General features: G+C 30.2%; 61 protein-coding genes, 1 tRNA gene and 1 other RNA gene (2 of these 63 cut by a window edge). 39 read left to right on the top strand and 24 right to left on the bottom strand.

What is annotated here, in order from left to right; genetic code table 11:
* The 3 genes from Q0684_RS06855 to ruvX all read right to left on the bottom strand — a co-directional run.
* Positions 1-313, bottom strand: partial view of a DUF5606 domain-containing protein gene (locus Q0684_RS06855; RefSeq protein ID WP_299014242.1) — the 5' portion only. Its footprint begins 110 nt before the window's first position; only the first 313 of its 423 coding nucleotides appear in the window; the start codon lies at positions 311-313; the stop codon falls past the left edge of the window.
* Positions 314-355: 42 nt separating this feature from the next.
* Positions 356-946 (bottom strand): peptide deformylase, encoded by a 591-nt coding sequence (def, locus tag Q0684_RS06850; protein ID WP_299014239.1) that lies wholly within the window; start codon positions 944-946, stop codon positions 356-358.
* 130 nt (positions 947-1,076) lie between these two features.
* The gene (gene ruvX / locus Q0684_RS06845) at positions 1,077-1,490 is read right to left on the bottom strand and encodes a Holliday junction resolvase RuvX (protein WP_299014237.1); all 414 of its coding nucleotides are present in this window, start codon (positions 1,488-1,490) and stop codon (positions 1,077-1,079) included.
* Between the two features lie 118 nt (positions 1,491-1,608).
* On the opposite strand from ruvX, the gene Q0684_RS06840 reads away from it, so the two are divergent.
* The 5 genes from Q0684_RS06840 (at position 1,609) to Q0684_RS06820 (ending at position 6,456) form a co-directional block, all read left to right on the top strand.
* Positions 1,609-2,424, top strand: coding sequence for a 2,3,4,5-tetrahydropyridine-2,6-dicarboxylate N-succinyltransferase (locus Q0684_RS06840; RefSeq protein WP_299014235.1), 816 nt, complete (start codon positions 1,609-1,611; stop codon positions 2,422-2,424).
* 14 nt (positions 2,425-2,438) lie between these two features.
* Positions 2,439-3,188: a glycosyltransferase family 2 protein gene (locus tag Q0684_RS06835; protein WP_299014233.1), complete on the top strand. Its 750-nt coding sequence runs from the start codon at positions 2,439-2,441 to the stop codon at positions 3,186-3,188.
* 1 nt (position 3,189) lies between these two features.
* Positions 3,190-4,155: a stealth family protein gene (locus tag Q0684_RS06830; protein ID WP_299014232.1), complete on the top strand. Its 966-nt coding sequence runs from the start codon at positions 3,190-3,192 to the stop codon at positions 4,153-4,155.
* Between the two features lie 67 nt (positions 4,156-4,222).
* Positions 4,223-5,665 carry an HD domain-containing protein gene (locus Q0684_RS06825; RefSeq protein WP_299014230.1) on the top strand — a complete coding sequence of 481 codons (1,443 nt, stop codon included), beginning with the start codon at positions 4,223-4,225 and terminating at the stop codon, positions 5,663-5,665.
* Positions 5,662-6,456 carry a glycosyltransferase gene (locus Q0684_RS06820; RefSeq protein WP_299014228.1) on the top strand — a complete coding sequence of 265 codons (795 nt, stop codon included), beginning with the start codon at positions 5,662-5,664 and terminating at the stop codon, positions 6,454-6,456. Before Q0684_RS06825 ends, Q0684_RS06820 begins: the two co-directional genes overlap by 4 nt.
* A gap of 218 nt (positions 6,457-6,674) precedes the next feature.
* On the opposite strand, the gene Q0684_RS06815 is transcribed toward Q0684_RS06820, so the two are convergent.
* From Q0684_RS06815 to Q0684_RS06800, 4 genes are all read right to left on the bottom strand, one after another.
* Positions 6,675-8,504: an ABC transporter ATP-binding protein gene (locus tag Q0684_RS06815; RefSeq protein ID WP_299014226.1), complete on the bottom strand. Its 1,830-nt coding sequence runs from the start codon at positions 8,502-8,504 to the stop codon at positions 6,675-6,677.
* Positions 8,504-10,219, bottom strand: a complete 1,716-nt coding sequence (locus Q0684_RS06810) for a phospho-sugar mutase (RefSeq protein ID WP_299014221.1) — start codon at positions 10,217-10,219, stop codon at positions 8,504-8,506. Before Q0684_RS06810 ends, Q0684_RS06815 begins: the two co-directional genes overlap by 1 nt.
* Positions 10,220-10,277: 58 nt before the next feature.
* Positions 10,278-11,234: a glycosyltransferase family 2 protein gene (locus Q0684_RS06805; protein WP_299014217.1), complete on the bottom strand. Its 957-nt coding sequence runs from the start codon at positions 11,232-11,234 to the stop codon at positions 10,278-10,280.
* 79 nt (positions 11,235-11,313) lie between these two features.
* On the bottom strand, positions 11,314-11,835 hold the full coding sequence (locus Q0684_RS06800) for a DUF4199 domain-containing protein (RefSeq protein ID WP_299014215.1): 522 nt from the start codon (positions 11,833-11,835) through the stop codon (positions 11,314-11,316).
* Between the two features lie 177 nt (positions 11,836-12,012).
* Between Q0684_RS06800 and ffs the strand changes: the two genes are divergently transcribed.
* The 5 genes from ffs (at position 12,013) to Q0684_RS06775 (ending at position 16,748) form a co-directional block, all read left to right on the top strand.
* Positions 12,013-12,111: signal recognition particle sRNA small type (gene ffs / locus Q0684_RS06795), an RNA gene on the top strand.
* 197 nt (positions 12,112-12,308) lie between these two features.
* Positions 12,309-13,112 carry an SDR family oxidoreductase gene (locus Q0684_RS06790; protein ID WP_299014212.1) on the top strand — a complete coding sequence of 268 codons (804 nt, stop codon included), beginning with the start codon at positions 12,309-12,311 and terminating at the stop codon, positions 13,110-13,112.
* A 482-nt stretch (positions 13,113-13,594) separates the two neighbouring features.
* Entirely contained in the window at positions 13,595-14,248 is a 654-nt protein-coding gene (gene fsa / locus Q0684_RS06785; RefSeq protein ID WP_299014209.1) for a fructose-6-phosphate aldolase, read from the top strand.
* 284 nt (positions 14,249-14,532) lie between these two features.
* Complete coding sequence (menD, locus tag Q0684_RS06780) at positions 14,533-16,257, top strand: 2-succinyl-5-enolpyruvyl-6-hydroxy-3-cyclohexene-1-carboxylic-acid synthase (RefSeq protein WP_299014206.1); 1,725 nt, start codon at positions 14,533-14,535, stop codon at positions 16,255-16,257.
* A complete protein-coding gene (locus Q0684_RS06775; protein ID WP_299014203.1) occupies positions 16,257-16,748 on the top strand; it encodes a DNA-binding protein in 492 nt (163 codons plus the stop codon). The genes menD and Q0684_RS06775 overlap by 1 nt, the downstream gene beginning before the upstream one ends.
* A 195-nt stretch (positions 16,749-16,943) precedes the next feature.
* Here the strand turns inward: Q0684_RS06775 and Q0684_RS06770 are convergent, their stop codons facing one another.
* Positions 16,944-18,101 (bottom strand): alpha/beta hydrolase-fold protein, encoded by a 1,158-nt coding sequence (locus Q0684_RS06770; RefSeq protein ID WP_299014200.1) that lies wholly within the window; start codon positions 18,099-18,101, stop codon positions 16,944-16,946.
* Between the two features lie 66 nt (positions 18,102-18,167).
* Between Q0684_RS06770 and Q0684_RS06765 the strand changes: the two genes are divergently transcribed.
* From Q0684_RS06765 to ftsY, 10 genes are all read left to right on the top strand, one after another.
* Positions 18,168-19,007: a 1,4-dihydroxy-2-naphthoyl-CoA synthase gene (locus Q0684_RS06765; protein WP_299014197.1), complete on the top strand. Its 840-nt coding sequence runs from the start codon at positions 18,168-18,170 to the stop codon at positions 19,005-19,007.
* A gap of 106 nt (positions 19,008-19,113) precedes the next feature.
* Positions 19,114-19,983, top strand: coding sequence for a formyltetrahydrofolate deformylase (purU, locus tag Q0684_RS06760; RefSeq protein ID WP_299014195.1), 870 nt, complete (start codon positions 19,114-19,116; stop codon positions 19,981-19,983).
* 260 nt (positions 19,984-20,243) lie between these two features.
* Complete coding sequence (locus Q0684_RS06755) at positions 20,244-20,852, top strand: fumarylacetoacetate hydrolase family protein (protein ID WP_299014193.1); 609 nt, start codon at positions 20,244-20,246, stop codon at positions 20,850-20,852.
* A 29-nt stretch (positions 20,853-20,881) separates the two neighbouring features.
* Positions 20,882-21,172, top strand: coding sequence for a hypothetical protein (locus tag Q0684_RS06750; RefSeq protein ID WP_299014189.1), 291 nt, complete (start codon positions 20,882-20,884; stop codon positions 21,170-21,172).
* 2 nt (positions 21,173-21,174) lie between these two features.
* Positions 21,175-21,489: a hypothetical protein gene (locus tag Q0684_RS06745; protein WP_299014187.1), complete on the top strand. Its 315-nt coding sequence runs from the start codon at positions 21,175-21,177 to the stop codon at positions 21,487-21,489.
* A 78-nt stretch (positions 21,490-21,567) separates the two neighbouring features.
* On the top strand, positions 21,568-22,809 hold the full coding sequence (locus Q0684_RS06740) for a competence/damage-inducible protein A (protein WP_299014185.1): 1,242 nt from the start codon (positions 21,568-21,570) through the stop codon (positions 22,807-22,809).
* Between the two features lie 88 nt (positions 22,810-22,897).
* Positions 22,898-23,137 (top strand): 50S ribosomal protein L28, encoded by a 240-nt coding sequence (gene rpmB / locus Q0684_RS06735; protein WP_298764978.1) that lies wholly within the window; start codon positions 22,898-22,900, stop codon positions 23,135-23,137.
* A 27-nt stretch (positions 23,138-23,164) separates the two neighbouring features.
* Positions 23,165-23,347, top strand: coding sequence for a 50S ribosomal protein L33 (gene rpmG / locus Q0684_RS06730; protein ID WP_298764976.1), 183 nt, complete (start codon positions 23,165-23,167; stop codon positions 23,345-23,347).
* A gap of 52 nt (positions 23,348-23,399) precedes the next feature.
* Positions 23,400-23,552, top strand: coding sequence for a DUF4295 domain-containing protein (locus Q0684_RS06725; protein ID WP_298764974.1), 153 nt, complete (start codon positions 23,400-23,402; stop codon positions 23,550-23,552).
* 285 nt (positions 23,553-23,837) lie between these two features.
* A complete protein-coding gene (gene ftsY / locus Q0684_RS06720) occupies positions 23,838-24,812 on the top strand; it encodes a signal recognition particle-docking protein FtsY (protein WP_299014180.1) in 975 nt (324 codons plus the stop codon).
* Positions 24,813-24,947: 135 nt separating this feature from the next.
* Here ftsY and Q0684_RS06715 read toward each other — a convergent pair whose 3' ends face one another.
* Positions 24,948-25,367 (bottom strand): nucleoside-diphosphate kinase, encoded by a 420-nt coding sequence (locus tag Q0684_RS06715; protein WP_299014177.1) that lies wholly within the window; start codon positions 25,365-25,367, stop codon positions 24,948-24,950.
* 100 nt (positions 25,368-25,467) lie between these two features.
* Between Q0684_RS06715 and Q0684_RS06710 the strand changes: the two genes are divergently transcribed.
* The 8 genes from Q0684_RS06710 to Q0684_RS06675 all read left to right on the top strand — a co-directional run bounded on the left by Q0684_RS06710 (position 25,468) and on the right by Q0684_RS06675 (position 33,906).
* Entirely contained in the window at positions 25,468-26,496 is a 1,029-nt protein-coding gene (locus tag Q0684_RS06710; protein ID WP_299014174.1) for a bifunctional oligoribonuclease/PAP phosphatase NrnA, read from the top strand.
* On the top strand, positions 26,486-27,019 hold the full coding sequence (gene gldI, locus Q0684_RS06705; protein WP_299014171.1) for a gliding motility-associated peptidyl-prolyl isomerase GldI: 534 nt from the start codon (positions 26,486-26,488) through the stop codon (positions 27,017-27,019). The genes Q0684_RS06710 and gldI overlap by 11 nt, the downstream gene beginning before the upstream one ends.
* Positions 27,020-27,038: 19 nt before the next feature.
* A complete protein-coding gene (locus tag Q0684_RS06700; RefSeq protein ID WP_299014168.1) occupies positions 27,039-27,767 on the top strand; it encodes an FKBP-type peptidyl-prolyl cis-trans isomerase in 729 nt (242 codons plus the stop codon).
* Positions 27,768-27,769: 2 nt separating this feature from the next.
* Positions 27,770-28,924 (top strand): peptidylprolyl isomerase, encoded by a 1,155-nt coding sequence (locus Q0684_RS06695; RefSeq protein WP_299014166.1) that lies wholly within the window; start codon positions 27,770-27,772, stop codon positions 28,922-28,924.
* Position 28,925: 1 nt separating this feature from the next.
* Positions 28,926-29,486, top strand: a complete 561-nt coding sequence (locus Q0684_RS06690) for a phosphatase PAP2 family protein (protein WP_299014162.1) — start codon at positions 28,926-28,928, stop codon at positions 29,484-29,486.
* Between the two features lie 202 nt (positions 29,487-29,688).
* The gene (pheT, locus tag Q0684_RS06685) at positions 29,689-32,115 is read left to right on the top strand and encodes a phenylalanine--tRNA ligase subunit beta (protein ID WP_299014160.1); all 2,427 of its coding nucleotides are present in this window, start codon (positions 29,689-29,691) and stop codon (positions 32,113-32,115) included.
* 122 nt (positions 32,116-32,237) lie between these two features.
* Positions 32,238-33,278, top strand: coding sequence for a quinone-dependent dihydroorotate dehydrogenase (locus tag Q0684_RS06680; RefSeq protein ID WP_299014158.1), 1,041 nt, complete (start codon positions 32,238-32,240; stop codon positions 33,276-33,278).
* A 13-nt stretch (positions 33,279-33,291) separates the two neighbouring features.
* The gene (locus Q0684_RS06675; RefSeq protein ID WP_299014155.1) at positions 33,292-33,906 is read left to right on the top strand and encodes a LysE family translocator; all 615 of its coding nucleotides are present in this window, start codon (positions 33,292-33,294) and stop codon (positions 33,904-33,906) included.
* Here the strand turns inward: Q0684_RS06675 and Q0684_RS06670 are convergent.
* From Q0684_RS06670 to Q0684_RS06645, 6 genes are all read right to left on the bottom strand, one after another.
* A complete protein-coding gene (locus Q0684_RS06670; protein WP_299014152.1) occupies positions 33,903-35,855 on the bottom strand; it encodes a hypothetical protein in 1,953 nt (650 codons plus the stop codon). The two genes, Q0684_RS06675 and Q0684_RS06670, sit on opposite strands and share 4 nt — an antisense overlap.
* Positions 35,852-36,937, bottom strand: a complete 1,086-nt coding sequence (locus tag Q0684_RS06665; protein WP_299014149.1) for a 3'-5' exonuclease — start codon at positions 36,935-36,937, stop codon at positions 35,852-35,854. The genes Q0684_RS06670 and Q0684_RS06665 overlap by 4 nt, the downstream gene beginning before the upstream one ends.
* Before the next feature lie 21 nt (positions 36,938-36,958).
* Positions 36,959-37,627, bottom strand: a complete 669-nt coding sequence (locus Q0684_RS06660; protein ID WP_299014146.1) for a YggS family pyridoxal phosphate-dependent enzyme — start codon at positions 37,625-37,627, stop codon at positions 36,959-36,961.
* Between the two features lie 89 nt (positions 37,628-37,716).
* Positions 37,717-38,670 (bottom strand): D-2-hydroxyacid dehydrogenase, encoded by a 954-nt coding sequence (locus tag Q0684_RS06655; protein ID WP_299014144.1) that lies wholly within the window; start codon positions 38,668-38,670, stop codon positions 37,717-37,719.
* A gap of 93 nt (positions 38,671-38,763) precedes the next feature.
* Positions 38,764-39,828 (bottom strand): 3-phosphoserine/phosphohydroxythreonine transaminase, encoded by a 1,065-nt coding sequence (serC, locus tag Q0684_RS06650; RefSeq protein WP_299014141.1) that lies wholly within the window; start codon positions 39,826-39,828, stop codon positions 38,764-38,766.
* 83 nt (positions 39,829-39,911) lie between these two features.
* On the bottom strand, positions 39,912-40,970 hold the full coding sequence (locus Q0684_RS06645; protein WP_299014138.1) for an acyl-CoA reductase: 1,059 nt from the start codon (positions 40,968-40,970) through the stop codon (positions 39,912-39,914).
* Between the two features lie 69 nt (positions 40,971-41,039).
* Here Q0684_RS06645 and Q0684_RS06640 point away from each other — a divergent pair, with 69 nt between their 5' ends.
* The 3 genes from Q0684_RS06640 (at position 41,040) to xerA (ending at position 43,904) form a co-directional block, all read left to right on the top strand.
* Positions 41,040-41,390, top strand: a complete 351-nt coding sequence (locus Q0684_RS06640) for a 4Fe-4S dicluster domain-containing protein (RefSeq protein ID WP_299014135.1) — start codon at positions 41,040-41,042, stop codon at positions 41,388-41,390.
* Positions 41,391-41,514: 124 nt separating this feature from the next.
* Positions 41,515-42,606, top strand: coding sequence for a redox-regulated ATPase YchF (ychF, locus tag Q0684_RS06635; protein WP_299014132.1), 1,092 nt, complete (start codon positions 41,515-41,517; stop codon positions 42,604-42,606).
* A 140-nt stretch (positions 42,607-42,746) separates the two neighbouring features.
* A complete protein-coding gene (gene xerA, locus Q0684_RS06630) occupies positions 42,747-43,904 on the top strand; it encodes a site-specific tyrosine recombinase/integron integrase (protein ID WP_299014111.1) in 1,158 nt (385 codons plus the stop codon).
* Between the two features lie 316 nt (positions 43,905-44,220).
* Here xerA and Q0684_RS06625 read toward each other — a convergent pair.
* Positions 44,221-44,294 (bottom strand) — tRNA-Met (locus Q0684_RS06625).
* A 109-nt stretch (positions 44,295-44,403) separates the two neighbouring features.
* On the opposite strand from Q0684_RS06625, the gene Q0684_RS06620 reads away from it, so the two are divergent.
* Both Q0684_RS06620 and Q0684_RS06615 read left to right on the top strand, forming a co-directional pair.
* Entirely contained in the window at positions 44,404-44,787 is a 384-nt protein-coding gene (locus Q0684_RS06620) for an START-like domain-containing protein (RefSeq protein ID WP_299014108.1), read from the top strand.
* 102 nt (positions 44,788-44,889) lie between these two features.
* Complete coding sequence (locus Q0684_RS06615; protein ID WP_299014106.1) at positions 44,890-45,723, top strand: aminotransferase class IV; 834 nt, start codon at positions 44,890-44,892, stop codon at positions 45,721-45,723.
* Here the strand turns inward: Q0684_RS06615 and Q0684_RS06610 are convergent.
* The 5 genes from Q0684_RS06610 to Q0684_RS06590 form a co-directional block, all read right to left on the bottom strand.
* Entirely contained in the window at positions 45,720-46,277 is a 558-nt protein-coding gene (locus tag Q0684_RS06610; protein ID WP_299014103.1) for a YqgE/AlgH family protein, read from the bottom strand. The two genes, Q0684_RS06615 and Q0684_RS06610, sit on opposite strands and share 4 nt — an antisense overlap.
* 91 nt (positions 46,278-46,368) lie before the next feature.
* Positions 46,369-46,641, bottom strand: coding sequence for an HU family DNA-binding protein (locus tag Q0684_RS06605; protein ID WP_299014100.1), 273 nt, complete (start codon positions 46,639-46,641; stop codon positions 46,369-46,371).
* A 186-nt stretch (positions 46,642-46,827) separates the two neighbouring features.
* Entirely contained in the window at positions 46,828-47,772 is a 945-nt protein-coding gene (gene fmt / locus Q0684_RS06600; protein ID WP_299014097.1) for a methionyl-tRNA formyltransferase, read from the bottom strand.
* Positions 47,772-49,667, bottom strand: coding sequence for an ATP-dependent DNA helicase RecQ (locus Q0684_RS06595; RefSeq protein ID WP_299014095.1), 1,896 nt, complete (start codon positions 49,665-49,667; stop codon positions 47,772-47,774). Before Q0684_RS06595 ends, fmt begins: the two co-directional genes overlap by 1 nt.
* Positions 49,667-50,206, bottom strand: coding sequence for an ATP-binding protein (locus Q0684_RS06590; RefSeq protein ID WP_299014092.1), 540 nt, complete (start codon positions 50,204-50,206; stop codon positions 49,667-49,669). Before Q0684_RS06590 ends, Q0684_RS06595 begins: the two co-directional genes overlap by 1 nt.
* A 97-nt stretch (positions 50,207-50,303) precedes the next feature.
* Between Q0684_RS06590 and Q0684_RS06585 the strand changes: the two genes are divergently transcribed.
* The 5 genes from Q0684_RS06585 to Q0684_RS06565 are packed head-to-tail and all read left to right on the top strand — an operon-like array spanning position 50,304 to position 55,373.
* Positions 50,304-50,585: a DUF493 family protein gene (locus Q0684_RS06585; RefSeq protein WP_299014089.1), complete on the top strand. Its 282-nt coding sequence runs from the start codon at positions 50,304-50,306 to the stop codon at positions 50,583-50,585.
* Positions 50,586-50,595: 10 nt separating this feature from the next.
* A complete protein-coding gene (locus Q0684_RS06580; RefSeq protein WP_299014086.1) occupies positions 50,596-52,236 on the top strand; it encodes a peptidylprolyl isomerase in 1,641 nt (546 codons plus the stop codon).
* Complete coding sequence (locus tag Q0684_RS06575) at positions 52,233-53,078, top strand: hypothetical protein (RefSeq protein ID WP_299014083.1); 846 nt, start codon at positions 52,233-52,235, stop codon at positions 53,076-53,078. The genes Q0684_RS06580 and Q0684_RS06575 overlap by 4 nt, the downstream gene beginning before the upstream one ends.
* A complete protein-coding gene (locus tag Q0684_RS06570) occupies positions 53,044-54,420 on the top strand; it encodes a peptidylprolyl isomerase (protein WP_299014080.1) in 1,377 nt (458 codons plus the stop codon). Before Q0684_RS06575 ends, Q0684_RS06570 begins: the two co-directional genes overlap by 35 nt.
* A complete protein-coding gene (locus Q0684_RS06565; RefSeq protein ID WP_299014077.1) occupies positions 54,420-55,373 on the top strand; it encodes a MoxR family ATPase in 954 nt (317 codons plus the stop codon). The genes Q0684_RS06570 and Q0684_RS06565 overlap by 1 nt, the downstream gene beginning before the upstream one ends.
* A 76-nt stretch (positions 55,374-55,449) precedes the next feature.
* Here Q0684_RS06565 and Q0684_RS06560 read toward each other — a convergent pair whose 3' ends face one another.
* The 3 genes from Q0684_RS06560 to Q0684_RS06550 are packed head-to-tail and all read right to left on the bottom strand — an operon-like array spanning position 55,450 to position 57,534.
* On the bottom strand, positions 55,450-56,004 hold the full coding sequence (locus Q0684_RS06560; protein WP_299014074.1) for an RsmD family RNA methyltransferase: 555 nt from the start codon (positions 56,002-56,004) through the stop codon (positions 55,450-55,452).
* A complete protein-coding gene (locus Q0684_RS06555) occupies positions 56,001-56,822 on the bottom strand; it encodes a DUF3822 family protein (RefSeq protein WP_299014071.1) in 822 nt (273 codons plus the stop codon). The genes Q0684_RS06560 and Q0684_RS06555 overlap by 4 nt, the downstream gene beginning before the upstream one ends.
* Positions 56,806-57,534: a hypothetical protein gene (locus Q0684_RS06550; RefSeq protein WP_299014068.1), complete on the bottom strand. Its 729-nt coding sequence runs from the start codon at positions 57,532-57,534 to the stop codon at positions 56,806-56,808. The genes Q0684_RS06555 and Q0684_RS06550 overlap by 17 nt, the downstream gene beginning before the upstream one ends.
* Positions 57,535-57,638: 104 nt before the next feature.
* Here Q0684_RS06550 and Q0684_RS06545 point away from each other — a divergent pair, with 104 nt between their 5' ends.
* Positions 57,639-57,671: the 5' portion of an ATP-dependent RecD-like DNA helicase gene (locus tag Q0684_RS06545; protein WP_299014065.1), read on the top strand. It continues 1,392 nt past the right edge of the window; 33 of the gene's 1,425 nt are visible here — the first part of the coding sequence; it begins with the start codon at positions 57,639-57,641; the stop codon falls past the right edge of the window.

Here is a 57,671-nt window from a genome sequence, read left to right as displayed (position 1 = left end):
ACACTCTTTCATCGTCATAATTTGGCAATACTTCAGTAAAAAAAGCCTCTAATTTTTTACCACTTTCTTTGTGTGATATTGCTTCTGCACCTTCAGTTTTGACATAAATTGCTTTAAATACATCTAATAAAGGTAAGTCTTCTTCGTATGTATAAATTGCAATATTTTCTAACAAACTCACATTTTGAGTAGCATTAACAGCAATTCTTTTATCATCTGATAAAGAAGCAACAATAATTGCATTTTTAGACTGAGATACTACTTGATATAAACCGGGTTTACCAGCTACTGAAATAATTTTACTGAATTCCATTATTTTATTTTTATTTGAAAACCTGTTTAACTAAGTTCTTATTTATTTACCTTTTTTAGCAAGTGGAAAACGCATTCTGTAGTCTGCATTAATTTTTCCCTTAGAAATATTTGCCAATTTCTTTTTTATAATTCTTTTTTTAAGAGAAGATAGTTTGTCTGTAAAAAGAATACCCTCTATATGATCATATTCGTGCTGAAAAACTCTAGCTGCTAAACCGTCTAATTCTTCGGTTTGTTTTGTAAAGTTCTCATCTACATATTCTATTTTTATTTTTGGTTTGCGAAAAACATCTTCTCTAACATCTGGTATGCTCAAGCAGCCTTCATTAAAAACCCATTCATCACCTTTCTCTTCTAAAATTTTTGCATTAATAAAAACACGATTAAATGTTTTTAAAACGGCTCTATCTTCTTCAGATAATTCTTCATCTTCCGCAAAAGGAGAGGCATCAATAACAAACAAACGAATGGCTTTACCAATTTGAGGCGCAGCCAAGCCAACACCAGAGGCGTTGTACATGGTTTCTTTCATGTTGGCAATAAGTTTCTCTAAATCTGGATAGTCCTTATCTATTTCTGCAGCAACTTTCCTTAAAACAGGATCTCCGTAAGCAACTATGGGTAAAATCATTTATTTATTTTCTTTAAAACGAGTGCAAAAATACAACTTAGAATTGCGAATTACCAATTTTTACTTTTGAATTTTAGCAATACTGTAGTTTTAGCGTTTTTTTTTAGTTTAGATTATGAATCTAAACAATTTAAAATTTACTGTACAAATATGATTGTAAAATAATGGTAGCACTAATTTCGTCTACCAAAGCTTTGTTTCTGCGCTGTTTTTTCTTCATTCCGCCAGCTATCATAGTTTGTAATGCCATTTTAGAAGTAAAACGTTCGTCTATTCTTTTTACAGGAATATTGGGTATTTCTTTTTGAAGTTTTGCTAAAAACGGTGCAATTAAAACTTCACTTTCGCTATCTGTATTATTCATTTGTTTGGGTAAACCCACTAAAAAAAGAGCTACTTTTTCTTTAGAAATGTAGTCTTTTAAAAAAGGAAGTAGTTCTTCTGTATTTACAGTGGTTAAGCCAGAAGCTATTATTTGCAATTCGTCGGTAACTGCAATTCCCGTTCTTTTTTTACCAAAATCAATCGCTAAAATTCTAGACATAAATACGCTTTTTGGCAAAAATACGTTTTTTAAACAAAGCAGAAATACTTGTTTAAAAAATGTATCTTCGCTAACTATTTTACAGATACTATTATATTTGCAAAAACAAATTTTTAAAATGGAACAAATTAGAAAAACTATAGAAGCAGCTTGGGAAAATCGTGAGCTATTAAAAGATCAAAATACAATAGATACAATTAGAAAAGTAGTTGATTTATTGGATAAAGGAGAATTAAGAGTTGCAGAACCTACCACAGATGGTTGGCAGGTGAATGAATGGGTTAAAAAAGCAGTGGTTTTGTATTTCCCTATTCAGAAAATGGAAACTTTAGAAGCAGGTATTTTTGAATATCATGATAAAATGCCATTAAAAACTGATTATGAGGCTCAAGGCGTACGTGTTGTTCCTGGTGCTTCTGCTCGTAAAGGATCTTACCTTTCACCTGGTACAATCTTAATGCCAAGTTATGTAAATATTGGTGCTTATGTAGATGAAGGTACTATGGTAGATACTTGGGCAACAGTGGGTTCTTGTGCACAAATTGGTAAAAATGTACACCTTTCTGGTGGTGTTGGTATTGGTGGCGTTTTAGAGCCTTTACAAGCAGCGCCTGTAATTATAGAAGATGGTGTTTTTGTAGGTTCTAGATGTATCGTTGTTGAAGGTGTTAGAGTAGAAAAAGAAGCGGTTTTAGGTGCTAACGTGGTTTTAACCATGAGTACTAAAATTATAGATGTTACTGGAGATGAGCCTGTAGAAATGAAAGGTAGAGTACCTGCAAGATCTGTAGTTATACCTGGTAGTTATACCAAGAAATTTGCCGCTGGAGAATACAATGTGCCTTGTGCATTAATTATTGGAAGAAGAAAAGAAAGTACCAACAAAAAAACCTCTTTAAACGATGCTTTGCGTGAGTATGACGTAGCCGTTTAAAAAGTACAATTTTCATGACAAAAATTTCGGTAATTATACCTACTTTAAATGAAGAGTTGCATATTGCAGATGCTATACAATCTGTACATTTTGCAGACGAAATTATTGTTATAGATTCATACAGTACAGATAAAACGTTAGAAATAGCAGCAGAATTAAATGTAAAAATCATCAAGCGAAAGTTTGATGATTTTTCTTCTCAAAAGAATTATGCGATTTCGCAAGCCAACTATTCTTGGATTTATATTTTAGATGCAGATGAACGTGTAACACCAGCAGTTGAGTTAGAAATTAAGAATGCCGTTAAAAATCCGCAAGATTTTGTTGGTTTTTATGTAAGAAGAGCGTTTTATTTTGCAGGTAAAAGAGTAAAATACAGCGGTTTTCAAAGAGATAAAGTAATTCGTTTGTTTTTAAAAGAACATTGCAACTACAATGGCGTGGTTCATGAAACCATAAAAGCGAGTGGCAAACTTGGTTTTTTCAAAAATAAGATAGACCATTTCTCTTACCGTTCTTACGATCATTATATTGCTAAAATGAATCATTATGCTGCATTACAAGCACAACATTTGCATGAAAAAGGGAAAAAAGTAAACCTTTTTCATATTTTGGTAAAACCTGCGGCACGATTTTTTATCCATTACATTATTAGGCTTGGTTTTTTAGATGGTTTTGTAGGTTTTTTAGTGGCAAAAATTCAGGCATACGCTGTTTTAACACGTTACGTTAAATTGTGGTTGCTAAATAGAAAAATGGTTTAGTATGAAAACAACTGAACCTTTACTTATTGATGCAGTAATTACTTGGGTAGATGGCAAAGAACCTAAGCATAAAGATAAAATACAAAAGTATTTAAAAGATAAAACTGTATTAAATTCAAAAGAATTAACAAATCGGTTTAACCAAGTAAATGAAATAGAATATTGCGTTAAATCTATTTTAAAATATGCCAAATTTGTGCGTACCATTTATATTGTTACAGATAAACAGGTACCCGCATTTTTAACGGAGAATAGTCACTTATATCCAACAGTAAAAATTGTAGATCATACAGAAATATTTAGAGATCATTTAGAGTATTTACCCACTTTTAATTCAAGATCTATAGAAACTTTATTATATAAAATACCCAATCTTTCCGAGCATTTTATTTACTTAAATGATGATACATTTTTTTTAAAGGAAACTAAAATTGAAGATTTTTTTATAAATCAACAGCCTATTTTAAGAGGTTTTTGGAAAACTTTTAATGAAGATATTTTCATAAAAAAGTTAAAGTATGTTTTTCAAAAGAAAAGTAAAACTAAAAGACCAAGTCATAAATTAGCGCAAGAAACTGGGGCAAAAGTTTTTGGTTTTAAAAAGTATTACAAATTTCATCATATTGCGCATCCAATAAGAAAATCGTCATTAGCTACCTTTTTTGATAATAATAAAGAAATTCTTGAAAAAAATATTAAATACAAATTCAGAAACATAGAACAATTTACCATACAAAGCTTAGCCAATCATTTAGAAATAAAAAATAAAACGGGTGTTTTATTAAATGACTATCAATTGATCTATTTTCAGAATTATAAGAAACCTTTTTTTTGGTTAAAGTCTAAGTTAGAAAAAGCAAAAAATACACAAACCAAATTGTTTTTATGCATGCAAAGTTTAGATGTATGTCCACCAAATAAATTAGTATTTATAAAAGATTGGTTGCATAAAAAATATAATGTATAAATAATTACCAGTCTTTTTTTATATCAACTTATTTAAATAGTAAATTTGTATTTTAAAATATATTTCTGTGTCAAAAAATAGTACAAATTTTAAACAAGCAATTTCGTCAGAAATTTTTACAGTAATTTCTAAAGCATCGCAAGATTTAAACTTAAAGAGTTATGTAATTGGCGGTTTTGTGCGCGATTTTTTCCTAGAAAGGGGCACTGCAAAAGATATAGATATTGTTGCTATTGGCAGTGGTATAGATTTGGCTTTAAAAGTATCTCAACTATTACCCAACAAACCAAAAGTACAAGTATTTAAAACCTATGGCACAGCCATGTTGCGTTTTAAAGATGTAGAAATTGAATTTGTAGGCGCTAGAAAAGAATCTTACACAGAAAATAGTAGAAACCCTGCTGTATCTGAAGGTACTTTACACGACGACCAAAATAGAAGAGATTTTACTATAAATGCACTCGCTTTAAGTTTAAATGAAGGTAGTTTTGGAGAATTACTAGACCCTTTTAATGGTATGGAAGATTTACAAAATGGCATTATTAAAACGCCACTAAATCCAGATATTACCTATTCTGATGATCCTTTAAGAATGATGCGTGCTATTCGTTTTGCAACGCAATTAAACTTTAAAATAGCGCAAAAATCACTAGACGCAATTTTAAATAATGCCAACAGATTAACTATAATTACCAAAGAACGTATTGTTGTAGAATTAAACAAAATACTCTCTTCAGAAAAGCCTTCAATTGGTTTTTTGTTGTTAGAAAAAACACAATTATTACCTTTAATTATAACAGAATTAACTGCTTTAAAAGGTGTTGATGAGGTTGAAGGGCAAAAGCATAAAGATAACTTTTACCACACATTAGAAGTGGTAGATAATATTGCAAAAAACACACAAGATGTTTGGTTGCGTTGGGCGGCTTTGTTACATGATATTGGTAAAGCACCTACAAAAAAGTTTAGTAAAAAAGTAGGTTGGACTTTTCATAACCATGAATTTATAGGCTCTAAAATGGTTTATAAATTATTTAAGAGGTTAAAAATGCCAATGAATACTAAAATGAAATTTGTTCAAAAAATGGTTTTATTAAGTTCTAGACCCATAGTTTTGGCAAGCGAAGTTACAGATGCTGCAGTGAGGCGTTTGGTATTTGATGCAGGAGATGATATTGATGCGTTAATGACGCTTTGTGAAGCAGATATTACTACTAAAAATCCAAAGAAATTTAAAAAATATCATCAAAATTTTAAGTTTGTTAGAGAAAAAATAAAAGAAGTGGAAGCACGCGATAAAGTGCGTAATTTTCAGCCACCAATTTCTGGAGAAGAAATTATGACTACTTTTAATTTAAAACCTTGTAGAGAAATTGGGCAGATAAAGGAAGCAATAAAAGAAGCTATTTTAGAAGGTAAAATACCAAATGAACATAAAGCTTGTTTTAATTTTATGATAAAAGAAGGAGAGAAACTAGGTTTAAAAGCAAATTTAATAACAAAAAAATGATGGTATCTGTTATTATTTCTTATTATAAAAACAACACAAACTTAGGGTTAATTTTAAAAGCACTTGCCAATCAAAGTGTAACTAATTTTGAAGTTATTGTTTCTGAAGATGACAATAATGAGGAAACATTGATACATTTAAAAGAATTCAAAAAACTTTATAATTTCCCTATAAAACACACAAATCAAAATGAGGATTTAGGTTTTAGAAAAAACGTAATGTTAAATAAATCTATAAAGCAAGCTTCTGGAGATTTGTTGGTTTTTATTGATGGAGATTGTGTGCCACACAAACATTTTATAAAAGGTTATATAGACAATTTTGAGGAAAATGTAATGCTTAAAGGACGTAGAGTAATGCTTTCTGAGCGCATTACTTTAAAGTTAAAAGAAACATTTGATTTAAAAAGTTTAAATTTTTTAAACATCTTATTCTCTAAAAGTAAAAAGAAAAAAATAGGTATTTACAGTCCATTTTTAAATTTGTCTTACAACAGTAATAATAAATGGTTAATTGGCTGCAATTGGGGTATTTCCAAAAAAACTATTTCTAAAGTAAATGGTTATGATGAAGACTATGTAAGAGCTGCAGTAGGTGAGGATAACGATATAGAATGGAGATTAAAAGCTATAGGTGTTAAGGGGAAATCTGTAAAAAACAAAGCAATTGTCTATCATTTATTTCATAAAGAAAAATATGCGAAAGAAGATTTACTTTTTAATAAAAACCTTTTGAAAGAAAAACAAAAGCAGCAAAATTATTTTTGCTTAAATGGTTTAGAAAAGCGTTAATTCAGAAAGTGATTGTTTGTAAACTTTAGATTTTATAGAAGGAATAGGCAAACATAGCGTTTGTCTGTGTTTGTAAAGAGCTCTTGGTTTTATATTTAAAAGGAGTGAAAATCTCTATTGCTTACAAGAATTTAAGCGCTTAAATTAATTTATTTCAATATAAAATTAGCGATTATTTACACTTTTCCTATAAAGCGAAACTTTAAAAAGAAAATAAATTAGCTTAAAGATTGCATAGTTACCAACTTAAAATATTCTCCTTTTTTTGCTAAAAGTTCTTCATGTTTTCCCTGTTCTACAATTTTACCTTTTTGTAAAACCACTATTTTATCTGCTTTTTGTATGGTAGATAATCTGTGAGCAATTACGATAGAAGTTCTATTTTGCATCATTTTTTCTAAAGCAACTTGCACCAATTGTTCAGATTCTGTGTCTAGGGCAGAGGTAGCCTCATCTAAAATCATTATTGGTGGGTTTTTAAGAACAGCTCTTGCAATAGATAAACGCTGTTTTTGACCACCAGAAAGTGTGTTACCACTATCGCCAATATTGGTATTGTATTTTTCTTTTAACGGTTGAATAAATTCGTCTGCATTGGCAATTTTTGCTGCTGCTAATATTTCTTCGTCAGTTGCGTTTTGTGTACCTAGTTTAATGTTATTAGCAATGGTATCATTAAATAAAATGGAATCTTGAGCAACAATACCCATTAAATCTCTTAAAGATTTTTTAGTAATGTTTTTAATGTTTTCACCATCAATTAATACTTCACCTTTATTTATATCATAAAAACGCGTAATTAAGTTGGCTAAAGTAGATTTTCCACTACCAGATTGTCCAACCAAGGCAACAGTTTCTCCTTTATTTATCGTTAAAGAAAAATCATTTAAAACATAATCTTCTTTATATTTAAAAGAAATGTTTTTAAAAGTTATTTGCTGCTTGAAATCTTTCTTTACTAAAGCGTTTTCTTTGTCTACAATATCATTTTCTGTATTTAAAACCTGCATTATTCTTTCTGCAGAAGCTTCTCCTTTTTGAATGTTATAAAACGTAGTTGTAATTAATTTTATAGGATTTAATACGGTATAAAACAGCACAATATAACCCATAAATTCATCAGGTTGTAAAGCGCTTGTGTTCGATAGAACTTCTGTACCTCCATACCAAAGAATAGCAATTATAGTGGCAGAACCTAAAAACTCACTCATTGGAGATGCCAATGTTTTTCTATGAAAAACACTAGTGGTTAGTTTTTTAAAATTTGTGGTAGAGGTATTAAATTTATCTTCAATAATACGTTCTGCATTAAAGCCTTTAATAATGCGTAAGCCTGTTAAAGTTTCTTCTATAAAAGAAAGAAAATTACCTGTTTCTTTTTGTGCTTTTACAGAATTTGACTTTAATTTTTTACTGATAGACGAGATAATAAAACCAGAAACAGGTAATAAAACAAACACAAACAAGGTAAGTTTTACGCTCATAAATAGCATTATAGAAATGGCTATAATTACAGTTAAAGGCTCTCTAACAATTGTTTCTATTGAGGTTAGTATAGAGGTTTCTACTTCTTGCACGTCTGCTGTCATACGTGCAATAATATCTCCTTTTCTTTTTTCGGAAAAATAGGAAATAGGGAGTTCTACAATTTTTTTGTACAAATTGTCTCTTAAATCTTTTACAATACCCGTTCTTAAAAATGTAATAACGTAAGATGCTAAATATCTAAAAAAGTTTTTTAAGAAAAATAAGGAAATTGCCAATAAACAAATAAAAACAAGGGTTTTAATAGACCCTTCATTTTTAATTTTTTCAGAAATTATGTAATAAAAGCTTTCTTTTAAATAAGTACCAATACCTGTTAAATTCTCATAAACGGGTTTCTTTATTACAGTTTTATCAGTTTCAAATAGAATGCCTAAAACAGGTATAAAAGCTAATACAGAAAGTACATTAAAAATAGCATAGAGAATATTAAAGACAATATTTAGAACTGTAAATTTTCTATACTTTTTTTCATATTTTAAAATATCTTTAAAATATCCCATTAATTCAATTTCATTTCTTTAATAATTCGCTGAATTTTAGCATCTAATTCAGCTTCAACCTTTAGAGCGTTTTCTTTTGTATCTAAAACAGAATTTACACTAAAATAAAACTTTATTTTAGGTTCTGTTCCACTTGGTCTTGCAGCAATTCTGGTACCTTTTTCTGTTTGATAAATTAACACATTAGATTTTGGTAAATCTATAGTAGTTTCTTCACCAGTAATTAAATTTCTTTTTACAGAGCTATTGTAATCAGAAAGTGTGGCAATTTTTTCTCCATCAATTTCAGTAATTGGATTGTTACGCATATCGCTTAACATTTGTTGTATTTCTGCAGCACCATCCATACCTTTTTTGGTAATCGAAATTAAGTGTTCTTTATAAAAATTATTTCGAACATAAATTTGTAACAATTCTTCATAAAAAGAACTGTCATTTTGTTTTGCTAAAGCAGCAACTTCGCAGGCTAATAAAGTAGCTGTAACTGCATCTTTATCCCTTACAAAATCCCCAACCATATAACCAAAACTTTCTTCTCCACCACCAATTAAATCCAGTTCAGGGAAATCACGTACCATTTTAGCGATCCATTTAAAACCAGTTAAACCAACTTTGGTATTTACATTATAGGTTGCCGCAATTTCATTTACCAATTCTGTAGATACAATAGTAGAGCCAATAAATTGTTTTCCGTTTATTTTGTCAGTTTCTTTCCACTTTTTTAGTAAAAACTCAGTCATAACAACCATGGTTTGGTTCCCATTCATTAGTTTCATATGGCCATCTAAATCTCTAACAGCAACACCTAATCTATCACAATCTGGATCTGTACCAATAACAATATCTGCATCAATTTTATTGGCTAAATCAGTGGCCATTTGTAAGGCTTCTGGTTCTTCTGGGTTTGGAGATTTTACTGTAGGAAAATCGCCATTTGGCTTGCTTTGTTCTGCTACAAGATGCACATCTGTATAGCCTGCATTTTTTAAAGCATCTGGCACGGACATTATAGAAGTTCCGTGTAAAGATGTAAATACAATTTTTAAGTTTTTACGATCTACTTTATCAGATAAAGAGCCGTTTTTTACTGAAGCTTCAATAAAAGCTTTGTCTACAGCTGCACCAATAACCTCAATTAAATCTTCATTGGCATTAAAGTTAATTTCAGAGAAATCTAAAGCGTTTACTTTGCTAATTATTCCATTATCATGTGGTGGTACAATTTGGCCGCCATCTGCCCAATACACTTTATAGCCATTGTATTCTGGCGGATTGTGAGAGGCAGTTAAAACAATACCTGCATCACAATTTAAATGTCTTACTGCAAAAGATAATTCTGGTGTTGCACGTAAATCGTCAAACAAAAAAACTTTAATGTTGTTGGCAGACAAAACATCTGCAACTACTTTTGCAAACTTTTTACTATTGTGTCTGCAATCGTAAGCAATTACAACACTTTTTTGTGCTTTTTTTACATTTTCTAACAAATAATTAGACAAACCTTGTGTAGCTCTACCTAAAGTATATTTATTAATTCTGTTGGTTCCTGCGCCCATTAAACCACGCATTCCACCAGTACCAAACTCCATATCTTTATAAAAACGATCTGCTAGCGCATCTGAATTTGTATCTATTAAATTTTGAATTTCTTGTTGCGTTTCAGTATCAAAAATAGGAGATAACCATAGTTTTGCTTTGTCTAGAATTTCGCTCATTTTTTTTGGTGGAATAAAGGGTAAATATAATTTTGTGCTTAATTTACAAATATATAGTTTAGAAATTTAGTTTTTCTCTAATAACGTAGTGTTTTTCATTGTTTTTGGTTTTAATGATGAGTTCTCCAATAAAGCCAGCTAAAAATAATAAAGTACCTAAAATCATAGAAGTTAACGCTATATAAAACCACGGATTGTCTGTAACCAATATTGTTTTTATGCCATTGTAAACTTTGTACAGTTTTATAATACCAATATAAAGTGCAGAGAATGTACCAAATAAAAACATAAAAGTACCCCAAAGCCCGAAGAAATGCATGGGTCTTTTACCAAATTTTGATAGAAAAGAAATGGTAATTAAATCTAAAAATCCGTTTACAAAACGGTCTATACCAAATTTAGTTTCTCCGTATTTTCTGGCTTGGTGTTGCACTACTTTTTCGCCTATTTTTGTGTAGCCTTCGTTTTTAGCTAAAACAGGAATGTATCTGTGCATTTCTCCACTAACTTTTACGGCTTTAATTACCTCGTTTTTGTACGCTTTTAAACCACAATTAAAGTCGTGTAATTTTAGTCCTGAAGTTTTTCTGGCAGCGGCATTAAATAATTTAGACGGAATGTTTTTGGTGATAACGTTGTCGTATCTTTTCTTTTTCCAACCAGAAATTAAATCGAAATCTTCTTTAATAATTAAGTCGTATAATTCTGGTATTTCTTCTGGATTGTCTTGCAAATCTGCATCCATGGTAATAACTACAACGCCTTTTGCCATTGCAAAACCAGCGTCTAAAGCTTGCGATTTACCAAAGTTTCTTTGAAAACGAATGCCTTTTACAGCTTCGTTTTTTTGTGATAGTTTTTCAATTACTTGCCAAGAAGTATCTGTAGAGCCGTCATCAATAAAAATAATTTCATATAAATAACGATTGGATTGCATAACTTTTGCAATCCAATCGTGTAATTCTTGTAAAGATTCTGCTTCGTTTAAAAGCGGAATTACAATTGAAATATTCATATTATTTTTTAGTTGTAAAGTTGTAAAGTTGGAATACAACTTTAGAACTTTTTTACCTTAAAAACTTTTAAACCATTTTTTAGTACGTTTCTTCTTCGGACTTTTTCATGATTGCAGCAGCAATAGCAGCAATAACAAAACCGAATATAGCACTACCAATTATTGCAAATGCAGAAATTATTAAAGGATTTTGCATAGAACCACTCATAGCATTTGCTGTTTCAATTTGCTCTTCTGTCAAACCTTGATCAAGAAATTTTTGATTTTGAACTTCCATCATTTGAGTTAAAAAGTCTGGTTCTATAAAAGAAATGAAAACATAGTTATAAATTGCGCCTATTAAACCTGCTAAAACAGTAATACCAACTCCAATTTTAACACCTTGTCCCCAAGACATGAAACCACCATTAGCTGCTTTAAATTTTTTAATTCCTAAAATAACAAAAGCAATAACTACGGCAGATTGTACAACTGAAACAGACCAATGTGGGTCTAGATGCATGCCCATTGCATAAATTACAACACTAATAATAATACCAATAACACCTAACGTAGCTCCGTTATTTACAATAATACTTTTACTATTCACTTCATTTTCCATTTTTACCAAAATTTTAGTTAGTTATACAAATATATTCATTTCGTTGATATGGCATATTTATTTTTAATGTTTTTACATCATTTTCAACAAAATGTTAGTATTCAATAAATTAAAAATGTTACAAAAAAATTAATCTTTTTTTAATTGTTTAAATCAAATAAGATTGTAAATTTGCATCGGCAAGTTCTACACAACTAGCTCCCTTTGAATCCTCCAGGGCAGGAATGCAGCAAAGGTATTAGGTTGTAGCAGTGTGATGTAGGTAGCTTGCCATTTTTTTTTGTTCCTATCCTAAATCCTTTCTATTTCGACTTCGCTCAATACAGGCTCCAGTAAGGACTTCAAAGAATAAAATTACTTTATAATTTACTTTTTTAAATTAATAATACACTTTCTTTTCGTTTTATTGACCTCTCATAAATTATCAAAACCTTATTTTTGAATTTTAAATCTGATACGTTAAAACTTATTCTATGAGTAAAGTTATTTTAATTACTGGTGCATCTTCTGGAATAGGAAAAGCAATAGCCACTTTTTTAGCTGAAAAAGGTAATATTGTTTATGGTACCAGTAGAAATCCTAAAAACCAAGAAAAGCACAATTTTAATTTAATTGCTTTAGATGTTTTAAAAGAAGATACTATTGCAACTGCTGTAGCTTTGGTGCTTAAAAAAGAAAATCGTTTAGATGTTTTGGTAAATAATGCAGGTATGGGCATTACTGGCGCTATAGAAGATACACCAACAGAAAAAATGAGAGCTGTTTTTGACACGAATTTTTTTGGAGCCATAAATGTAATGAAAGCTGTTTTACCACAAATGCGAAAGCAAAAATCTGGTAAAATTATTAATGTAACTTCTATTGCAGGATATATGGGCTTGCCTTTTAGAGGTATTTATTCAGCTTCTAAAGGTGCTTTAGAAACCGTTACAGAAGCCACAAATATGGAGGTAAAAAACTTTGGAATACATGTTGTAAATATAGCTCCAGGAGATTTTGCTACCAATATTGCTGCTGGCAGATACCATACACCTGTTTTTGAAAATTCTGCATACAAAGAAAATTATCAAAAAAACTTAGATTTAATGGATGCTCATGTAAATTCTGGTATGAATCCTTTAGCAATGGCAAAAGCAGTAGACAAAATTATACATAGCCAAAATCCAAAAATTCATTACAAAGTGGGTGGTTTTATGGAAAAATTTTCGATTGTATTAAAACGTCTGTTGCCAGATACTTGGTATCAGAAGTTATTAATGAATCATTATAAAATGTAACTTCTATAAAATTATATTTTATAGTTATTCGCTTAATTTCATTACTTATAGTGATTTCGATTTAAAAACATTATTTATCAGTTAGTTACGTCTTATAATATTTAAAATTAATGTCATTTCGATTTTGTGGAGATTTCTGAAATTAAGTATAAGATTTCTCAACTACACTTTGTTTCGTTCGAAATGACATGTAACAAATCGTTTCGTTCGAAATGATAAGTAACTAATTTTTAGCTGCATACAAGGTATAAACTACAATAGTTATATCGAACTTACATTACTTAGCTTTTAACATTAAAATAGTGTTGTTTAATTTCTTGAAATTGTTAAGAACTAACTATCTTTGCGTTAGGGATTGGAGCGATTGTTTGAGCTCTCACGCTTTTTTGCGTGAAGCGAGTGCGTAAAGCCCGTTAAAACCTGCCTGCGGTAGGCAGGCGCCCAAATAAAATAAAATCAACTAAATATTATAAAATTAGAACATGAAATTTTTTATAGACACAGCAAATTTAGCTCAAATTGAAGAAGCGCAAGCCATGGGAATTTTAGATGGTGTAACAACTAATCCATCTTTAATGGCCAAAGAAGGCATTACAGGAGAAGCTAATATTATTAACCACTACAAAGCAATTTGCGAGTTGGTAGATGGGGATGTTTCTGCAGAAGTAATTGCTACAGATTTTGATGGAATGGTAAAAGAAGGAGAAGCTTTGGCTGCTTTAAACCCGCAAATTGTGGTAAAATTACCAATGATAAAAGATGGTGTAAAAGCGTGTAAATATTTTTCTTCTAAAGGCATTAAAACCAACGTAACATTGGTGTTTTCTGCAGGTCAGGCTTTATTGGCTGCCAAAGCAGGTGCAACCTATGTATCGCCATTTATTGGACGTTTAGATGATATTTCTACAGACGGTTTAAACCTTATTGCAGAAATTCGTCAGATTTATGATAATTATGGTTTTGCAACAGAAATTTTAGCAGCTTCTGTGCGTCATACAATGCATATTATAGACTGTGCAAAATTAGGATCTGATGTAATGACAGGACCTTTAAGCGCTATAGAAGGTTTGTTAAAACACCCTTTAACAGATAGTGGTTTGGCTAAGTTTTTGGCAGATTATCAGAAGGGAAATTAATCCCATCCTAACCTTCCCAAAGGGAAGGAACTGTGGTGTGAATAGTTTTTAGTTGTTGGTTTTTAGTTTTTAGTTAATACTTTTTAATTTAAGAACTACAATTTTAAAAATTATTAGAAGCTATTTCCTGCTTTCCACTATATCTTTTTGCCGAAAAAGGCAAAAAGGATGCCGTTTCAATCAGGGCTAGACTTGTTTGCCGGCAAATTGAATTAAAAGAAACACAAAGAACTCCAAATTTAATCAGTTTGGAGTTTTTAAAATAATAGGAATTAGAATTCCACATGAGCAAAGAATCAAATTTTCATAATATTGAAAATTCCTCTCCTTTGGAGAGGTTAGGAGAGGCTCTTTTCCCTAAAAAAGAACTTGCACAATTGGTAATTTCTGCCTGTACTCAATTTAAAATTGATACTGTTGTTATTTCTCCAGGTTCTAGAAATGCGCCTTTAACCATAGGTTTTTCTAATCACCCAGAAATTGAAACATTAAGTGTGGTAGACGAGCGTTGTGCAGCATTTTTTGCTTTAGGTATTGCACAACAAAAACAAAAACCAGTTGCTGTTTTATGTACTTCTGGTTCTGCGTTGTTAAATTATTATCCTGCAATTGCAGAGGCATTTTATAGCAACATTCCGCTTGTAATTATTTCTGCAGACAGACCCAAACATTTAATAGACATTGGCGATGGGCAAACCATACGTCAAGAAAACGTATTTGCAAACCATATTTTGTTTTCTGCAAATTTGGTAGAAAATCCAAAATTTAAAACCAGAAACGGTCAATTAATTGGCGAAGCTTTACAAATAGCAACCTCACAACAAGGTCCTGTGCATGTAAACGTGCCTTTTGATGAGCCTTTGTATGAAACTGTGCCAGAATTGGAGGAATTTAATTTTCCTAATATTTCTTTAAGTTCTTTAGATAATTCCCATATCGATTATCAGAAATTAGCAAATATTTGGTCTGCAGCTTCCAAAAAAATGATTGTAGTTGGTGTAAATTATCCAAATAAGGAATTACACAATTTAATAGATTTGTATGCAGAAGATGAGTCTGTTTTAATACTTACAGAAACTACGTCTAATTTGCATCATAACAAAGCTGTAAATGCTATAGATCAATTAATTTTCTCTTTAGAAGATGCAGAATTTAAAGCATTACAACCCGATGTTTTGGTAACATTTGGTGGCATGATTGTTTCTAAAAGAATCAAACGTTTTTTAAGAGATTATCAACCTAAACATCATTGGAATATAGATGCCAGAAAAGCAACCAATACTTTTTTCTGTTTATCGGAATTTATACAAACCACACCTGTAGATTTCTTTCGTAATTTCAATCAATTTATAGGGCCAATAAAAAGCGATTACCAATCAAAATGGTTGGCAATTAGAGATTACAGAAGAGAAAAACATGCCCATTATTTTGCCGATTTAAAACACTCAGATTTTAAGGTATTTGAACAAGTTTTAATTGAAGTGCCAGAAAATACACAACTGCAAATTAGCAATAGCGCCATAATACGTTATGCGCAATTGTTTACCATTAAAAATAGCATACAAGTATTTTGTAACAGGGGCACAAGTGGTATAGATGGTAGCACAAGTACTGCTATTGGTGCTGCTTTTGCTAGTAAAAATCAAACGCTTTTAATTACGGGCGATTTAAGTTTTTTCTATGATTCTAATGCCTTATGGAATACTAATATCCCTAAGAATTTTAGAATTATTGTAATGAATAATTCTGGTGGTGGAATTTTTAAAATAATTCCTGGTCCAAGAACAACAAATGCATTAAACTATTTTGAAACACCACATTGTTTAACAGCAGAACATTTGGCGAAAACGTATGGTTTTACGTATCAAAAAGCATTTGCAACAGCAATAGTAAATCGTGAATTAAACGGATTCTTTAACGAATCTGATCAACCAAAAATATTAGAAATCTTTACGCCAAGTGCCGAAAATGACACGGTTTTAAAAGACTATTTTAAATACATAAAATAATGAGTTTACAAGAAGAATTTAACCAAGAAGAGGATAATTTAAAGGAGGAAAATAGTTTTCAAGAATTTGATTACGATTTTAAAGAAGGTGATAAAGTAAATCTAGTTATAGAAACAGAAACAGGCTTAGGTTATACTGTTTTAATTAATGAAGAGTATGATGGTTTGCTTTTTAGAAGTGAGGTTTTTCAAGATTTAGAAGAAAACATGGAAATTACTGGCTATATCAAACAAATTAGAGAAGACGGTAAAATAGATGTTTCTTTAAGACCACAAGGTTTTAGAAATGTAATAGATGCTGATACTCAAAAAGTTTTAGATAAATTAAAAGCTAGTAAAGAAGGTTTTTTAATGTTAACCGACAAAAGCAGCCCAGATTCTATACGTTTTCATATGAAAATGAGTAAAAAAGCCTTTAAAAAAGCAGTTGGTAATTTATACAAGCAAAAACTAATTACTTTAGAAGCAGATAGAATTGTTTTGGTTTCTTAATTGTAAAGTTATAAAGTTTAAAAGTTTAAAAGTTGTAAAGTTTTAAAGTTGTAATGTTAAAATTGTTTATAAGTTCATTAGTTTATCGTGTTAAAAGCATGTGATTTTTTTCAAATTTTAACTCATAACTCATAACTCATAACTCATAACTCATAACTCATAACTCATAACTCATAACTCATAACTCACAACTACTTACTGCCCACCAATTCTTAATATGTTTTCATAAAAAGCATCTGCATTTGGGTCTGCAGGATCCATTTTACCATAACCAATTTTGTAGTGTTTTAGTGCCTTTCTTCTATTTTGTCCTTCTTCATAATAACGTCCCATATAATAATCACCTAAAGGAGAAGTTGGGTATAATTTTAAAATCATTCTTCCAAAATTAAGCAGTTGGTCTCCGTTTTCTTTTTCTATTACAATCTTTTCAACGGCATAAATATCTTGCTCTCTAATTCCTAAATTACTACCAAATAAAAATTCAATATCTAAGTATTTATTTTCTAAGTAAGAAATGGCATCTAAAGGCTCAAGATTTTTCACGTTTTTATCAAATTCTTCTTTAGAAATGGCAGAATATATTTCAAAAACCTTAGTTAATGCTCTTGGTATGGCTTCACTTAGGGCAGAAACACTGCTTTCAGTTTCAATTATATCATTTATTACATTAAAATTGCTAATGTTTAAGTTACTCATACTTTTTTGAAACCCGGCAATTTTAGTTTGTTTGGCATTAGAAAAACTTGTGGAGTTGTTATTGTAAAAGTAAAATGTATTATCTTCTTTTTTTAATCTTGCCAACTCGTAGCCTGCCATTTGATTTAGAATAGCCTCTGAATAAGTGGCATTAATACAAATATATGCATTTATTAATGGCGAGTTTTCACTTAAAAAGCTCGTAATTAAGTTTGCAGAAGTACCATTACCAACAATAGATATAAAAGGAGATGTTTTATAGTTTGCTTCAACGTAATAAATAACTTCATTTTTTAAAAAATCATAAAACATTTTATTGCTTACTGTAAGATTACCAGAATTCAAATCAAAATAAGTGTCTTTTTTTCTAGTTTTAGCCATATTTATACCTACTACAATTTGTTTGGGCGCTTTGTCTTTGGCTGCAAATAAAACAGCGTTTCCAACATAAGCATCAAATAAATATTCTGCGTCTAAAACTATAGCTAGCGGATAATTCTTATCAGCATCTGGATCATAACCTTCAGGCAAGTAAATTTTTATTTCTCTTGTATCTTCTAAAAAATCTGAGGTAATTTTTTTAGAAATAATTTTTTGTGAATAACCAAAGACACAAAAAAATATAAATATTAATAGCAACGATTTCTTAATCATGATTTAGAATGTTTATTTTTGTAACAATAGTTTAGTTTTTATAACTAACGCCTAAAATACAAAAATATGATACAACCGGATTGGAAAACCGTTAAAGAATATGAAGATATTACTTATAAGAAAAGTGGTTCTGTAGCTAGAATTGCATTTAATAGACCTAATGTAAGAAATGCTTTTAGACCAAAAACAACTTCTGAGTTATATGATGCATTTTATGATGCAGGAGAAGACGTAAATATAGGTGTAGTTTTACTTTCTGCAGAAGGGCCAAGCACCAAAGATGGGGTGTATTCGTTTTGTTCTGGTGGAGATCAAAAAGCACGTGGTCATCAAGGTTATGTAGGCGATGATGGTTACCACAGATTAAATATTTTAGAAGTACAACGTTTAATACGTTTTATGCCAAAAGCAGTAATTTGTGTAGTGCCTGGTTGGGCAGTTGGTGGTGGCCATAGTTTACATGTAGTTTGCGATTTAACTTTAGCGAGTAAAGAACATGCTATTTTTAAACAAACAGATGCAGATGTAACTAGTTTTGATGGTGGTTATGGTTCTGCATATTTGGCAAAAATGGTGGGGCAAAAAAAAGCAAGAGAAATTTTCTTTTTAGGGAGAAACTATTCTGCTCAAGAAGCTTATGAAATGGGAATGGTAAATGCTGTTATTCCTCATGACGAATTAGAAAGTACAGCTTACCAATGGGCACAAGAAATTTTAGAGAAAAGTCCGACTTCTATAAAAATGCTAAAATTTGCCATGAATCTTACAGATGATGGTATGGTTGGGCAACAAGTTTTTGCAGGAGAAGCAACGCGTTTGGCATATATGACAGATGAAGCAAAAGAGGGAAGAGATGCTTTTCTTGAAAAGAGAAAACCTAATTTCCCTAAAAAGTGGATACCATAATCCCCTTTTAATTTCCCCAAAGGGGAAAAACACTCTTGAGTATACAGATTATAAAAACACAATAATAACATAACAGTTTCTTCCCTTTGGGAAGATTAAGATGGGAATGAAATCACAAATAGTAACATTTTTAATAAAATGTCCAGATCAAAAAGGAGTTTTGGCTAAAGTAACCAACTTTTTTTTCAACAAAGGATTCAATATTGTAAGTTGTCAGCAGTATGTAAATGCAGACGAAAATCGCTATTTTATGCGAATTCGTTTAGATGCAGATGGCACAAAAATCACCAAAAAAGACTTAGAAGTTGCTTTTGTATGCTTAGCTGAACCTTTACAATTAAATTGGTCTGTACATTATGAAGATCAAAAGCAAAATGTAGCCATTATGGTTTCTCATACCAGTCATAATTTGTATGATTTGTTGTCTAGACAAAAAGAAGGTTTGTTAGATTGTACTATTAAAATGGTAATTAGCAATCATAATAAATTAAGACCTATTGCAGATATGTTTGGTATACCATATTACCATTTGCCAGTAACTAAAGAAACCAAGCAAGAGCAAGAAGCACAAGTTATTCGTCTTTTAGATACTAATCAGGTAGATTTGGTAGTTATGGCAAGATATATGCAGATTTTATCGTCAGATTTTATCAATCATTATAAGGAGAGAATTATAAATATTCATCATTCTTTCTTACCAGCCTTTCAAGGAGCAAATCCTTATAAGAGAGCGTATGAAAGAGGAGTAAAGTTAATTGGGGCAACAGCACATTATGCTACAGAAGATTTAGATGAAGGTCCAATTATAGAGCAAGATGTGGAGCGTGTAACGCATGAAAGTACAGCAAAAACATTAAAAAGAATTGGTGCAGATATAGAGAAATTGGTTTTAGCAAAAGCTGTAAAAAATCATTTGAATCATCAAATTATTGTAAATGGCAACAAGGCAATTGTTTTTCCAGAGGCTGGGGAGTAAAATCCCATCCTAACCTTCCTGTTTCGCTTGCGCTCAACACAGGCTAGGGAAGGAACTATTGTTAAAAAAATAGAATAAAAAGAAGTATAATTGATAAGAAATATCTTCTAGAGAAGAGTGTTTCTTACTTAACTTTCCATAAGGTATGTCAAAATAGGAAGACTAAGATGGTATTGAAGTTAAAGTAACTTAGCGTTTTAATTTTGCGCAAAGATAAACATAAGCGTATTTTTCCCCTTTGGGGAAATTAAATGGGGATCATGAAAATAATTTGTATTGGGCGCAACTACGCAAAACATATCGAAGAATTAGCAAATGAAAAACCAGAACATCCTGTAGTTTTTTTAAAGCCAGATTCTGCTATTTTACCACGTAAAAATCCATTTTTTATACCGCCATTTTCTAATGATGTACATTATGAAGTAGAGGTTTTGGTAAAAATAAATAAAGTAGGGAAACATATAGATGCAAAGTTTGCGCATAAATATTATGATGAAATTGGTTTAGGAATCGATTTTACAGCAAGAGATGTGCAACAAAAATGTAAAGAAAAAGGTTTGCCATGGGAAAAGGCAAAAGCCTTTGATGGAAGTGCAGTTGTGGGTGAGTTTTATGCCAAAGAAAATTTCAATTTAGAAAATATAAAATTCCAATTGTACAAAAACGATATTTTAGTACAAGATGGTGAATCTAAAACCATGTTATGGAAAATAGATGAATTAATAAGTTACGTTTCGCAATATTTCACCTTAAAAAAAGGAGATCTTATTTTTACAGGAACACCTGCAGGAGTTGGTAAAGTTGCAGAAAATGATAATTTAAAAGGTGTTATAGAAGGCAAAGAAGCATTTAATATTCGAGTAAAATAATCTTGGTAAATTTTGTAGTTCAAATAATTGTGTCTTTATTAATAGGGGTTTCCTATACTTACTTAGCAAAACGCTTTGAAAAAAATAAAGTATTCTATTTTTTTATTGGTTTTATGGTCTCTTGGTCTACAAGGTTTGTTTACCTTTTAATCTATGGTTTTAGTACAGATTTTAAAATTGAAGAAGGTTTTGTTGGCAACAGATATTTATCCGTTTTATTAAGTATTATAATACCATACTTATTTTTTATAGCGCTTAGAAAACGATTGGTAAAAAAGAGTTTAGAGAACAATAATTTAGATGAAATAGGAAAAGAGTAAAAATGCAATTCTTACCATACATATTACTATTTTATATAGGCTTTTATTTCTACAGACTTGCTGAAAATCATCAGAAAAATAAATGGTTATTTGGTTTTATAGGAATTGTAATTTATTTTTTAGGTGCAATTGTACACCCTGTTTATCTTATGCTATTTAGTGAATTAACTGTTGATGAATTTGATTTAACTGCAATTGGTTTTAAATCGTTTACTTTAGGTTTGGTATTTGTGTTTGTATCGTTTCAAATTTTAAATGGTATTTGGAATCGTAAAAAGAAAATTAAAAAAGAAGAGATAGAAAGAATAGGTGAGTAAAATAAAAACAACTTAGGTTTTAGTACTACAATTAAAATTTAACCACTTTATTGCCTTTAAACCCGCGTAGTTAAATAAATGAAAGCAGAAATTATAACGATAGGAGACGAGATTTTAATCGGACAAATTATAGACACCAACTCACAATGGATTGGTAAAGAATTAAATAAAATAGGCGTTTCTGTGTATCAAATCAGTTCTATACAAGATGATGAAGAGCATATTTTAAAAGCGCTAAAAGAAGCAGAATCTAGAGCAGATATCGTTATTATTACAGGAGGTTTAGGGCCAACAAAAGACGATATCACCAAGAAAACACTAGCCAAGTATTTTAATGATACAGAAATTATAGAACATCCAGAAGTTATAGCGCATGTAAAGGGAATTTTTGCAAGACTAAACAGACCTTTTAAACCCATACAAAGAACACAAGCCCAAATACCATCTAAAGCAACCGTTTTACACAACGCATTTGGTACAGCACCAGGCATGTGGTTTTTTGAGAATAATACTGTTTTTGTATCCTTACCAGGAGTGCCTTATGAAATGAAAGGATTAATAACCAATAAAGTGTTACCTAAAATTCAAGCACAATTTCAATTGCCTTTTATCATCCATAAAACAATTATGACTTATGGAGAAGGAGAGAGCAATATTGCAGAAAAAATAGAAGATTTCGAAAATAATTTACCAGCACATATAAAGTTAGCCTATTTGCCATCTTATGGCAGAGTGCGTTTGCGTTTGTCTGGTAAAAGTAATAACGAAGCAAAATTAGAAAAAGAATTAGATGCAGAAGTTGCAAAAGTTTATCAGTTAATACCAGAAATTATTACAGGTTTAGATGATGATGCTTCCTTAGAAAAGAGAATAGGAATCCTATTAAAAGAAAAAAGCCAAACCATTTGTACTGCAGAAAGTGTAACAGGTGGCAAAATAGCGGCTACCTTAGTTGCTGTTTCAGGTTCTTCAGCCTATTATAAAGGTAGTATTATTGCGTATTCCGCAGAAACAAAAACAGATTTGTTAAATGTTTCCGCGCAAACTATATATACACACACAGTAGTAAGTGCAGCAGTAGCATTAGAAATGGCAAAAGGCGCTAAAGACAAGTTAAACACTAATTTTGCAGTAGCAGTTACAGGCAATGCAGGCCCAACAACAGATAAAAACACAACCAACGCAGGTGTTGTTTTTATAGCAGTAGTTTCTGATAATAAGCAAGTTGTAGAAGAGTTTAACTTTGGGCAACCTAGAGAGAAAGTAATCAACAGAACGGTAAGCAAAGCGCTAGAAATACTACAAAGAGAAATTCTTTAAAAATTTGCAAAATAGTTTTGTTCAATCTTTTAATTATTTGTAGATTTGCACCTCGTTTAGAGATAACACTATAAATACTGTCGAAAAGATGTCTAGAGTTTGTGAATTAACAGGAAAAAAAGCAATGGTTGGAAACAATGTTTCTAAGGCTTTAAATAGAACAAAAAGAAAGTTTGACGCTAATTTAATGACCAAGCGTTTTTACATTCCAGAAGAAGATAAATGGATTACTTTAAAAGTATCTGCATCTGCTTTAAAAAATATTAACAAGAAAGGAATTTCTGCAGTTATAAAAGAAGCTAGAGCTAACGGATTTTTAACTAAGTAAGCTTAAGCAATTTAAAATTTTATACAAATGGCAAAAAAAGGTAATAGAGTTCAAGTAATTTTAGAATGTACAGAGCACAAAGCTTCTGGTAAACCAGGTACTTCTAGATACATTACAACTAAGAACAAGAAAAATAGTCCTGATAGAATGGAGATTAAGAAATTTAACTCTATTTTAAATAAAATGACTGTTCACAAAGAAATTAAATAATTAAAACATCTAGAACTCAGAATAGAGCACATAGATAAAAAACATTTAGACAATGGCAAAGAAATCAGTAGCATCGTTACAAACAGGATCAAAAAGATTAAGTAAAGCTATAAAAATGGTAAAATCTCCAAAAACAGGAGCTTACATGTTTGTAGAAGCAATTATGGATCCTTCTAAAGTAAATGACTTTTTAGCTAAAAAGTAATATTTACTGCATAACTTATAAAACTACTTTCTATTTTTAGAAAGTAGTTTTTTTTTGCCCTATATTTGTAACGCTTAGAGCATTATATGGTTTTGGGCGTTACCTAAAGGTCGGGCTTTTCGCACTCGCTTCACGCTAAAAAGCGTGAGAGCTCAAACAAATGCTGCAATCCCTAACGCAGCTTGTTTGCCAGCGTAAAGTAATATCAGACAATTTGTCAAATATTTACTTTGGTATAATTTTAGACAACTAATAACCAAACACTAAAAACTAACAGCTCTAACTATGAGTTTTTTTAAAAAAATATTTTCAAAAGAAAAAAAAGAAACATTAGACAAAGGTTTAGAAAAAACCAAAACTAATTTTTTTGATAAATTATCTAAAGCAGTTGCAGGTAAATCTAAAGTAGATGATGATGTTTTAGACAACTTAGAAGAGGTTTTAGTAGCCTCTGATGTTGGTGTAGAAACTACCTTAAAAGTAATTGATAGAATAGAAGCACGTGTTGCCAAAGACAAATATGTTGGTACAGACGAATTAAATAGAATTCTACGAGAAGAAATAGCAGGTTTATTATCAGAAACGAATGTTGGTAATGAGACCGAGTTTAAAATTCCAACGATAGAAAAAGACAAAGATGGCAATAAAATGCCTTATGTTTTAATGGTAGTTGGTGTAAATGGAGTTGGTAAAACCACCACAATTGGTAAATTGGCTAGTCAATTTAAAAAGCAAGGTCTAAAAGTAGTTTTAGGCGCAGCAGATACCTTTAGAGCAGCAGCAATAGATCAATTACAAGTTTGGGCAGACAGAACAGATGTACCAATTGTAAGGCAAGAAATGGGTTCAGACCCAGCTTCTGTAGCTTTTGATACCTTAAAATCTGCTGTAAATCAAAATGCAGATGTTGTAATTATAGACACAGCAGGTAGATTGCACAATAAGGTAAACTTAATGAACGAGTTAACCAAAATAAAAAGAGTAATGCAAAAAGTGGTAGACAATTCACCACACGATGTTTTATTAGTTTTAGATGGTTCTACAGGTCAAAATGCATTTGAGCAAGCCAAACAATTTACAAAAGCAACAGAAGTAACCTCTTTAGCAGTAACTAAATTAGATGGTACAGCAAAAGGTGGAGTTGTAATTGGTATTTCAGATCAATTTAAAATACCCGTAAAATATATTGGAGTAGGAGAAGGTATAGACGATTTACAGGTTTTCAATAAACACGAATTTGTAGATTCTTTCTTCAAATAGAAAAATTCAGAAAAGTTATAAAAAAAACTCGTAATCAAAAATTGATTACGAGTTTTTTATTAAAGCCAAAAGCCAAAAGCCAAAAGCCAAAAGCCAAAAGCCAAAAGCCAAAAGCCAAAAGCCAAAAGCTAAAGATTAAAACTGCTCTCTTCCAGAGAAGTGAAAGTTTCCTTCAATAGCAGCATTTTCATCAGAATCAGAACCATGTACAGCATTTTCTCCCATAGAAGTTGCATATAATTTTCTAATTGTACCTTCAGCAGCATCAGCAGGATTTGTAGCACCAATTAACGTTCTAAAATCTTCTACTGCGTTATCTTTTTCTAAAATAGCTGCAACAATTGGTCCTCTTGTCATAAATTCCACCAATTCTCCAAAAAACGGACGCTCATTATGCACAGCATAAAAAGTTTCTGCGTCTGCTTTTGTCATTTGGGTTTTCTTTAAAGCTACAATTCTAAAACCTGCAGCGTTAATTTTTTCTAAGATTGCGCCAGTATGTCCGTTTTCTACAGCATCTGGTTTTAGCATTGTAAATGTTCTATTTGTTGTCATTATATCGACTTTTAAAATTCATTTTTATTCTTGTGAAACTGCTCACAAATTTGGCGCAAAATTACACAATTTTTTTAATTAAATTGTATATTCGCAACGTATGATTTTAAAAGGATTTGAAGCTTTAAAAACCTTTCTTGCAAAGCCAAGAAATATTGTAATTGTTGGGCACAGAAACCCAGATGGAGATGCTGTTGGTAGTACCTTAGCATTAAAATTGTACTTGGATAAAAAAGGGCACAAAGCCACAGTGGTAATGCCAAATGAATATCCAGATTTTTTACATTGGCTGCCAAGTTCAGATACCGTTTATCGTTTTGATTGGCAAAATAGTCAGTCTCAAAAGGCAATTAATGCATCAGAAATTATATTCTTATTAGATTTTAATGCATTGCACAGAGTAGGTTCAGATATGCAAAATACTTTAGAAAAGTATCCAAATGATTTTGCAATGATAGATCATCATCAACAACCAGATGATGTAAAATACATGTACTCTGATACATCTATATGTTCTACTTGCCAAATGGTATATCAATTTATAGAAATGAATGGCGATGTAGATTTAATAGACAAAGCGATTGCTACCTGTTTGTATACAGGTATTATGACAGATACAGGTTCTTTTCGATTTAGATCTACAACAAGTAAAACGCATAGAATTATAGCAGATTTAATAGATAAAGGAGCAGAAAACGATAAAATACATAATAACGTATATGATGCAAATTCGTATGGTAGATTGTTATTACTAGGGCAAGCATTAAGTAATTTACAAATTTTCCCAGAGTTTAAAACTGCATTTATTACGTTATCAGAAGCAGAAAAAAACAAGTTCGATTTCCAAAAAGGAGATACAGAAGGTGTTGTAAATTATGCACTATCTTTAAAAGGAATTATTTTTGCGGCTATTTTTATAGAAGACAAAGAACAAGATATTATTAAAATTTCATTTCGTTCTAAAGGAAGGTTTTCTGTAAATCAATTTGCTAGAAATCATTTTAATGGCGGTGGACATGATAATGCTGCAGGCGGAAGATTTGATGGTACTATGGAAGGAATGATTACCAGTTTTAAAAAACTTTTACCAAATTATAAAGAGGAATTAAACAGTTCTTATGAAGCTTAAAGTACCATTCTTTTTTGCTTTACTGCTATTTTTGGGTTGTTCACAAACAACACCAAGAAGACCTATAGATCCTAAACCATCAACTACTGTTTTTCAAGAAAATATAGAAGTTACCAAGCAATTATTTCAGCAAGAAGAAAAAGAGATCTTACAATTTATAAAAAAAGACTCTTTAAAAAAATATGAATCTTCTGCAAATGCATTTTGGTATACCTATAAAACTAAAGTTGAAGAAGATTTACAAAACCCTAAAGAAGGAGATTTGGTTACATTTACTTACAATATTAGCACTTTAAATGATAACATTTTATATACTAAAGAATTTTTAGGCATTCAAAACTACAAAGTAGATAAAGAAGATTTTATTTCTGGAATTCAGAAAGGAATAAAGTTGATGAAAAAGGGAGAAACAGTTACATTTGTAATTCCGTCTTACAACGCGTTTGGAGTGGCAGGAGATGGTAAAAAAATAGGTGTAAACCAAACTATAAAAAGTACAGTAACCTTAATTAACATAAATTAAATTTAAAATTAAAAACACAATGAAAATAATTAAAAACTTAGCAGTAGTAGTAGTTACAGCATCTCTTTTCTCTTGCGGAAATCAAATGAAAGAAGTAAAATCTTTAGAAACAGAAATAGATTCTGTAAGTTATGCTGTTGGTTTAAGTATGGCAAATCAGTTAAAATTTAACTTTAAAGAAGTTGACAAAGCAGTGCTTTTACAGGCAATTTCTAACGGTTTAGACTCTACTAATTTATTAATTGCTTACAGTGATACACAAGCGGTTTTAACTCCTTTCTTCAATAAAAAAAGAGAAGAGATGATGAAAGAACAGCAAGCAAAACAAGAAGAAGAAGCAGCTGCTAAATTTGGAGAAAATAAAAAAGCAGGAGAAGATTTCTTAGCAGAAAATAAAAATAAACCAGGTATTATAACTACTGCAAGTGGTTTACAATATATGGTAATGAAAGAAGGTAAAGGTGAAAAGCCAGCTTCTGCAGCAACAAAGGTAAAAGTACATTATCATGGTACAAATTTAGAAGGTAAAGTATTTGATAGTTCTGTAGATAGAGGAGAACCATCTGAATTTGCTTTAAATCAAGTTATTCCTGGTTGGACAGAAGGTTTACAATTAATGACTGTTGGTTCTAAATACAAATTTTTTATACCACAAGAATTGGCGTATAAAGCGGCACAAAGAGGTCCACAAATTAAGCCCTTTTCTACTTTAATTTTTGAAGTGGAACTATTAGAGATTGTAAAATAATAATGAGAAAATTTATATTATTTACTATTATAACTGTTTTTTTAAGTTCTTGTATTTCACAAAAATACAAGAGCTTAGAAGATGGTTTGTATGCGGAAATAGAGACCAATAAAGGTGAGATTTTAGTAAAGTTATTTGCTAAAGAGGTGCCAAAAACAGTGGGTAACTTTGTGGCTTTAATAGAAGGTAACAATACGTTTTTACCCGATTCTTTAAAGGGGCGTAATTTTTATGACGGACTTATATTTCATAGAGTAGTAAATGATTTTGTAATACAAGGTGGTGCTTTTACACCAAAAGGTAGGCGAAGTGCAGGTTACCTTTTTGGAGATGAGTTTCCAAAAGATGAAAATGGAGAGTTGCTTTTTAAGCATGATAAATCAGGTGTACTTTCTATGGCTAATGGAGGGCCAACTACCAACAATAGTCAATTTTTTATTACACACAGAGCAATACCACATTTAGACGAAAAACACAGTATTTTTGGTAAAACAGTGGTAAATTCTTTACAACGTAAAGAATTACAAACAAAATATACAGATTCTTTAACTTTAGAAAGAGCTATAGATTCTGCAAGTATGGCAACAGTTCGTAAAATTGTACAAAATGATACCATTCATACCATAAAAATTATTAGAATTGGTTCTTTTGCAAAAGATTTTGATGCCTCAAATACCTTTGCTAATGAAGTAGCTGCTTTTAATAAACTACAGGAGCAAAAAAATGCTATTGAGAAAGATAGTGAAGAAAAAAGATATGCTAAATATTTAGAAGATAAAGAGCTTTTCTTTGGGGAAATGAATGCTATCAAAGCCAAAGAAACCAATTCTGGCTTATCTATTTTAAAGTTGAAAGAAACGAATGGAAAAAAAGTAGTAGATAACAAACAAATTACCGCAAACTATACCATTTATTTAGCAGATGGTAAAAAAATACAATCTACAGAAGACGGTGGTAAGCCTTTGGTTTTTCAATTAAATGATAAGCAAAAACCAATGATAGAAGGTTTTACAGAAGGCGTTTTAACGCTTAGAGAAGGTGAAAAAGCAAGATTATTTATACCTTATTACATTGGTTTTGGAGAACAAAAATACGGTCCTTTTCCAGCAAAATCTGATTTAATATTCGAAGTAGAAATTTTAAAAGTAGGCAAATAGGTTGTTAGAAGAAATTATAAAAAAAGACAAGGAATTACTAATTTTCCTAAACAGTTTAGGAAATGAGAGCTGGGATGCCTTGTGGTTACAAATCACAAATCAACTTTCTTGGATTCCACTTTTTTTATTAATTATTTTTCTAGTTGTTAAATCTTTTGGTTGGAAAAAAGGAGGCTTTATAATATTATCTATGGTTATATTGGTAGCTTTTTCAGATCAATTTACAAACCTTATTAAAAATTCAGTAGAGAGATTAAGACCAAATAATGATCCTGAGATAAAACATTTACTTAGACTTTTTATAAAACCAAAAGGCTATAGTTTTATGTCTGGGCATGCAACTACTTCAACTTTTTTTACAACTTTTACAATTTTGTTATTAAGAAATAGGTTTAAGGGTATTTATTTTATGATACTTTTTCCAATGGTTTTTGCCTATAGCAGACTTTATTTGGGCGTGCATTTTCCAATAGACATACTTGTAGGTATTTTAATTGGTGTAACTTTTGGTAATCTTTACTACTATTTATTCAAAAAAGTAGAAAACAAAATTTTCCAATAGCCTTTAGCAATTGTTGGTTTTCTGAAAAATTAAATCCATTCAAACTTTATTAAATACACCATTTTCACTTAAAATAATTGTGTTTTAAGTGGAAAAATAACGCCTTAAATGCTTGTGCTCTTAGAGATAATAAGGACTGATTTTAGTAAATAAATAGATAAAAAATCAGTAAATTTGCCCTTGAAATATTCAAAAATAGAAAATGAAAATATCATACAATTGGTTAAAACAATTTTTACAAACAGATTGGGATGCTGTAAAGACTGGAGAATTATTAACTGATTTAGGTTTAGAGGTAGAAGGTATAGAAACGAAAGAATCTATTAAAGGAAGTTTAGAGGGAATTGTGGTTGGGCACGTTTTAACTTGTGTACAACACCCAAATGCAGACAGATTAAACGTTACTACAGTAGATTTAGGTGCAGAAGCACCAGTACAAATTGTATGTGGTGCACCAAATGTTGCTGCAGGTCAAAAAGTACCGGTTGCCACAGTAGGCACTACTTTATATGATGATAAAGGCGAAGCATTTAAGATTAAAAAAGGAAAAATTAGAGGGGAAGAAAGTCATGGAATGATTTGTGCCGAAGACGAACTAGGTTTAGGTAGTAGCCATGATGGAATTATGATTTTAGACGAAACTTTGGAAGTTGGTAAACCAGCAGCAGAAGTTTTTAATATAGAAACAGATCAGGTTTTTGAAATTGGTTTGACACCAAATAGATCAGACGCAATGAGTCATTTTGGCGTTGCAAGAGATTTAAAAGCAGGATTAATTCAAAATGACATATACTTAGAATTAATTTCTCCTTCAGTTAGTGATTTTCATGTAGATGAAAGAACACTGCGTTTTGATGTTGAAGTAGAAAATAAAGAATTGGCGCCAAGATATTGTGGAATAACCATTACAGATATTGAGGTAAAAGATTCTCCAGAATGGATTCAGAACCGTTTAAAAGCAATAGGTTTAACACCTAAGAATAATATTGTAGACATTACCAATTATGTGTTACACGAATTAGGCCAACCTTTACACGCTTTTGATGCACAAAAAATTAAAGGGAATAAAATTTTAGTACAAACATTAGAAGAAGGCACAAAGTTTACCACTTTAGATGATGTAGAAAGAGAATTGTCTGCTGAAGATATTATGATTTGTGATGCAGACGCTAATCCGCTTTGTATTGCTGGTGTTTTTGGAGGAAGTAAATCTGGAGTAACTAAAAATACTACCTCTATTTTTTTAGAGAGTGCTTATTTTAATCCGGTTTCTGTTAGAAAAACAGCGAAAAGACATGCGTTAAATACAGATGCTTCTTTCCGTTTTGAAAGAGGTATTGATATCAATTTTGTGGAATATGCTTTAAAGCGTGCTGCATTATTAATTGAAGAATATGCAGGTGGTAAAATGGCCTCAGATATTTCAGACTTTTACCCAGAAAAAATTCAAGATTTTCAAGTATTTTTATCTTACGAAAATGCGTATAGATTAATAGGTCAAGAAATTCCTAAAGATACAATTAAACAAATTTTAGCTTCTTTAGAAATTAAGATTAATAGCGAAACTGAAGGTGGTTTAGGTTTAACCATACCATCTTACAGAACAGATGTGCAGCGAGAAGCAGATATTATAGAAGAAATTTTAAGAGTTTACGGTTATAATAACATAGAGTTTTCTCACAAGCTTAACACGTCTATTTCTTTTGATTCTAATAAAGATACGAAAGTAGAAAACATTGTTGCAAATCAATTGAGTGCGTTAGGTTTTAATGAAACTATGGCAAACTCTTTAACCAAGCCTTCTTACACTAATTTATCAGAAAATATAAATGAACAAGCAGGTGTAGTCATGTTAAATCCTTTAAGTAACGATTTAAAAGTGCTACGCCAGTCTTTGTTGTTTAGTGGTTTAGAATCTGTTGCTTATAACATCAATAGAAAAAATAATGCTTTAAAATTCTATGAATTTGGTAAAACGTATCATAAATACAATGATAAATACCAAGAAGATAAGCATTTAACGTTGTTTATTACAGGAAATAGAACAGCAGATAATTGGAATATAGACACCAAAACATCAGATTTTTTCTATTTAAAAGGAATAATTAATAGTGTTTTAGAACGAATAGGAATTTCTAAAGCAAAATTAACACCAACCAAACAAGATATTTTTTCTGAAGGTGTTTCTTTAGGTCTAGGGAAGATGAAACTTGTAGAATTTGGAATTGTTAAGCGTAGTATATTAAAAGAATTTGGCATAAAACAACAAGTATTATTTGCAGATTTTAACTGGGATACTATTTTAAAATTGGTGGGTAATAAAAATGTTAAAGTAACAGATTTGCCTAAATTTCCTGTTGTAAAAAGAGATTTAGCATTACTGTTAGATACAAAAACAGCGTTTAAAGAAATTTATAATTTAGCTTTTCAGACAGAAAAAAAGTTGTTAAAAGAAGTGGATTTGTTTGATGTTTATGAAGGAGATAAGTTACCAGAAGGTAAAAAATCTTATGCGGTTAGTTTTATTTTGCAAGATGAAACAAAAACGTTGGCAGACAAACAAATAGATAAGATTATGCAAAAGTTACAGCAAAGTTTTGAGAAAAATGTATCAGCTGTTTTAAGATAATTTAAAAGCTCCATTTATTTGGGGCTTTTTTTGGCACTTCGTGTCATTCCGGCCCAGGCAGGAATTTAGAAAAATAATAATAACCAAATAGATTCCTGCTTTTGCAGTAATGATAAAAAAATATGTATAAATCAATAATCCGTCCAATATTATTTTTATTCGACCCAGAAAAAGTACATTATTTTACATTTTCTTTAATTAGAACTTGTTGTAAAATACCTTTTGTAGCTGCTCTTTTTAGAAGTTTGTATCAAATAAACGATAAAAAACTAGAACGTAATTTATTTGGGTTAACATTTAAAAACCCTGTTGGGTTAGCTGCAGGTTTCGATAAGAATGCAGTTTTGTATAACGAATTGGCAAACTTTGGTTTTGGCTTTATAGAAATAGGCACAGTTACACCAAAAGGGCAAGTGGGGAATCCTAAAAAAAGGCTATTTCGTTTAAAAGACGATCAAGGAATTATTAATAGAATGGGCTTTAATAATGATGGTGTAGCAGAGGCAATTAAAAACTTAAAAAAGAATAAAGGGAAAGTAATTATTGGCGGTAATATTGGTAAAAACACACAAACTGCTCCAGAAAATTATACAGATGATTACCTAAGTGTTTTTAAAGAATTACACGCTTTTGTAGACTATTTTGTTCTGAATGTGAGTTGCCCAAATGTTGGCAGTCATGCAAAATTGAATGATAAAGATTACCTAATAGAATTGATTACTTCTTGTCAAAAAGAGAATACAAAATTTGCAGAACAGAAACCTATTTTGCTCAAAATTGCACCAGATTTAAATACGCAGCAATTAGATGAAATTATAGCTTTGGTAGCAGAAACAAAAATTGATGGTGTAATTGCATCAAATACATCTACCACTAGAGATAATTTAAAAGCTTCAGATGCCAGATTAAAAGAAATTGGCAATGGTGGTGTTAGCGGACAACCGATAAAAAATCAGAGTACAAAGGTAATTCAATATTTGGCAGACAAGTCTCAGAAAGCTTTTCCAATAATTGGAGTAGGAGGTATACACTCTGCAGCAGATGCTTTAGAAAAGATAAATGCAGGCGCAGATTTGGTGCAAGTATATACAGGTTTTATTTATGAAGGCCCTAAGTTAATTAAGCGCATTAATGAGGCTGTTTTACAGCAATTAGATAGTTAATTTTAAGCTTAAAATGTTAGAAACACTTTTTTCTTTTGCGTTGGCAACAAGTGTTTTGGCAATTTCTCCAGGGCCAGACAATATTTTTGTTTTAATGCAGAGTATTGTAAACGGTAAAAAATATGGTTTAGCTACTGTTTTTGGATTAATTACAGGTTGTTTAATTCATACTACTTTATTGGCTTTTGGTGTTGCTGCAATTATAAAACAATCTGAATATCTTTTTTTGGGAATTAAAATATTTGGCACTTTATACCTGTTGTATTTGGCCTACAAGGTTTTTAAATCTGATTCACAAATTGTATTTTCATCAGAAAACATTCAGAAGAAAACTACAAAGCAATTGTTTAAACAAGGTTTTGTAATGAATGTTTTAAATCCTAAAGTATCCATTTTCTTTTTGGCATTTTTTCCAGGTTTTTTATTTAGCACAACCTTAAATAAAGTTGTGCAATTTTATATATTAGGTGGTGTTTTTATGCTAGTTTCCTTAGTAATATTTTCAGGCATTGCAATTTTAGCGGGCAGTATTGCAGCAAGTGTAAAAGAACACAGAAACATTGGTGTTTACCTAAAATGGGTACAAATTGTTGTATTTATTTTAGTGGCTATTTTTATTTTAATTTAAGATTTCTTTTTTAAGACCACGTATGCCTTTTCTGCAATTATAATTTGGTTAAAAAACTCTTTAAGCGCAAAATAATCATTACTAGAAAAACTTTTTTTGCTTATTTTAAAACGCGCGTAAACTTTTATTACGTTGTCTAATTTGGTAGTGTTTATTACAAAAAAACCACCATTATTTGGCAATTGCATTGCCTTACTTTCTGGTATGCTTACAATGGTGTAATTCTCCGGAATTTTAAGGCGTAAAGCAAAATTATGGCTAAAAGGGCGACCAAAATCTACAGGATAAAGCCTTTCTTTTAATTTAAATGGGTTTTCTTTTAAACGATTAAATAAAAATGGATTGATTCTAGTGGTATTTCCTAAATTTTCATCCATAAAAATTGTAACGTCGTACGTTTCTTTTAAAGGCTTGTCTAAAGCTTTTTCTGCTGTAACTTTGTAATCATTTACTTCTAAATCTGGATGTGATGTTTCAAAATCTTCTAAAAGTGCTTCTTCTGTAAGTAAGGCTATTTTTTCTCTTTGTTCTGCGGCATAATATCCCATTTTTGTAATGTGTACTTTGCCTGTAAATTCACCCTCTGCATTTAGTGTTAAATCTGCATTTATATTTTTTGATGAAGGGTATTTAGGTTTTAAAACAATCCAAGTGCCATCTTCTTTAAAGCTAATTTCTCTAGCTTCTCCATTAAGTGTTCTAACTGGTAATTGTCCAAAAGGTAAATATTTTTCTGTAGCATCTAAAAAATATGCTTTGCCATTTATAATTGTTTTTACAACTACATAATTGTAATCATAAATAATTGGGTATAATTTGGTAGGCATTCCATTATTTCTTGTAGATAAAACAACTAAAGTAGCCTCTAACTCTGCGGCTCTTAAACTATTAAAAAGCGCCAAATTTATTTCACTTACATTCCCACTTTTTTCTGTAAAGGCGTCTTTTACTTTAGCATCTTCACTAGACCAATAATAGTTATTCCAAGTAAAATGATTCTGTATGAAACTGTATATTTCTTGTGCTTTTTGTAAATTATTATCTAAAGTAAATATTTGTTCTGGAAGCCTTTTTTTGAAATATTTTTTTTTAGAAAGTTGGTTATTAAAAAACTGACTTTTTAATTTTTTATCGGCTTGTTCCCACGTAGTGGTATATTTTTGCACTTTACCTTCTGGGCTGGTATAAGATTCTAAATCAAAAGAAAGTCTAGAAATGTAATTTTTTTTACTTAGCATAAAATCTTCTTCCTTAAAAGCAGGAATATTATACATACCATAAGAATAAATTGCACAAGCACCTTGGCCTATACCGTCTATAAAAACACATTTTTTGTCTACAGAAGGTTTGTCTTTATCTAATTTGTTAAAGCCAATTATTCTAATATTGTATTTGTAATTACCTAAAATAGCAGCATCGTATTCACTTTTTATTTTTGGTATTTCAGATTGAAAAACCCAGTCATCTAAACCTAAATACGGAGAAATAATACTGTATTTATATTCTAAAACAGCACCTTCTTGTACATTTGGAAGCGTAAATTTTTTAACAGTCCAATTTTCGCCTTCTTTTACAGAAAATATTTTATCTGTTTGAAGATAGTTTTTAACCATTCTACCTTCAGAAAGATTGTACGTAATGGCCTTAAGATCTTTTACGCTTTTATCTTTAAAAAGGTTAATATTTATATCTGCTAAATTAAACGCTGCTTTATTAAAGATTTTAATACGATAGTAATAATCTGTTCTAGTTTGATATTCGTGCCCTTCGTCTAAATAAACATTGGCATGCTCATACAAAACCACAGCATTTGCAGTACTATCTTGTTCATAAAGTTGCATTTTAAGTTCTTTTAAAGTGGTTTGTCCCATTTTAGTAGATTTCTTTTTTTGGGCACTAAAGTTTGCACTAAAACTTAAAAGTAAGCAAGCAACAATTATGTTTTTCATTTTTCTAAGCGTATAATTCTTTGAACTTTATTTTTATTCAAGTATTCCTTTACAATACCTTTTGCTAAGTTTTTATTTGCAATAGGTGTTAAGATACTTTTTAAAATGTCTATTTTTTTTTCTTGAAAATTTAGATTTGTGTAACCATAGCCAAATACCTCATTATTTTCTATTAAAATAATTGCATTTTCTTCTATAGTTCTACCTTTATCTACTATAATAAAATCGTCATTATTAAAATGTAATAAGTAAGGTTTTCTTTTTTTTCTGATGTTATATTTTGGGTCTAATTTTTCTAATTCTAAAAGATATTTTAAACGCATAAATAGTTCATTACCAGATTTTTCAAATGATATGGAGTTTACACGTTCTTGAATTTTTAATGCGCGTTTTGTTTCCTTTAAAAAGAGTTTGTTTACCTCAGATTTTGCATTTTTACCACGCCCTAAAAACAATACTTTGCCTTCTTTGTCATGAATGTAAAAAAGACCTAACTCTTTGGATACAGATTCAATTAGCTTTTTCAGGCGTTCTTTTTCTATTCTCTTGTCGTGATATTTTACAGTGTTTTGAATGATGTTTTTTTCAACATCTTTTTCTAGTAGTAATTTAAATAATTGTACAGTGGCTAAGGCGTCTCCAGATGCTCTGTGCCTGTCTGTCATAGGTATGCCTAAAGCCCTAGTAAGCTTGCCTAAACTGTAAGAAGGTTGGTCTAAAATTAATTGCTTACTTAATTCTACCGTACAAAGTGTATTTCTTTTATACTCATAACCTAAACGATTAAATTCGGTTCGCAGAATTCTGTAATCAAAAGAAGTGTTGTGTGCAATTAAGGTGCATTCTTCGGTAATTTGTAAGATACGTTTGGCAACTTCGTAAAATTTAGGGGCATTACGCAACATTTTATTATTGATACCCGTAAGTTTTACAACAAATTCTTGAATTTCTTTTTCTGGATTTACTAGACTGATAAATTGATCAACTACTTCTAATCCATCAAATTTATAAATGGCAATTTCTGTAATTCCTTCTTCATTAAACTTACCACCTGTGGTTTCTATATCTAAAACTGCGTACAAATTTTATTTTTAAATTAGTTTTTAATTGTAATTTCTATTTCCAAAGATAGAACTTCCTACGCGAATCATTGTACTTCCCTCTTTTATGGCCAATTTAAAATCGCCACTCATACCCATAGAAAGTGTTTTTAGTTTGCAGTTAGCAGTATCAGGCAATGCTTTGTGTTTATCAAAAAAAGTTTTTAATGATGAAAATTCTTCTTGTAATTGCTTTTGATTGTTTGTAAACGTAGCCATTCCCATAAACCCAACAACCTTTATATTTTCTAGGCTTGTAAATTCAGGTGAATTTAAAATTTCTTCAATATCAGAAAACGATAAACCAAACTTGGTGTCTTCTTTGGCAATTTTAACTTGTAGTAAACAATTAATTACTCTATTGTGTTTTTTAGCTTGCTTGTTAATCTCTTTTAAAGTAGAAAACTTATCAATTCCGTGAATTAAATCTACAAAATGTGCCATGTATTTTACCTTATTACTTTGCAAATGACCAATCATGTGCCATTTAATATCTTTAGGTAAAGCATCATACTTATCTACCATTTCTTGGATTTTATTTTCACCAAAAACACGCTGACCAGCATTGTAGGCTTCTTGTAAATCTGCAACTGGTTTTGTTTTAGAAACAGCAACTAAGGTAACATTATCAGGAATTTGACTTTTTATATTTTCTAAATTTTCTTTAATCATTTTTTAAGTTTCAAAGGTTTAGAGTTTTTAAAGTTTTAAAGTTGAAAGTTTTTAAGGTTTAAAAAAAATCATCAACCCAAAAACAAAAATTAATTTTTTAACAATGCAATTATCTGATTAGCTAATTCCACACCAATTCTCTCTTGTGCTTCAATAGTACCAGCACCAATATGTGGCGTTAAAGATATTTCTGGATTCATTAATAATTGCACAGCAGGTTCTGGTTCTGTTTCAAAAACATCTAAACCGGCAAATTGTACTTTACCTTCTGAAATTGCACTTACTAAATCTACTTCATGTAAAATACCACCTCTAGCTGTATTTATAATTCCAACACCAGTTTTCATTTTTTCAAAATCATCTGCCGTAATAATATAATTATCTTGTGCAGGTACATGCAAAGTAATAAAATCGGCTTCTTTTAAAAGCTCATCTTTTTCTACAGTATCAATAGTAAACGTTATTTTTTGACCGTTAAAAAACTCTAAAGAAATTGGTGCAGATTCAATTAATTGATCTGTAGCTACAACCTTCATACCAAGACCTAGTGCAATTTTGGCAACTTCTTGCCCTATTTTTCCTAAGCCAATAATACCAATGGTTTTACCTCTTAATTCTGTGCCGTTTGCATAGGCTTTTTTTAGTTCTTTAAAACGTGTATCGCCTTCTAAAGGCATTTCTCTATTAGAAGAATGTAAAAATCTTGCCATACCAAACAAATGGGCAAATACTAATTCTGCCACAGAGCTAGAAGAAGCTTCTGGTGTATTAATTACGTGTAAACCATTATCTTCTGCAAATTCTACATCAATATTATCTAAACCAACACCACCACGTCCAATTAATTTTAAACTTGGGCAAGCTTCAATTAATTCTTGGCGCACTTGTGTGGCACTTCTTACCAAAATTGCATCTATATTTTGGTCGTTTATATAATTTTCTAATTGGTTTTGAGCCACTTTTGTTACTAAAACTTCAAAGCCAGCTTTTTCTAAAACTTGTTTTCCACTATTAGAAATACCATCGTTTGCTAATATTTTCATCCCATCCCAACCTTCCCAAAGGGAAGGAGTTTTTATTTAGTATTAATTATTCTTTTAATTTTAAATCAACCGTTTTCTTCTTTCAGTGAAGTATTAAAGTTGAGATTCTAGTTTTTGCATTACATCCACCAAAACTTGTACGCTGTATAATGGTAATGCATTGTACATGCTTGCTCTATAACCACCAACACTTCTGTGGCCGTTTAAACCATTTATGCCAGCTGCTGCCCACATTTTGTCGAATTTTTCTGTTAAAGACTTGTCTTTTAAAATAAAAGTGGCGTTCATTGTACTTCTATCTTCTTTGGCAACTATACCTTCAAAAAGCGAATTTCTATCGATTTCTGCATACAAAAGTGCTGCTTTTTTGTTGTTTACTTCTTCAATAAAAGAAATGCCACCCAAATCTTTTAACCATTGCAAGGTTAACATAGAAACGTAAACAGGAAAAACGGCAGGTGTATTAAACATACTGTCTTTGTCTATATGTGTTTGATAATTTAACATAGACGGAATGTGCCTTTCTACTTTGCCTAAAATATTTTCTTTTACAATTACTAAAGTTGTGCCTGCTGGTCCCATATTTTTTTGTGCACCTGCATAAATTAAATCGAATTTCTCAAAATCTAACTGACGTGAAAAAATATCTGAACTCATATCACAAACTAATGGAACAGCAGTTTCTGGAAAAGATTTCATTTGTGTGCCAGCTACAGTATTATTGCTTGTACAATGAAAATAATCTGCATCTTTAGGTACTACATATTCTTTAGGTATATAATTGTAACCTTTATCTTTAGAAGAGGCAACTTCTATTATTTCTCCAAAAGCTTTGGCTTCTTTTATGGCTTTGTCTGACCATGTACCTGTGTTTAAATAAGCGGCTTTTTTATCAAGCAAATTGTAAGCTACCATTAAAAACTCCATACTTGCGCCACCGTGTAAAAATAGGGCTTTATAACCTTTATTTTCTAAACCTAAAAGTTCTAAAGCCAAACTTCTAGCTTTTTCTATAACAGCAACAAAAGATTTACTTCTATGAGAAATTTCGATTAAAGATAAATCATCATTATTAAAATTTAGAATTGCTTCTGATGCTTTTTGTAGCACTTCTTGTGGTAAAATACAAGGGCCTGCACTAAAATTATGTTTTTTCATTTATTTTGAGTTTCAAAGTTTTTAAGTTTTAAGGTTTCAAAGTTTTTTTATGAAAAATCAGTAAACATCAACCAAAAACTATTTTATATTTCTGTTAAAAATTCCAACGTATTTACATCATCTGCATAATCCCATAAATTAGGGTTTTGCGTTTCGCCAAAGGCAATTTCATTTTCTATAAAATTTTTGGCAACAATACATTGAATCTTTTCTTTGTCTTCGTGTAATTTTATTTTTAAATCGATTGGATTGTCATAATATTCATAAAAAATAGTAGCAATAGGAGAGGAGTAACTCTCGTCTTCCTTAATCATTAAAAAACCATTTTCTAGCAAATCGAATTCACTCATTAAGTAAACTGCCTTGTTATAATCGTAATTATTGGCATATTTAGCGTTGTAAAGGATGTCTTTTTTATTGTACATTCCGTTAAAAAAATGATTGAAATCGTAATTTTTGGGAACATATAATTTAGAAACAGATCTGCAGCCCAAACCAAAATAGGTAAATACATCATTAGATAATTTTTCTAAATCTTGTTCGGTTTCGTTACCTGTAATTACAGCAACAGAGTTTCTGTTTTTTCTGATGATATTTGGTTTGTTTTTAAAATAATATTCAAAATATCTTGCCGTATTATTGCTTCCTGTAGCAATAACTGCATCAAAATTTTCTAGTTTTTGTGCTGTAAACGTTATTTTTCCTTTCAAACTATCATCAACATACTCTAAATATTTGGCAATAAAAGGTAATAGGTGTTTGTCATTAGAAGATTGTTTTACCAAAACTTTATGACCAGAAATTAAGACCGCTAAAAAATCGTGAAAACCAACTAAAGGAATATTACCAGCCATAACTATGGCTACTGTTTTTTGTTCTGAAATTGGTTTTAAATTAGCTGTCCATTTTTCTAAATTACTTATAGATAATGCTTTAGACCAGTTTTCTAAAGAAAGTAATATGTTGTCTTTTGTAAACCAAGTGTTACTTTCTTGTGCTAATTTTAGCTGATGTTTAAAGCCATCAAAAAATAAATCGTTGTGTGGTATGTCTTCTTTTTTCTCTATTTTTTTGTTAGAAAATTGACTTAAAAAGCCGCCTAATTTGTTAAAAGCGTTAATTCTATGTTGAATAGGAGTCATTTATTTTGGATGTAACTTTTTTTGGACTTATTTTTGCAATTGCAAAGGTACAAAACAGAATAGAAAATTATGGCAATTATAATAACAGATGAATGCATAAATTGTGGGGCTTGTGAACCAGAATGTCCAAATACTGCAATTTACGAAGGTGCAGATGATTGGAAATATGCAGACGGAACAGATTTGAGTGGTGACGTAGTTTTGCCAAGTGGTAAAGCTGTAAATGCAGACGAAGTACAAGAACCAATTTCTGATGAGATTTATTACATATCACCAGACAAATGTACAGAATGTATGGGCTTTCATGAAGAGCCACAATGTGCGGCAGTTTGTCCTGTAGATTGTTGTGTGCCAGATGAAGATATTGTAGAAACTGAAGAGGAATTACTGGCAAAACAAGCGTTTATGCATAATGAGTAGTCATTTGAATCAAAAATTATAACTCAAATTCCGAATTTATTTCGGAATTTTTTATGTTTAAAAAATATATATTTGCATCGCAAAAAAATGAATTATAGATTTTTTTGCTATAAAACTTAAAGAAATGAAAGCCGGAATTGTAGGATTACCAAACGTAGGGAAGTCAACTTTGTTTAATTGTTTGTCTAATGCAAAAGCGCAAAGTGCAAACTTTCCTTTTTGTACAATAGAACCTAACTTGGGTGTGGTAAATGTGCCAGATACTAGAATTGAAAAATTAGAAGAATTGGTAAATCCAGAACGTGTTTTGCCTGCAACTGTAGAAATTGTAGATATTGCAGGTTTGGTAAAAGGCGCCAGTAAAGGAGAAGGTTTAGGAAATCAGTTTTTGGCAAATATTAGAGAAACAGACGCTATTTTGCACGTTTTGCGTTGTTTTGATAATGATAATATTATTCATGTTGATAATTCTGTAGATCCTGTTAGAGATAAAGAAACGATAGATATAGAGTTGCAATTGAAGGATTTAGAAACCGTTCAAAAAAGACTAGAACGTGTTAAAAGAACCGCAAAGACAGGAAATAAAGAAGCGCAAGCAGAGTTAGTGGTTTTATTAAAAGTGGAAGAAACTTTATTATCTGGTGTGTCTGTTAGGGCATTAGATTTTTCTGAAAAAGAAATAGAGTTTGTACAATCTTTGCAGTTTATAACAGCAAAACCAGTATTGTATGTTTGTAATGTTGATGAAAACTCTGCGGTTTCTGGAAATGACTATGTAGAAAAAGTAAGAGCTGCTGTTAAAGATGAAGATGCAGAGGTTATTGTTTTAGCAGTTGGTACAGAAGCAGATATTACTGAGTTAGATGATTATGAAGAGCGACAAATGTTTTTAGCAGATATTGGTTTAGAGGAAGCAGGTGTATCTCGTTTGGTGCGTTCTGCTTATAAATTGTTAAACTTACAAACCTATTTTACAGCGGGTGTAAAAGAGGTTAGAGCTTGGACAATTCCTATAGGATCTACAGCGCCACAGGCTGCAGGTGTTATTCATACCGATTTTGAAAAAGGCTTTATTAGAGCAGAAACTATTGCTTATGAAGATTATGTTGCTTTTGGTTCTGAGGCAAAGGTGAAGGAAGCAGGTAAAATGAGAGTAGAAGGTAAGGAGTATATTGTAAAAGATGGTGATGTAATGCATTTTAGATTTAATGTATAACTCTTAATCTACAATAAATACATATTAAAAATCCGAAAGAATTTTCTTTCGGATTTTTTTGTTTTCAAATATTTTCTAAATATCGATAAATATTAATTCCTTTATTTTCAGTATATTTACATAGCTATAAAAAGAATATTTTGAAAAAACTACCTACAATTTATTTAGAAGAAAAGACGCATCGTAAAGAGAAACAGCTTTTAATTAGGTTTGTTTACAACGATGCTTTAATTGTAAAAGTAAGGTCTATTGAAGGAAGTTTGTGGAGTAGCACCTTAAAATCTTGGTATTTAAAATTTTCTATAGAAAACTATAATAAAGTTGTTAATTTATTTACAGATCTGGTAACAATAGATACTTCTAAAATTAGTAAACAAGATCTTTTTAAACGAAATATTACCAAAGAAGAAAAGACGCTCTTAAACAGTTTTTATCTTTTTTTAAAAGGAAAGCGTTACAGTAGTAGTTCTATTAAGACCTATACTTTTTTTGTTGCTGACTTTATAAATTTTCATACTAAAAAAGCAATAAACGAATTGTGCAATAGAGATGTAGAATTGTTTATTGAAAAGGTTTTTATAGAAAGAAAATATTCTGTTAGCTCTCAAAGGCAGTTTATAAGCGCTTTAAAACTTTTTGTACAGTTTTATCCTGAGACTGAAATTAACAATTTAACTTTAGAAAGACCCAAGAAAAGTAGAAAATTACCTAGTGTACTTAGTCAAAAAGAAGTTTTAAAATTAATAAGTGCTACTCAAAATTTAAAGCATAGAGCAATTTTAGCTTTAATTTATTCTTGTGGTTTGCGTATCAGTGAATTAATTAATTTAAAGTTAGCTGATTTTCATATTGAAAGAAAACAGCTGATTGTAAAAGATGGAAAAGGTAGAAAAGATAGATACGTAAGTTTGGCAGATAGTTTTCTACCTTTATTATCTAATTACTACTATTCTTACAAGCCAGAACTTTATTTTGTAGAAGGAAAAAATAGTGGCCAATATAGTCCTGAATCTATACGTCAATTTTTAAGAAGAAGTTGTGCCAAGGCAGGAATTACAAGACATGTTACGCCACATACTTTGCGCCACAGTTATGCTACACATTTACTAGAAAACGGAGTAGATATTCGTTATATTCAAACTTTATTAGGGCATTCTAGACCAGAAACCACTATGATTTATACGCATGTAAAGCGTCAAGATTTAATGGAGATTCAGAACCCATTAGATATTGCTTTGCAAAAATTTAAGAGCACTGATAAACAAAGTGAAAATGTTTTTTTGTCTCGTAAAATTTAATAATTTAAGAATTGTATTTCAGTAAGTTGTATTGAAAATATAATTATTATACCAATTTTATTTTTACAAATCATTAAATAAATATGCAGTTATAAAACGTATTAATGCTGCTTGCTAAGTTTGAATAAATATATTTTTGTTTTTTCTTATTAAAAATAACGTTTATACTTTTCTTAAGGTTGGTTCAATAGAATAATTCAATTTCATAGCAAAATCGTGTACTGTATCGTGTACTGCTTGTAAAAGTAAGAAAAAAGAGGGCATAAAAAAACGAATTGTGAGACACAATTCGTTGATTTAGTTAATTTTAGATTTGTAGCGAAGACGGGATTTGAACCCGTGACCTCAGGGTTATGAATCCTGCGCTCTAACCAACTGAGCTACCTCGCCATTCCTTTGCGGGTGCAAATATAAATACTTTTTACAGACTGGCAAGAAGTGCGTTCATTTTTTTTAAATAGAATTATTGCTTACCTTTCCCACAAACATTTAAATATCTATGGAAAAAATAAAATTTGAATTAGAAATTCCAATTCATGCATCGCCAAATATGTTATACCAGTATATTTCATCTCCATCTAATTTGCAGGAGTGGTTTGCAGATAAAGTAAATTCTAGGGGTAAAATATTTAGTTTTGTTTGGGAAGGTACAGAGGAATTGGCTAATTTAATAACAAAAAAAGCTGGAGAAAGAATTCGTTGGAAATGGCAAGAAAGTGAAGGAGATGATAGTTTTTTTGAAATTAAAATAGAAGTGGACCCACTAACAAAGGATGTTTCTTTAATTGTTACAGATTTTGCAGAAGATGAAGACGAAGTAGAGGAATCTAAGCAATTATGGGAAAATCAGATTGAAGAACTAAGACATACAATAGGGGCTTAATAAAACCTTCTAAATTATATAAAAATCAACCAGCATAATTGCTGGTTTTTTTATGGTAAATTTCTATCAAAATATAGTAATTTTGCGGTTTAAAAATAAGATATGATCAATTTTAATGGTGAATTACTTTTTAAGGAAAATCTTAAATTAACTTCAGAGAATAGAGGGTTTAAGTATGGAGATGGAATTTTTGAAACCATTAAGGTTTCAAATAATAAAGTGATTTTTTGGGAAGAACATTATTTTAGGTTAATGGCTTCTATGCGAATGTTGCGAATGAGAATACCCATAGCGTTTACATTAGAATTTTTAGAAAAAGAAATTTTAAAAACAATTTTAATACAAGACAATGCATCTAATTTTAGAGTTCGTTTAAATGTTTTTAGAAAAGATGGCGGTTTATACACACCAAAAACCAATAAAATAGACTATTTAATAGATGTTGCTCCAACTGAGTACACTACAAAAGATAAGTACCATATAGATGTTTATAAAGATTTTTATAATTATTCTGGGCTTTTATCAACCATTAAAACAAATAATCGAATGCTAAATACTATAGCAAGTATTTTTGCAGAAGAAAACGATTTAGATAATTGTATTTTAGTGAATGAACGAAAAGGAGTAGTAGAGGTAACTAATGGTAATATTTTTATAGTAAAAGGCACTGTAATTAAAACACCTGCTTTAGAAGAAGGTTGTATTAAAGGCATTATTAGAATGAAAGTTATTGAAATGCTAAAAAAACATAAAGAATATACGGTAGAAGAAACAAGTATTTCTCCTTTTGAAGTGCAAAAAGCAGATGAGGTCTTTATTACTAACGCAATAATAGGTATACAACCTGTAACTAAGTACAAGAAAAAAACATTTAAGACTAATATTGGTAGTAAAATGAATAATAGTCTAAAAATTTTACAAATAGCAGGTAATTAATTCAGGTTAAAATCGTTTGGTGCATTTGCCCAAAGTTTATAATTTCCGCCTTTTTCCAATAATTTATTTTTCCATAGATTTTCTTCATTATTAGAAAAAATATTTTCAAAATTATTTTCGGTAACAAACCAAGAGTTAATTTGTAACTCTTGGTCCAATTGTTCTTTATCCCAGCCAGAGTAACCTAGAAAAAAGCGAACATCGGATTCTTGTAATGCACCATCATTCAATAACTTTTTTAATTGTTCAAAATTTCCGCCCCAAAAAATACCGTTTGCTACTTCTACGCTGTCTTTAAGTAAATCTGGAATTCTGTGCACAAAGTACAAGTTATCTTGCTCTACAGGACCACCTTGATAAATATTGAAAGTACAATCTATTTCTGGCAGTAAATCATTTAAACTATAGGCTAGAGGTTTATTCAAAATAAAACCTACAGAATTTGTTTTGGTGTGTTCTGTTAATAAAATAATAGCTCTATTAAAGGAGTCATCATTTAATATAGAGGGTTCTGCAACTAATAATCTTCCTTTTTTAGGTGATAGTTTAGACATTCAATGTTTTTTCTTTAAATATAAGTAATTTTTAGCAAAAAAAAACTCTCTTTTAAAAAGAGAGTTTTTGTTTTGTTTAAAACGGTATATACTAGTTTACAGCATCACTTAATCCTGCACCAGCTTTAAATTTTGCTACGTTTTTAGCAGCAATTTGAATCGTTTTTCCTGTTTGTGGGTTTCTACCGCTTCTTGCAGCTCTGTTAGATACTGAAAAAGTTCCAAAACCAACTAAAGCAACTTTATCTCCTTTTTTTAATGAAGAAGTTACGTTACCTGTAAAAGACTCTAAAGCTGCTTTAGCTGCTACTTTAGAAATTCCTGCGTCTGCAGCCATTGCATCAATTAAATCTGATTTGTTCATAATAAATGTTTTTTTAAATTATTTAATAAATTTTTTTGCTTAATAGCTTAACAAAAATAGACGGATTGTGGGTTTACGCAAATTTAGAGCTTAAAAAAGTACTGTTTTGTTAATAAAAGAACTCTAATTGTTAATAAACTGGTCTTTGAATATCGAAAAACTCTACAATCCTTGCTAATAACGGGTTTACAACATTATTGCATCTTCAGAAAAAGAAAAGCCGTTTAATAGACTTTTGACATCCATTTTTTTCTTTCCAGAAATTTTAATTTCTTGTATTATTAGGTAACCTCCGTTTACAGCCACTTTTAATTCTTTTTTAGATGCAATTATTTTTCCGAAATTATGATTATGCGCTTCTTTTTGTGTTTTTACTGCATAAATTTTAGCAGATATTTGGTTTTCATCTGTTTTAATGTTGGTCCAAGCAGCAGGAAAAGGATTTAAACCACGAATTTTATTGTAAATATTTTGTAATGAGTCTGTCCAATTTATTTTTGTGTTTTCTGGGTTAAGTTTTGGCGCAGATTTTTCTTCAAAATCAGGTTGTTTAATGCTAGTTACTTTGTCTTCCTTTATTAAATCTACAGTTTTCGCTACTAAATTGGCTCCTAAGTGCATTAATTTATCGTGTAAGCTACCAACGGTTTCGTTATGCTGAATTGTTATTTCTTCTTGTAGTATTATTTCTCCTGTATCAATTTTATCATCAATGAAAAAAGTAGAAGCGCCAGTTTTATTTTCTCCATTAATAATGGCCCAATGAATTGGCGCAGCTCCTCTATATGCAGGTAACAATGATGCATGTAAATTAAAAGTGCCAAATTTAGGGAGTTGCCAAACTATTTTTGGTAGCATTCTAAAAGCTACAACAATTTGCAAGTTGGCATTAAGGCTTTTTAGCGTTTTATTAAAATCTTCGCTTTTTAGATTTTTAGGTTGCAAAACTTTTAGTTCTTCAGATAATGCATATTTTTTTACGGCAGATTGGTTTAACTTTCTTCCTCTTCCTGCAGGTTTGTCTGGCGCTGTAATTACACCTACAATATTATATTGATTATCTACTAAATGTTTTAATATGGTTACTGCAAAATCTGGCGTTCCCATAAATACAATACGTATATCTCTCATTATTTCTCTTTTAGCTGATATTTATTTTGCTGATTTATTACTAATTTATCAGTAGCAATTAAGGTTTGCAAATGTATTAAAATAGGTTTTTTGTTGGCTTTTAATTGGCTACAAATTTCTTTAGAGCTTAATTGTTTTTTATGGTTAAATAAGTCTAATATTTCTTTTGTAGTTATGCTTTTCTTTGCTAATTTGTTTTTAAGACAAACATCGCAAATACCGCAATTTTCCGAAGATATTTCACCAAAATAGCTTAGTAATAGTACGCTTCTGCAAGTTTTATTGTTTTTTACAAATGCTATAAAATTGGTTGTTTTGTTTTTCTTTTGCTCTAAAAAAAGTTTCATTTCTTTACTAAACTTGTTAATAGCATAATCATCTTCTCTTGGTACTAAAAATGTTAGCGCACTTTCTGTAGTAACTGGTGTATACTTAATTAAGTTGTTTTGCTCTAGTGTTTCTAGGTTTTTTAAAACCTGAGTTGTAGTAATACTTGCTTTTTTTGCCAGTAAAAATTCATCTATTTTAGTTTCGCTTTCAAAAAGACCACCATAGGTTCTTAATAGAATGTTTAAAAAGTGCCCAATTTTCCTATTATTGTTAGAAAAATTAAGAATAGCTTTATGAGAACTTAGAATAGTTAAGGTTATTTTTTTATTGTAGTTACTAGACATTTCAAGAATACCATAATTGACTAATATTTTTAAAATTACATCAACTTTTAAAACAGGAAAATTGTATTTTTTACAGAATTCTATAAAATTAAAATCAAAAGAACGTTCTAATAACTCACCTTTTGCAATGTTAAAATGTTGATACAGTTTTTTATGAACAGTTTTTATTTCTAAAAGGCTAGGTAAGGTGTTTGCTGTTTTTTGTTGATGCAAAGCAACATCATTAGCATTATACAATAATACGCCAAATGATTTTTTATTATTTCTGCCAGCTCTTCCCGTTTCTTGCACATAATTTTCTATACTTGCTGGTAAGTTGTAATGTATTACTAGGCCAACATTAGTTTTGTCTATTCCCATGCCAAAAGCATTGGTAGCCACAATAACAGGTGTTTTTTCAGTGAGCCAGTTTATAAAATTTTCTTGTTTTTCTTTTGGGGTTAAACCAGCATGATAAAAAGAGCTTTTAAAATTATTGGCATTTAAAAAGTTAGCAATTTCAACTGTTTTTTTTCTAGAGTTTACATATACAATTGCCGGTTTTTTAGTTTTTTTAAAAATTTGAATTATGCGTTCTAATTTATCTTCAATATTAAAAATTTGATAGGCTAAATTGGCTCTAAAAAAAGATTTTTTAAAAATTACAGGCGCTTTTAATTTTAGATTTTTAGAAATATCGTCTAAAATTTTATCATTTGCAGTTGCTGTTAAGGCTATAAAATTTGCATTGGGTTGTAATTCTTTTAGTAGGGCAATATTTCTATAAGAAGGTCTAAAATCATGTCCCCATTCAGAAATACAATGTGCTTCATCAACAGCAACTAAATTTACATTTAATTCTTTAATTTTTTGTTGAATAAATTGTGATTGTAACCTTTCTGGAGAAATGTATAAAAACTTATAATTACCAAATTTAATATTGTCAAAAAGCGTAATTTGTTCATTTTGACTAATACCAGAAGGAATTAAAGTTGCTTTTATATTTTTTTTCGTTAAATTTTTTACTTGATCTTGCATTAGTGCAATTAATGGAGATATAACCAAACAAACACCTTCTTGCAATAACGCAGGAATTTGAAAACATAAAGATTTTCCTCCGCCAGTTGGCAACAAGGCAATAACATCTTTTTTTTCTAAAACAGCAGTAATTATTTTTTCTTGTGGCGTTCTAAAAGTGTTATAACCCCAAAACTTTTCTAGTATTTTATGTGGTGTGCTCATTAATTAATAGAAAGCGCATTTATAATAAAGTCGCACCTTTCAGAGACTTTACCAAAAGGAACCGTAATTAATTCGTAACCTAACTTTTTGTAAGTATTTACCAAATAACAGTCAATTTTTACAGCTTCTTCAAAGGTTTCGTAGCGTTCATTATCTGTGGTATGAATTTCTTTCCAGGGTTTGAAATGAAATATTTTTGTGTACTTAAATTGCTTACTTTTTTCTACAAAATAATCTGGATATTCGGTTTTAAAATAATCCATATAAGCGTGCACATCTGGTAAACCTCTATCAAAAAAAACAATTTCAGTTTTTGTTTCTACCGCTTTTTTGTATTGCTTTTCTCTACCTTCTAAAAGCATTTTACTAAATAATAAAGGTTCTGTTAAAAAAAGTTGATCTATTCCTTTTTGCTTAGCCTCGATAATAACATCTCTAGACACTTCTTCAAAACAAAAAAAGCCACGTTCTTTTAACGTATTTAAAACAGTAGTTTTTCCAGTTCCTGGACCTCCAATAAGCACAATTTTTTTTTGCATTGTACAAAAATAATTCATTCCCTTTATAAACCTAATTTTTAATGTAATTTTGTAGATTGCAACCTTAAAAATAGTTTACAAATTTTTAACAAAAAATATGAGTAATAAAGCCGAATTTTATGCCAAGTTAAAGGGGCAATTAGAGGATACCACAGAATTTCCTGCAGATTATTTGTATAAATTTATAGTGCCAACTACTAAAAATCAAGTTGCAGAAGTAGAAGATTTATTTAACAATACTGGCGCAGTTATAAATACCAAACAATCTAAAACAGGTAAATATATTAGTGTTTCTGTACTTTTAAAGGTAAAAGATTCAGAAGAAATAATTGAATATTATAAAAGCGCAGAAAAAATAGAAGGTATTATATCATTATAGGCATTAAATTATGAGAATTAGAATTTTAGCAATTTGTATTGTATTAATCAGTTCTAGTGTTTTCGCACAAAAAAAAGCGAAAACGTTAGTTACTATAAATAAAGAAAAAACTTCTGTAGCAGATTTTAAACGTATTTACGAGAAAAACTTAGATGCTATAGATAATGATGAAGCAAAAGATGTTACTAAAAATTTAGATTTATACATAAATTATAAATTAAAAGTTAAAGAAGCATATCGCAATAAATTAGATACGTTACCTTCTTACAAAAGAGAAATAGAAACATACAAAAATCAGCTTTCTGCACCTTATTTAAAAGACACTACTTTTATTGATGGCTTATTAAAAGATGCTTATTTTAGAACAAAAAATCAAATTAAAGCAAAGCATATTTTAATTAGAATTAATAATAATGCTACTCCTAAAGACACTTTAATAGCATATAATAAAATTATTGGCATTAGAAATAGAATTGTTAACGGAGAAGATTTTGAGCAAGTTGCAAAAACAAGCTCAGAAGATAATTCTGCTAAAGACAACCCTAGAACAGGAAGGCCAGGTAATGGTGGTAACTTGGGGTATTTTTCTGCTTTTAATATGGTTGCACCTTTTGAAGATGCCGCTTATGGCACAGAAATTGGTAATATTTCTATGCCATTTAGAACTCAATTTGGCTATCATATTGTTAAAGTAGATGATATAAAACCGAGTAAAGGAGAAGTTGAAGCTGCACATATTTTAATTTTAGACACAACATCTGTTGGAAAAAGCAAAATAGATGAGGTTTATAATAAACTAATTGTAAGCAATAATTTTGAAGAATTAGCTAAGCAATATTCAGAAGATAGAGGTTCTAAAAGTGCTGGTGGTAAATTAGGTAAATTTGGCATAGGCAGAATGGTTAAGCCTTTTGAAGATGCCGCTTTTGGTTTACAAGAAGAGGGTACGTATTCTAAACCATTTAAAACGCGTTTTGGCTGGCATATTGTTAAGCTAATTAAAAAACATCCAGTAAAACCTTTTAATGAATTAAAAAAAGAATTAAGAGCAAGAATTAAAAGAAGTTCTAGAATGCAAATGTCTGAAAAGGCAGTGATTAATAAGTTAAAAGCGAAGTACAATATTGTAGAATATGAAGAAGCAAAACAAATTTTAGAAAATAAAAATATAAGAGGTATAACTAAGGACTCTCTGCAGAATACGTTGCTAAGCATCAATAATAAAAATATTAAACAAGAAGAATTTATTAAATATATTAAAAATAGAAGAAATAAGCCCTTGTTTCTATTATTTGAAAGCTTTAAAGATGAAGAAATCTTAAAGTATTATAAAGAAAACTTGGTAAATACAGAGCCAGAATACGCTTATACGTTAAAAGAATATGAAGATGGTTTGCTACTTTTTGAACTGATGCAACAGAAAATCTGGACAAAGTCTACAAAAGATACCCTAGGTTTACAAAATTATTTTACAAAACATAAAGCAAATTATAAAGCAGCAGAGCTTAGTGAGATTAAAGGAGAGGTAATGAATGATTACCAGAACTATTTAGAAGAAAATTGGATTGCAGATTTAAGAAGAAAAGCCAAAATAAAGGTTAATAAAAAACAACTGAAGAAACTAATTAAGTTTTACCAAAATAAGAAATGAGAATAGCTTGTTTACTTTTTTGTTTAATTGGTCTTGCATCTTGCGATTATTTTGCTGTTGAAGAAAAACAAGTAAATGAATCGGAAATTGTTGCTATTGTAAATACAGAAAAACTTTTTAAACAAGATTTAAAAGGTATTTTACCAGACAATATAACAAAAGAAGACAGTTTAGTTTTAGTTAAAAACTTTATTAATGATTGGGCAGTAAAAAAATTATTACTCAAAAATGCAGAAACCAACAATAGCTCTAAGGCACTAGATAATATTAATAAATTAGTACAAGATTATAGAGAAAGCCTTTTAATAAACTATTACAAAGAAGAGCTGATTAAGCAAAAGCTAGATACCGTAGTTCTAGAATCTGAAATAGCAGATTATTATATCTCTAATAATGAAAATTTTAAGTTAAATGATGTTTTAGTTAAGGTAAAGTATCTTCATTTTGATGAGTCTATAAAAGATAAAAAGAAAATTATAGCATATTTTAAGTCAGATAAAATAGAAGATACAGAAATGTTAGAAAAACAACAGCTGAGCTTTAAAATTTATCAAATGAATGATTCTGTTTGGACACAATTGGATAAAATTCTGTTAAAACTCCCTTTTTCAAAAGCCAATCTGTTAAAAAAAACAAAATACATAGAGAAACAAGACTCATTAGGTTTATATTTGGTGGCAGTAAAAGAAGTTTTAAATAGAAACGATATTGCCCCATTATCCTATATAAAACCTACTATAAAAGAAATGATTTTACACAGACGTAAAATCGAATTAATAAGAGAAATTGAAAAAACAATAGTTAAAGATGCCACAGAAAACAACAACTTTAAAATTTACTAAAATACTATTAGTCCTTACTTTTTTGTTTGCTTTGCAAGTAAACGCACAAAAGGTGAAAATAGATGGTGTAGCAGTAGTAATAGGTAAGAATATTGTTTTAGATTCTGATATTGAAAAGTTTAAATTACAAGTGGAAAGACAAAGTGAAGGAAGAATTACGATTTCTGATTGTGAAATGTTAGAGGAATTAATGCAACAAAAATTATTAGCACACCATGCAGTAATAGATAGTGTTGTGGTTTCTGATATAGAAATAAATGCAAGAGTAGATAAAACAGTACAGTACTTCGTAAGTGAATATGGCAGTTTAGATAAGGCAATTAGCGCTTATGGGATGAATGATTTAACGGATTTGAGAGCAGAACTATTTAAAGTTCAAAAAGAAAACCAGTTAATACAGAGAGAGCAGTTAAAAATTACAGAAAAAATAGATGTTACTCCAGAAGAAGTGCGTTTGTATTTTAATGGATTAAAAGAAAAAGAAGAATTACCAGAGTTTCCTGCAGAAATTGAAATGGCACATTTGGTAATGAATGCGAAGCCAACACCGCAAGAAAAAAAGAAAATTATAGACCAATTAAATGAAATTAGGCAAGAGGTTTTAGATGGTGCAAGTTTTAGACTTAAAGCAATTATAAATTCTAAAGATCCTGGTGTAACACAAAATGGCGGTAAAATTACAGTAACTAAAGATGCAGGTTTGGTAAAAGAATTTAAAGAAACTTCTTTTGCATTAGAAAAAGGGCAAATTTCTAAACCTTTTAAATCTATGTTTGGTTATCATATTATTAAATTACTCGAAATTAAGGGAAATACCAGAATAGTTTCGCATATTTTAATGCAACCAGAAATTCCGGAAAGTAGGTTAAGAGAAGTACAGTTTAAGGTAGAAGAAATTAAGCGAGATATAACTGCAGGAAAATTAACTTTTGAAGAAGCTGTAGAAAAGTATTCAGATGACGAAGAATCAAAAAATAGTGCAGGTTTAATTATGAATCCGTATACTGGAGAAACTAGATTTAATTTAGTAGGTATGGATCCTGCCTTGTATGCAAGAGTTAGTGATTTAAAAAAGGGAGAGCTTTCTGATGTTTTTTATGATGAAACAAGGAGTGGAGAAAAGATGTATAAAATTTTATACATGAGAGATAAGACAGATACGCATACTGCAGATTTAGTTGACGACTATGTTAAAATTCAGGAATTAGCTTTGTCAAAGAAAAAAGAAGAAACCATTGAAAAATGGTCTAAAAATAAAATTAAAGATACTTATATAAAGATAGGGTCAGATTTTTCTAAGTGTACTTTTAATAAAAATTGGAAAAAAGAAATTAGTAAATAATGTCAGACGTTACAGCAGTAGATAATTTAGTTCAAAAATTTGAAGAATTAAGAAAAGAAATTGGTAAAGTCATTATTGGTCAGCAGCAAGCAGTAGATTTTACTTTATTGTCTATTTTTTGTGGTGGACATTCTTTATTAATTGGAGTACCTGGTTTGGCCAAAACACTGTTGGTAAATACAATTTCAGAAGCTTTAGGTTTGCATTTTAAAAGAATACAATTTACGCCAGACTTAATGCCCTCAGATATTTTGGGAAGTGAAATTTTAGATGAGAAAAGGCAGTTTAAATTTATAAAAGGGCCTATTTTTTCTAATATAATCTTAGCAGATGAAATTAACAGAACACCTCCAAAAACACAGGCAGCTTTATTAGAGGCCATGCAAGAACGTTCTGTTACTGTTTCTGGTAATCACTATAAATTAGATTTGCCATTTTTTGTATTGGCAACACAAAACCCTATAGAACAAGAAGGTACCTATCCTTTACCAGAGGCACAGTTAGATAGATTTATGTTTTCTATAAATTTAGAATACCCATCTTTTGAAGAAGAGATTCAGGTTGTAAAAAGCACTACAACAATTATTAACAATAAAATAGCTTCTATTTTTTCTGGTGAAGAAATTTTAGCCGTGCAAAAGTTAGTACGTAAAATACCTGTTGCAGATAATGTAATTGAGTATGCTGTTGGTTTGGTTGGCAAAACAAGACCAAAATCTAAAATGGCTACAGAAATGGTAAAAAGTTATTTAGATTGGGGTGCAGGTCCAAGAGCATCACAAAACTTAATTTTAGCAGCTAAAGCTTACGCAGCAGTTAATGGCAAATATTCTCCAGACATAGAAGATGTAAAAGCCGTTGCCATACCAATTTTGTCTCACAGAATAGTAAAAAACTATAAAGCAGAGGCAGAGGGCGTCTCTATTGGAGATATTATTAAATCTTTATTGTAAACAAAAATTTTAAAGTTAAAATCGTTTTTTAACCTAAGATTATTAGGTTTAGATATGTATTTACTTACTCTAAAATTTAGTCTTGCTCTTCTAAAGTAGCTTCAAAAAAGCTAAATACATTACCACCATAACGTTTGCTGTAACTATAATTAGCATGATTAGAAAGGTCTGTGTGTTTAGAGTGTTCTACAATTAAAATACCTTCGTCATTTAGTATTTCTCGCTCAAAAACTAAATCAACAATTTTTAAAAATTGTGCAGCCTCAAAATTGTAAGGTGGATCTGCAAAAATAACATCCGCTTTTAAAGGAGTTTTTTCTAGAAATTTATAAACATCGCTTTTAAAAGTATTAATGTTTAAATCTAATTTTTGAGCGGTTTCATTTATAAATTTTATGCAGCCAAAATGAGCATCTATTGCGTAAATAGATTTTGTTCCTCTAGATGCAAACTCGTAACTTATATTTCCAGTACCAGAAAATAAGTCTATCACATTTATTGCATCAAAATAATACGTATTATTTAAAATATTAAATAGCGATTCTTTGGCCATATCTGTTGTGGGTCTAACAGGTAAGTTTTTTGGCGCAGAAATACGTCTTGATTTTAATTTTCCGGAAACAATTCTCATAGACCTAACAGTATGTAATTATTGTGGTTAGCAGCATCTAAATGCTTAAATATTTCGTTTTTACTCTCTAAAAAGTAACAGTTTTTAATATACTGATAGGCTATTTTGTATAACTCAGATTCTAAAGCTATTTGGCCTGTAAAATATAAAGAGAATTTGGAGTTGTCTAAGCTTAATTGCTCTGCTACAAAAAGTATGTAGTATATAAAATCTTCTTTAGTTGTAAACTTAAAACAATTAGATAATAATAAGGTATTGTTTTGTAAAACAATAATATCTAAATAATTTTTAGAAACATTTACATACATTACCTTCTCTTTAGCACTATTGTGGTTAAGGTATTTTTCTAATAATACAGTGCTGTGATGTTGGTAATTGAAATCGCCAAAATTCTGAAATAAATAATTATTAATATTTACATAAGGTATGTAAACGCTTTTAGCGCTTATTTGCGCAATTTCATCAAAAGCAATAAAATCTGTTGCAAAGGTTTTTATGTTGTAGTTTAAGTAGCTAGTTAGCTTCTCTTCACTAAAAAAAGCATTTGGTACAATACTAGAGAGTTCGTTTTGATGAATGACGTTTACCTCAGAAAAATCTTCTTGTAAAATCGTATCATTTTTAAAGATTTCTTTAATTTTTTCTAATAAGTTTTCAGGAGTTTTAAGAGTGTCTTCAAACGTGTATTCACAAAAATAAACATCTTGCTTTGTATTAGAGTTAGTTATACAAAAAGAAAATCCATCCAAATTAAATTGGATGGATAATTTATTTTCTTTAAAATTCTGAAAAGAGATATGACTATTCTTCTTTTTCACTTTTTTTGTCATAAGAAGGTGGCCAATTACCACCAGTTGTAACTTCTTCTAAAGAACCAACAGATACATATCCTCCTTTAATTTGATCTGTTGCTAAAGCTTCTAATTCTTGTTTTACTAAAGAAACATTCATGTCTTTTAGTATATATTCTTTTGGTATTCTTGCTCTAAAAACAGGCACTTCTAAATCCGTTACCTTTTCTACAGAAGATACCTCCAGTTCAAATGTTTTATCTGTACCCGGCACTTTAAACATGTTTTTATAGTCTCTGTCTTTAAAATATTTTATTACAGGTTCGTATCCAATAGTGTCTGTTACTCTTTTTTCTACATCAACAGTAATACCGCCACCTTTTCTTACTTTTTCTATAACAGTTTGGGTTCTTGTTAACGCTAATTGGGCAGAATCTATAAATTGAATTAGGGCTTCTTTGTCTTCTGTATATGTTCCTGTCACTTCGTAATGCTTTATTTGTGCATCTCTAATAATTTTTAAATTATTAACTACAGGTATATACTTAGTAACTTTTTCTTTATTAAAGTTAATTGGCAACATAATACCATCATAAATTTTAAAACCTAAAAATATAGCTAAGACCAACAATAGTATAGAGGCTATCCATCTTAATTTTAAAGGTAAATATTTAACTATTACTATAGCTAAGAGCACAGCAACTAATGCTGCACCTAAAATCATTCCTAATAATTCCATTTTTTATTTAAATTTTAATAGTATACTCGCAAATCTACAATTTTTTTTCAATGATAAAAACTTTTATTTACAAATCGATGTATCTTTGATATTTAAATCTTTTTATGATAGAAAAACCGATAGATTTTTTTGTAGAA

Source organism: uncultured Polaribacter sp., from assembly GCF_947503875.1.
Taxonomy (GTDB): Bacteria; Bacteroidota; Bacteroidia; order Flavobacteriales; family Flavobacteriaceae; genus Polaribacter.
Note: the sequence above shows the minus strand (reverse complement) of the source record. Positions and strands in the feature narration are given on the sequence as shown.

Bases quoted from the DNA above. Each gene is read 5' to 3' on its own strand.
- def (WP_299014239.1), bottom strand. From the start codon at position 946: ATGATTTTACCCATAGTTGCTTACGGAGATCCTGTTTTAAGGAAAGTT.
- ruvX (WP_299014237.1), bottom strand. From the start codon at position 1,490: ATGTCTAGAATTTTAGCGATTGATTTTGGTAAAAAAAGAACGGGAATT.
- Q0684_RS06840 (WP_299014235.1), top strand. From the start codon at position 1,609: ATGGAACAAATTAGAAAAACTATAGAAGCAGCTTGGGAAAATCGTGAG.
- Q0684_RS06835 (WP_299014233.1), top strand. From the start codon at position 2,439: ATGACAAAAATTTCGGTAATTATACCTACTTTAAATGAAGAGTTGCAT.
- Q0684_RS06830 (WP_299014232.1), top strand. From the start codon at position 3,190: ATGAAAACAACTGAACCTTTACTTATTGATGCAGTAATTACTTGGGTA.
- Q0684_RS06820 (WP_299014228.1), top strand. From the start codon at position 5,662: ATGATGGTATCTGTTATTATTTCTTATTATAAAAACAACACAAACTTA.
- Q0684_RS06815 (WP_299014226.1), bottom strand. From the start codon at position 8,504: ATGGGATATTTTAAAGATATTTTAAAATATGAAAAAAAGTATAGAAAA.
- Q0684_RS06810 (WP_299014221.1), bottom strand. From the start codon at position 10,219: ATGAGCGAAATTCTAGACAAAGCAAAACTATGGTTATCTCCTATTTTT.
- Q0684_RS06805 (WP_299014217.1), bottom strand. From the start codon at position 11,234: ATGAATATTTCAATTGTAATTCCGCTTTTAAACGAAGCAGAATCTTTA.
- Q0684_RS06800 (WP_299014215.1), bottom strand. From the start codon at position 11,835: ATGGAAAATGAAGTGAATAGTAAAAGTATTATTGTAAATAACGGAGCT.
- Q0684_RS06790 (WP_299014212.1), top strand. From the start codon at position 12,309: ATGAGTAAAGTTATTTTAATTACTGGTGCATCTTCTGGAATAGGAAAA.
- fsa (WP_299014209.1), top strand. From the start codon at position 13,595: ATGAAATTTTTTATAGACACAGCAAATTTAGCTCAAATTGAAGAAGCG.
- menD (WP_299014206.1), top strand. From the start codon at position 14,533: ATGAGCAAAGAATCAAATTTTCATAATATTGAAAATTCCTCTCCTTTG.
- Q0684_RS06775 (WP_299014203.1), top strand. From the start codon at position 16,257: ATGAGTTTACAAGAAGAATTTAACCAAGAAGAGGATAATTTAAAGGAG.
- Q0684_RS06770 (WP_299014200.1), bottom strand. From the start codon at position 18,101: ATGATTAAGAAATCGTTGCTATTAATATTTATATTTTTTTGTGTCTTT.
- Q0684_RS06765 (WP_299014197.1), top strand. From the start codon at position 18,168: ATGATACAACCGGATTGGAAAACCGTTAAAGAATATGAAGATATTACT.
- purU (WP_299014195.1), top strand. From the start codon at position 19,114: ATGAAATCACAAATAGTAACATTTTTAATAAAATGTCCAGATCAAAAA.
- Q0684_RS06755 (WP_299014193.1), top strand. From the start codon at position 20,244: ATGAAAATAATTTGTATTGGGCGCAACTACGCAAAACATATCGAAGAA.
- Q0684_RS06745 (WP_299014187.1), top strand. From the start codon at position 21,175: ATGCAATTCTTACCATACATATTACTATTTTATATAGGCTTTTATTTC.
- Q0684_RS06740 (WP_299014185.1), top strand. From the start codon at position 21,568: ATGAAAGCAGAAATTATAACGATAGGAGACGAGATTTTAATCGGACAA.
- rpmB (WP_298764978.1), top strand. From the start codon at position 22,898: ATGTCTAGAGTTTGTGAATTAACAGGAAAAAAAGCAATGGTTGGAAAC.
- rpmG (WP_298764976.1), top strand. From the start codon at position 23,165: ATGGCAAAAAAAGGTAATAGAGTTCAAGTAATTTTAGAATGTACAGAG.
- Q0684_RS06725 (WP_298764974.1), top strand. From the start codon at position 23,400: ATGGCAAAGAAATCAGTAGCATCGTTACAAACAGGATCAAAAAGATTA.
- ftsY (WP_299014180.1), top strand. From the start codon at position 23,838: ATGAGTTTTTTTAAAAAAATATTTTCAAAAGAAAAAAAAGAAACATTA.
- Q0684_RS06715 (WP_299014177.1), bottom strand. From the start codon at position 25,367: ATGACAACAAATAGAACATTTACAATGCTAAAACCAGATGCTGTAGAA.
- Q0684_RS06710 (WP_299014174.1), top strand. From the start codon at position 25,468: ATGATTTTAAAAGGATTTGAAGCTTTAAAAACCTTTCTTGCAAAGCCA.
- gldI (WP_299014171.1), top strand. From the start codon at position 26,486: ATGAAGCTTAAAGTACCATTCTTTTTTGCTTTACTGCTATTTTTGGGT.
- Q0684_RS06700 (WP_299014168.1), top strand. From the start codon at position 27,039: ATGAAAATAATTAAAAACTTAGCAGTAGTAGTAGTTACAGCATCTCTT.
- Q0684_RS06695 (WP_299014166.1), top strand. From the start codon at position 27,770: ATGAGAAAATTTATATTATTTACTATTATAACTGTTTTTTTAAGTTCT.
- pheT (WP_299014160.1), top strand. From the start codon at position 29,689: ATGAAAATATCATACAATTGGTTAAAACAATTTTTACAAACAGATTGG.
- Q0684_RS06680 (WP_299014158.1), top strand. From the start codon at position 32,238: ATGTATAAATCAATAATCCGTCCAATATTATTTTTATTCGACCCAGAA.
- Q0684_RS06675 (WP_299014155.1), top strand. From the start codon at position 33,292: ATGTTAGAAACACTTTTTTCTTTTGCGTTGGCAACAAGTGTTTTGGCA.
- Q0684_RS06670 (WP_299014152.1), bottom strand. From the start codon at position 35,855: ATGAAAAACATAATTGTTGCTTGCTTACTTTTAAGTTTTAGTGCAAAC.
- Q0684_RS06660 (WP_299014146.1), bottom strand. From the start codon at position 37,627: ATGATTAAAGAAAATTTAGAAAATATAAAAAGTCAAATTCCTGATAAT.
- Q0684_RS06655 (WP_299014144.1), bottom strand. From the start codon at position 38,670: ATGAAAATATTAGCAAACGATGGTATTTCTAATAGTGGAAAACAAGTT.
- serC (WP_299014141.1), bottom strand. From the start codon at position 39,828: ATGAAAAAACATAATTTTAGTGCAGGCCCTTGTATTTTACCACAAGAA.
- Q0684_RS06645 (WP_299014138.1), bottom strand. From the start codon at position 40,970: ATGACTCCTATTCAACATAGAATTAACGCTTTTAACAAATTAGGCGGC.
- Q0684_RS06640 (WP_299014135.1), top strand. From the start codon at position 41,040: ATGGCAATTATAATAACAGATGAATGCATAAATTGTGGGGCTTGTGAA.
- ychF (WP_299014132.1), top strand. From the start codon at position 41,515: ATGAAAGCCGGAATTGTAGGATTACCAAACGTAGGGAAGTCAACTTTG.
- Q0684_RS06620 (WP_299014108.1), top strand. From the start codon at position 44,404: ATGGAAAAAATAAAATTTGAATTAGAAATTCCAATTCATGCATCGCCA.
- Q0684_RS06615 (WP_299014106.1), top strand. From the start codon at position 44,890: ATGATCAATTTTAATGGTGAATTACTTTTTAAGGAAAATCTTAAATTA.
- Q0684_RS06610 (WP_299014103.1), bottom strand. From the start codon at position 46,277: ATGTCTAAACTATCACCTAAAAAAGGAAGATTATTAGTTGCAGAACCC.
- Q0684_RS06605 (WP_299014100.1), bottom strand. From the start codon at position 46,641: ATGAACAAATCAGATTTAATTGATGCAATGGCTGCAGACGCAGGAATT.
- fmt (WP_299014097.1), bottom strand. From the start codon at position 47,772: ATGAGAGATATACGTATTGTATTTATGGGAACGCCAGATTTTGCAGTA.
- Q0684_RS06595 (WP_299014095.1), bottom strand. From the start codon at position 49,667: ATGAGCACACCACATAAAATACTAGAAAAGTTTTGGGGTTATAACACT.
- Q0684_RS06590 (WP_299014092.1), bottom strand. From the start codon at position 50,206: ATGCAAAAAAAAATTGTGCTTATTGGAGGTCCAGGAACTGGAAAAACT.
- Q0684_RS06585 (WP_299014089.1), top strand. From the start codon at position 50,304: ATGAGTAATAAAGCCGAATTTTATGCCAAGTTAAAGGGGCAATTAGAG.
- Q0684_RS06580 (WP_299014086.1), top strand. From the start codon at position 50,596: ATGAGAATTAGAATTTTAGCAATTTGTATTGTATTAATCAGTTCTAGT.
- Q0684_RS06575 (WP_299014083.1), top strand. From the start codon at position 52,233: ATGAGAATAGCTTGTTTACTTTTTTGTTTAATTGGTCTTGCATCTTGC.
- Q0684_RS06570 (WP_299014080.1), top strand. From the start codon at position 53,044: ATGCCACAGAAAACAACAACTTTAAAATTTACTAAAATACTATTAGTC.
- Q0684_RS06565 (WP_299014077.1), top strand. From the start codon at position 54,420: ATGTCAGACGTTACAGCAGTAGATAATTTAGTTCAAAAATTTGAAGAA.
- Q0684_RS06560 (WP_299014074.1), bottom strand. From the start codon at position 56,004: ATGAGAATTGTTTCCGGAAAATTAAAATCAAGACGTATTTCTGCGCCA.
- Q0684_RS06550 (WP_299014068.1), bottom strand. From the start codon at position 57,534: ATGGAATTATTAGGAATGATTTTAGGTGCAGCATTAGTTGCTGTGCTC.